The sequence below is a fragment of the Flavobacterium sp. LAR06 genome (assembly GCF_041946075.1).
Lineage (GTDB): Bacteria > Bacteroidota > Bacteroidia > Flavobacteriales > Flavobacteriaceae > Flavobacterium.
Window position 1 is genome coordinate 288,358 of record NZ_JAUTYT010000003.1, and the last position, 57,671, is coordinate 346,028.

Consider the following 57,671-nt stretch of genomic DNA (forward strand, 5'->3'; position numbering starts at 1 on the left):
CAAATTGGGAGTTACATTCCGTGCTGACGAAACAGGAAGCGGTATTGAAAAGCTCGAAGTTCCATTTACAGCATTAACAGAAAATTTTTCATCAATGCCTTTTATAGCACCTCCTCCATTAGGTAAGGAGATTGAAGGTACTTCTATTGAATTTGTCTTTGTTTTTCCGCCATCTGTTTTTAGAAATTCATCGCCAGATTTCGTTTGAGATTGTTCTTTCATTTTACTTATTTTTTTGGTAAGGCAAAAAATATATGAGAGGCAAATAAATGGCAAGTATGTAAAAAATCTAATTTTAGAGACCTTAAAAGTGTAGTATATTCAAGAATTAAGTGCTATAATTTTTAATGCAAAAAATATTTCAAAATAAATAATAACACATTGAAATATTGACATTTACAAAAAACAAAGATAATTAAATTTTAAAATTACAATGTATATTTTGTAAGAAAAAAAACAATAACTTTTATACGGAAGATATTTATTACTATTTAGGATGAGTACAAGATCATTAATTAAGAACAACTTGGTTTTGTCGCATCTGTCAGAATCAAATATAAGAATTTAAGTAATTTAAAAGTTGGCCTGTCAATTTACAGAATGATTTAAACATAGTTATCCCTTGTTCAATCATCTGATTCTTTCTGGGCATATGCACAACTTCAATTCCGCCCAATGTTCGTCTTGCCGATTCAAAGCTTTTAAAGCCTAATCCGTTTTGTATTCGCCACTTGATAAAACGATGATCCTGTTCTACAATATTGTTGAGATATTTACACTGCCGGATTTTAATCTTTGAGAACGAACGCTAGTTATATACTTTGATAGCTGCAGTATTAGAACCGCTTTTATCAATGTTTATTACTCTTGGCCTGCAGTTATTACTAATTGCTTTAATTAGAAATGACTGAGCGCTCATTCTCTGTCTTTTTCTGGTCAAAAGAAAGTCTACTGTATTGCCTAATTTATCTACCGCTCGATATAAATAACACCAAATACCTTTTACTTTGATATAGGTTTCATCCGATCTCCAGCTTGCCCCCACTCTGCCTTTTCTCTTCTTCATCTCTGACTCAATGAAAGGTGTAAACTTATAAACCCAGCGCTGGATCGTGGCATGATCCACAAGCCCCCCTCTAATCCTCATTATTTCTTCAACATCCTGGTAACTAAGTGTAAATCTTAGCTTGAAATATACTGCCTGAAGAATTATGTATTTTGGATAACAATGACCTTTAGTATTCATCTTTTGATCGGTTTAAAATTCTAAAGATAAAAGTTATTCAAAGATGCGACAGAACCGAGCAGATACTTCTCTATTCTTTATTCTTTAAAACAATCCATCCTTCTTTCTCAAATTCCAGTTCAATAAATTCATCTGAAACCTGTTTTATATTTGCCTGATGACTTGATTCAATCTTCCAGTTTTTAAATGGTAATTTTAATTTGGTTTTTCCGCCTTGCTCTGCTACAATCTTAGTTTCTGTTATAATTCCATCTTTCTTTGAAGCCCTTACCAGAAATGCTCCCTCTGCTCTTAATTTATCAAAAGAAATGTCTTTCCATGCCGCTGGTATAGCAGGCATGATTTCCATAAAACCAGCATAACTTTGTAATAACATTTCCTGTAAACCAGCTGCAAAAGCAAAGTTACCTTCCAGCGTAAAAGGACGGTACTGAAATTTTGAATAGCCCGATTTTGTCTGATCTCCATTGACATGGAAACTATTTTTAAGACAAAATGCCTTAGCAAAAATCTCCAAATCTTTGGCAGCGCCTTCTCCATCTTTTGCCCTTGCTTTAAGATTGGCCATCCAGGAATAAGAATAACCACACCAGTAATCTGGCCCAATTTTATCTACCAGGCTAATTGTATTTTTGATGATTGCTTGTGATTTTTCCCCATCTTCCCACTTAATGAGCCCCAGTGGATGAATTGCCATCAAATGCGAAAAATGTCTGTGAGATTCACTGTATGGCATTGTTGGTGTAACCATCATTTCATTATTTGCTGTAAGCGCATAATCCGGAAATTCATCTAGTATCTGTTTCCAATGACTTGCTTCCTGCTTTAAACCCAGCTCATTTGCCAGTTCTGTTGCTGCTTTAAAAGTAAATGTCATTAATGCCAGATCATAATTAGAACTTTGACTAAACCAGGCACTAATATCATTATCATTCATCTCAGGACTAGAACTAATAGGTAATTTCCTAAAACCTTTTTCATCTTTTATTGTGATTTGCTCCAAATGTTTTGCCGCATCTTTAATCCATGGATATGCTTTTTCTTTCAAAAATTTGCGATCCATACTGTAACGCCAATGCAAATAATAATGCTGCCCCAACCACGCAGATACGGTAGGAGAAAATGAATATTGGATCCATCCGCCCATTTCAGTACCATCAAGTGTTGTAACACCAGGTACCGCCAGACCATCATTTTGAAAATACATTTTGGTATAGCGCTTATAATTTGCTTTATTTTCTTCCAGATGATCAATATATCCCATAGCTTCTTCCATGTGATTTCCACTATAGGAAGGCCAATAGCTTAACTGCGTATTTAAATCATGATGATAATCGCCTTTCCACGGAGGCAGACGTCCATTATCTGCAGTCCAGACAGCCTGCAAAGAAATGGGTGGAGCTCCTCTTCGGACTGCAGAACCAAATTTATATTGTTCCAAATACCATTGTTTTTCTAATAAAGCATCCGGTACCTGAATACTGGATTGGTTCCAGAATTTTTTCCACCATGAAACATGACTTGCTAAATCTTTATTATACCCCTCTTCTAATGTCTTTTTTGCAATATTCTCCGCAACAGGGTTTATTTTTTTGTCTGGATACTGAGAAGTAATACTCCAGACCCCTTCGATAGTTGTATCATTTATTTTCTTCCAACTCACACTAATCTGATACTTAAATCCTCCCCAACCTTCTTGTTCATACGATATGGCATTCCCCTTTTGGGTTACCTTGCCTTGTTTGTATCCCAGTCGTGCTAAGTCATCACCTCCTACCGGATTTCCGGATACTTTAACTTCTCCCTGATATTTAGGGGTAATTAAATGGGGTATAAAATCTTTTTTTAAATGCTCAAAACGAAACCATCCAACGGGTTTAACAGCGTGCACGAATGTTTTTAAAACGGTTCCGTTTTCCCATTTCACTTCACATAAGGCATCTTTAAGAGAAAGGTTCACAGCCGAAACCGCTCCCCAATTCTGAATTTCAAATTCCAATGCACCACCGGGTATTTTACTTGGTGCGGGCTCCGTATCATAGGGCTCATCAAAATATTTTTGTACGATACCATAATCGTTCTTTTGTACCTGTCCTTGTACCCATTTGTAACTAAACTCCTTACGGTGCAAACCTTTCATTGGTCGCATATCCCATAAATCAGCGCGATCTAAGGACATGTGTAGCTTATTCCCTTTTTGCCATACTAAAGCCCCTACGATTCCATTTCCCAGCGGAATACCTTCATCCCAAGTTGTCGAGAGTTCCTTAAAATTTAGTTCGTGTTTTGCCACTACTTCTTTCTCAGCTACAGCTTGTTGTGCATTTACGCTATAAGAAGTTATAGAGGCTAAAATTAAAACCAGATAAAGTTTCTTCATTTTAATAATCATAATGGTTAATTTTCCTTTTAGTGTTTTATTTTTGGTTTTTATACTGCCATTGCTATGAGGAGTTCCGTAAAAAGGTTCAGATCCTGCATTACTGTAATGAGCTATTAACCATTGTATTCAACTTCATAAGTTATTTATAATTTTCCGTCAGATGTAAACAAATAAAATTGTTAGCCTTTCGCATCTTAATATATGTCATTTTCATGTACTTTTTCTTTTCCAGAAATGTCAAATACATTCAGCTTCATCGCTTCGGATCTGTCGCATCTGTCAGAATAAAATATAAGTTTTTAAATGATTTAAAAGTTAAACTGCCAATTTACAAAATGATTTAAACATAGTTATCCTTGGTCTAACCATTTGATTCTTTCTCAGCATATGCACAACTTCAATTCCGCTCAATGTTAGTCTGGCCGATTCAAAACTTTTAAAACCTAATCCGTTTTGTATACGCCACTTTATAAAACGATGATCCTGTTCTACAATATTGTTGAGATATTTACACTGCCGGATTTTAATCTTTGTGAATGAACGTTTATTATATACTTTGATCGCTGCGGTATTAGAACCACTTTTATCAATGTTTATTACTCTTGGCCGGTAATTATTAGCAATTGCTTTAATTAGAAATGACTGAGCACTCATTCTTTGTCTTTTTCTGGTCAAAAGAAAGTCAACCGTATTGCCTAATTTATCTACTGCTCGATATAAATAACACCAAATACCTTTTACTTTGATATAGGTCACATCCAATCTCCAACTAGACCCTACTCTGCCTTTCTCTTCTTCATCTCTGCCTCAAGCAAAGGTGCAAACTTATAAACCCAGCGCTGGATCGTGGCATGATCCACAAGCACTCCTCTAATCTTCATTATTTCTTCAACATCACGATAGCTAAGTGTAAATCTTAATTTGAAATATACCGCCCTGAAGAATTATGTATTTTGGATAACAATGACCTTTAGTATTCATCTTTTGATCGGTTTAAAATTCTAAAGATAAAATTATTCTCAAATGCGACAGAACCAAGGCAAAACTTATGAAGTCGATGAGCTGTGCACTCATATCAGACACAAGAAAAATTATATCTGGCTGGTTTATGCATTGGAAAAGAATTCTAAAACAGTTGTGAGTTTTAATGTTGGGAAACGAACCAATCAAACGCTGAGTCGTGTTTTGGAAACTCTAAAATTATCAGAAGCTAAAAAGATATTTACTGACAGATTAAAAAATTACAGATATTTGATTGACGAGAAACTGCATTCTGTCAAGCGTTTTGGTACAAACCATATTGAAAGAAAAAATCTGACACTCAGAACCCATCTAAAAAGACTCAACCGCAGGACAATCTGCTTCAGTAAAAGTTTAGTGATTTTTACAGCTGTTTTGAAGATTTATTTTTGGATTTGACCAGTAAAGCAGTAAGTTTATTCTCCAAAATCATGTTCATAAAATTATTGACAGGTGTTTATTAAAGTTGAAATTTCTTATCTTTGTAACAATGAATAAAAATCTTTATATAATAGCAGGCTGTAACGGTGCAGGTAAAACTACAGCCTCATTTACAATTCTTCCTGAGATATTGCAGTGTAAAGAATTTGTAAATGCGGACGAAATTGCAAAAGGACTTTCTCCTTTTCAGCCCGAAAAGGCAGCCTTTGAAGCGGGAAGAATAATGCTTCACAGAATTAATGAATTATTAGCCAACAATGAAGTCTTTGCTTTCGAAACGACTTTAGCCACTAAAAGCTATAAGCAGAAAGTGATTGCAGCTCAGGAAAAAGGTTATAAAGTGGTGCTTTTGTTTTTTTGGCTCAATAGTGTTGATCTCGCAATTGAGAGGGTCAAAACAAGAGTTCAGGAAGGCGGTCATAATATTGAAACCGATGTTATTAAACGCAGGTATAAAAACGGAATAACAAATTTATTTGATATATATTTGCCTATAGTTAATGAGGCATTGATTTTTGACAATACAGCTGTTAAAGCTGAATTAATAGCGCAAAAAACTTTAGGCAATGACATTGAAGTTATAAATGAAATCAAGTTCGATAAACTCAAAAATGACCAATCATGGGAGAACACAAAACAACAACGACACCGACTCAGAAGAAGATTATAGAGGCAATGGATAAAGTTTCTGAAAAACTAATTGAGTTTAAAAAGAAAAATAACAGCGATTTAGTTGTCATGCAGGACGGTAAAATCGTAAGAATAAAAGCCAGCTCTTTGTAAAAATATTATTTCAATTACAGCGCAAAGCTCTCAGAAATGAGAGCTTTTTTTATTTGCAGACTAAAAAATTATTAGGAAAATAATTAAACTAAATCTACTTTCGCATAAACTGGAAAATGTGGTTCTGTCGCATCTGTCGCATCTGTCAGAATAAAATATAAGTTTTTAAATGATTTAAAAGTTAAACTGCCAATTTACAAAATGATTTAAAACCACTTTTATCAATGTTTATTACTCTTGGCCGGTAATTATTAGCAATTGCTTTAATTAGAAATGACTGAGCACTCATTCTTTGTCTTTTTCTGGTCAAAGAAAGTCAACCGTATTGCCTAATTTATCTACTGCTCGATATAAATAACACCAAATACCTTTTACTTTGATGTAGGTCTCATCCAATCTCCAACTCGCCCCCACTCTGCCTTTTCTCTTCTTCATCTCTGCCTCAAGCAAAGGTGCAAACTTATAAACCCAACGCTGAATCGTGGCATGATCCACAATGACTCCTCTAATCTTCATTAGTTCTTCAACATTCTGGTAACTAAGTGTAAATCTTAGCTTGAAATATACTGCCTGAAGAATGATGTATTTTGGATAACAATGACCTTTAGTATTCATCTTTTGATCGGTTTAAAATTCTAAAGATAAAAGTTATTCCCAGATGCGACAGAATCCAAATTTTAATCAATCCCCAACAGGACATCCAAACCAAAATACTGAAGACATATAAAGACAACCCCTACATGTAGTACGCCAATATCTTCAAATCGTCCATAAATTTTATAGAAATTTGTCCTGTTCCTGTCACTTAAGGAGACAACTATTATATAGTTGTCTCTTTTTTATACACAAATATGTCGATTTTTCAAGCCTTTACGATCTAAAAATTTCGATCAAGACGTAAATCTGAGGAACAGTAAAAATCGGATCAGGTGCAAAAGTTGGGGATTAGGCAAAAAAAAGTCCCAATCTCGAAATTTCCGGATCAGGACTTTTTTTGGTAATAATTCCGTTAAGGCATCTTTAACTAATCAACTTTACAGAACGAAACTAAATCTTCATAAGTTCCTACTCCGCCTTCACCATTTGTAAGATTTGCTGTTGCTGTTGCTTTGATTGTATAAGCACAAGGCAATAAATCATTAACAGTCTGTGTTGGAGGCGTAAACACCAATTCAGTTGTCCCAAAAGTTTCCGGAGCTGCCATAAGAGCAATAGGATTAAAATCAAAACTTTGACCTGGTTTGTGAGGACCTATAATAGAAAGGCCAACGCTACCCAGATTTTGATTTCGAGCGCCATATTTTATATGCAACGCCGTTGTTATTTTACTGCATCCGCTCATGCCTGATATTATTTCCTGTATATCCAGAGATAATGCTATACGCTGGCCATTGACAGTTGCTGGAGCCCAACTTCCGTGTTTGTTTACATTGTTATAAATAACATTGTATATACTAATGGCTTTAGAAGTACCGGCTACAAGTTCTGTCGCACTGTTATTGCCTTCTCTTTGTCTCATGCGAATCGCAAAATAACGATTCAGAGTATGAGGACGTGCAGCAGAAACTGTTGAATTTCCAATACCTGACGTTGGCATTCCCATATCAATATTTGTTACACCGGTAAGTGTTTCGGTGTTCAAACATAATATTTGAGCATCTGTATGCGGTGCAAAATTGGATTCCTGAGGTACTTCAATCCAATTACCATTAAAAGTAACTGTTTTTTCTGTTCCTGTACCATTAATATAGTATGGCTCTTGATTAAACGGATTTGCCGGATCTCCTGAAGGAGTCCACAAGTATCCAATATTTGTTTTAGCAATCATATTAGGTACAACCGGATGCCAACCTGCCGGATTAAGCGCTGTTGCAGGAGTGGCTACCTCCTGATATTCAAATAGATATTGCATCTGGTTTCCATTAATTTTTTTGCTGATAGAACCCACCATATTAACGGATGAAAAGAATGCAGATCCGCTGGCTTTACCATCTGTGATTCCTGCCTGGATAGGGATATGCTGTAACAGTCCAAAATGGGTAAAGGAAGGCGGGATCGGAGGATCAACAGGTATAAGTTTATCAGAACATAATTTCACGCATAAGCAATATCCCACATTGTTTCTTCGATTAGCCGCGGTTTCCAAGGCAAATCTCTGCCCGTTATATTCGAGTTGAAAATACACATCCGGACCGCTGGCAAAAGGAAATGTAATATCTGTCTCAATATTGAAAGCTGGTGAAAGAAACGTTTTTTTGAATTTGAGAGAATCGTAATAAATGGTAAAATGCCCATTACTATCGGTTAATCCTGTACCAAGCTCATCATCCGTAATAAAATCGGCATCCATGGCAATCACGTTAATTCCAACTAATGGCTTACCGGTTTTGCAGTCTACTAATTTTCCGCAGATAGTCCACACATCAAAATACCGTCCTTTAATTTCACACCACCATCTGTTCGGAATCGCATAAGAATATTGTCCGATTCTGGTATCTGCTGTAGCCTGGCCTTCAGCATCCCATTTCGGATAAAATGTAGTAACGTGGAATTGTCTTATTGGATTTTTTTTCGGTGGCAGGGGTCCTTTAGGCACTGTACCACATTCAAAATCAAATTCTAAGGCTGAATCAGCATAATCTCTTTTTAATTCAATCAGGAATTCACCTGAATCCTCAGTCATTCCCTCACCTACTAATCTGCCTTCTTTCTCCTTAACTTCCTGTGGAGTTAATAATTTAAATGTTTCTTTTTCGGAAGCAGCTAGCGCACCTTCAACATTTGTGCTTCTTTCAGGCAGGTACAAACGTACTTTAACCTGACTGACATTTTCTTCACAGTCTTCGCATAAACGTCCTAAAAGTCTTCCTTTAATAAAATTTCTCATAATAATTAACTTGTTGTTTACCTACTCTATTCCCTTTTCGGCATACGGTTTAATATTAAATTATGAGACAAATCTATTAACTATTCATCTGAAAAACAGCAGGATATACACCCAATTCTAAAGGGTAAATTTCCCCTTTTTAGACATCACAATATTCAGTAACGTTCCAAACCTTCCAAAAAATGTTTGACATTTGTTCCGTCGAGGTCACTGCTATTTATACTATACTAATGGGAATTACGTAACTACTAACCCTTTAAGTATAACAAATAGGTTTAAGCTGATACTATCTTTACGAAAAATAAAGCTGCCATGGAAAACTTAAATATTCAATCTCAGAAAATTCAAAAATGCCCTTATCAGGTTATGGCTTACGGTGACAATAATTGCGATGTAGCCTACCGCACTCCATATAAAGGAGACTGGGGGCATTGGGATGAACCTACTGAAAATTCACTGCCTACTACAAACACAGAGGATATTGAAATGATTATAAATTAATGATTTAAACTTCGTGAAATTCAGAACTTTTTGTTCACTACTTATAAAAAATAAAAAAACCTATTTTATAATAAAATAGGTTTTTTTTATGTCTTGTTTTTGCGGTTCTGTCGCATCTGTCAGAATCAAATATAAGAATTTAAGTAATTTAAAAGTTAGCCTGTCAATTTACAGAATGATTTAAACATAGTTATCCCTTGTTCAATCATCTGATTCTTCCTCAGCATATGCACAACTTCAATTCCACTCAAGGTTCTTTTGGCCGATTCAAAACTTTTAAAGCCTAATCCGTTTTGTATTCGCCACTTGATAAAACGATGATCTTGCTCTACAATATTGTTGAGATATTTACACTGTCGGATTTTAATATTAGAGAACGAACGCTTGTTATAGACTTTGATAGCGGCAGTATTAGAACCGCTTTTATCAATGTTTATTACTCTTGGCCGGCAGTTATTACTAATTGCTTTAATTAGAAATGACTGAGCACTCATTCTTTGTCTTTTTCTGGTCAAAAGAAAGTCAACCGTATTGCCTAATTTATCTACTGCTCGATATAAATAACACCAAATACCTTTTACTTTGATATAGGTTTCATCCGATCTCCAGCTTGCCCCCACTCTGCCTTTTTTCTTCTTCATCTCTGACTCAATCAAAGGTGCAAACTTATAAACCTAGCGCTGGATCGTGGCATGATCCACAAGCACCCCTCTAATCTTCATTATTTCTTCAACATCCCGGTAACTAAGTGTAAATCTTAATTTGAAATATACTGACTGAAGAATTATGTATTTTGGATAACAATGCCCTTTAGTATTCATTTTTTAATCGGTTTAAAATTCTAAAGGTAAAAGTTACTCAAAGATGCGACAGAACCGTATAAAAGCTGAGTGTACAGCAAAGCTGAAAAACAAGTCCCTGTGTTGAATAGAAAGACATCAATTGGGTTTGAATGTGCAGTTTTCCAAGACAAAACAGGGCTGATCAGCAGCCCTAGCCCCGAGAGCAGTGAAAATCTTTTGTGCCGGTGTTCGGCACAAAAGATTGCAGCGTATAGCGGGAAGAGCTCCTAAAAAATAATTGACCCGAGGCTAGGTACAAAATATTGCTTCGCGAGTTCTCTTGCGCTCGGGTGCAACATACAGCGGGAATAGCTCCCAAAAATAAATACTATAATATTCATAAGAAACAATATTACACCACATCCATAAAACAAAAAAGGCACCTGATTAGAGGCGCCTTTTTAAGTTAACTGTGATAGTATATTATGCTACAACTACGTTTACTGCGTTTGGACCTTTACGGCCTTCTTCGATGTCATATCGTACTGCATCGTTTTGAGCGATGTTTTCTGAGAGACCTGAAGCATGAACAAAAACTTCGGCACCTCCATTATTAGGAGTTATAAATCCGAACCCTTTTTCTTCATTGAAAAATTTTACTGTACCTTCTTGCATTTTAATGTATTTAAGGGTGTAAAGGTAGCTTTATTAAACCAAAACTGACTGAATTTGAGTTTTTTATTTTTTTTTATTTTTAAACATAACTTTACCATGGGGTTAACTTCATTGATTTGCGTAGAATTTCATCATTTTTTTTTTCCCGGCAAGGATCCTACCGGATCAGTTTTTCAATCATCCCTTTAAAAATAAAACCATGAAAAGGCAAAACCGAATACCAGTATAATTTTCCTAAGATTCCCTTTGGTTTAAAGGTTGCAGCCTGATATAAGGTGTTGTTAATAATCTTAAATTCCAGCCATGCTTCACCGGGTAATCTCATTTCTGCATATAAAATCAACTTTCCTTCTATTTTATTTGCATATAATACCCTCCAAAAATCCAATACATCGCCCGGATATATAATGCTTTTGTGTGTTCTTCCTCTCCTCGCTCCAACTCCTCCGAAAATTTTGTCAATAAACCCTCGCAAATCCCAAAGCCAGTCTCCATAATACCATCCTGTATCTCCGCCAATCGACCAAATTTTTTCAATAGTGTATTCCCTATTTATAATCTCTCTTTTTCTTCTGTCTATATAACAATCTTTTTTGGGAACCTTAAGATAATAAGCTAAATTTCCTTTAAACTGGCCGCTTACAAGTGAATCTTTCCAACTCGAAACAATATTATCTTCATTTATTTTTATGAGTGCCCTATCCAATGCTTCTTTGTAACTAATTGGTGTTACTGCTAATAAATTATTGATGCGATTGTCCTTGCAGACAACTTCTACTTTCATACTGCTAACCAGGGCAGAAGCCAATTTATAAGAGGTCGAAGTCACAAAATACAGCCAGTAGGAAGATAATTTGGGTGTCATCACCGGGATGGTAAAAATGTGTCTTTTTAGTTTTTTAGCCTTGGCAAATTGCAGCAGCATTTCTTTATAAGTAAGTATATCAGGGCCTCCAATATCAAAACTCTGATTGTAGGTAACAGGATTGAGCAGTGATTTTGTTAAAAATTCCAAGACATCCGAAATTGCTATGGGCTGGCATTTGGTATTGAGCCATCTTGGGGTAATCATCACAGGCAGTTTATCTACCAAATCACGTATTATTTCAAATGAGGCACTGCCCGATCCTACAATGATTCCAGCCCTTAAAGTTGTAGTTGGAATTGCTCCTGCCATCAAAATTTCTTCCACTGCCTTTCTTGACGATAAATGTTTGGATAGTGACTTATCATTTACAATGCCGCTTAGGTAAATGATCTGTTTTGCATTTGTTTTATTTATTCTTTCCAGAAAATAATTTGCCGAAATACTTTCCAGTTCATTGTAATTTGAAGCAGAACCGGACATCGAATGAATCAAATAATAGGCCGCATCAATATCATTGGGAATGTTTACCAGACTTTCAGGATTTAGGAAATCTACTTCAACAACCTTAATGTTTTTCTCAAATTTTTCTGGATAATAAAACCTGTTTTTATCTCGTACAACACAAATCACATCATGCCCCTGGTCAATCAAGATTGGCAAGAGCCGTTTTCCTATGTAACCTGTTGCGCCTGTTAAAAGAATTTTCATTGTTTGTTTTCTAATTATTATAATTTAAAAGTAACTAGTCCATAATCCATCTGGAAAATCTGACCTGAGATTGATCCTGCTTTATCAGAAATAAGATAGTCTGCCATTTGGGCAACTTCTTGGGCTTTTAAATAATTTTTCATTGGATGACGCTCTACCATATTTTCTTTCATACGATCATTTCGCAAAATCGAAGCAGATAGCGAAGTCTCTGTAATGGTAGGAGCTATGGCATTTATACGTACTACTGGAGCAAGCTCAGCACCAAGAGATTTAACCAAGCCTTCAACGGCTGATTTTGCAGCTGCAATACTGGAGTGAAAAGGCATTCCTAATTTTGCAGCAACTGTACTAAATAAAACAATCGAAGGATTCTTGCCTCTTTTTAAAACCGGCAAATAATGCTGAATAACTTTTACGGCACCAATTACATTAATTTCAAAATCCTGCCTGAAATCATCAATGCTCAAACTTAAAACAGGTTTTAGGTTTATCGATCCCGGACAATAAATTAAAGTGTCTATATCATCAATTTCTGGTAATACATCGCAAAGCACATCTGCAGAAAAATGAATTAAATTAGGATGCGAAATATCTGGGGCAGACCTTGAGATATTATAAACAAAATTATTTTCTAACTGCTGCAATAAAATAGCGCTACCAATTCCTTTACTGCCTCCTATAATTACAATTTTATTCATCTTATTTACTTTTAAATTAACGATTTTGCTTCTTATAATTATTTAAAAATGCAATTGATTGTATAATTGATTTCTATATCAATTTTGCGAAGGGTTTAATTTTCGGTAATCATTTCAAAAATCAAACCCTTTTTTGGCATCATAAAGATAATCATTGTTTAACTATTTTGTCAAAATATTAAACAAAATATTCTTTTGCTTATATTAGTACCAAGAATTTAATTTAATCATTGATCAAATGGAGCTTATTTGTTAAGTATAAATTTGAGCCATTGCAAATAGTAATCAATAAAAGGCAGGATGAAAAAAGAATCAAATAATTTTTCGGATATCGATTTAGATCGTATTATTGAAATGGCGTGGGAAGACAGAACAACATTTGATGCCATCTATTTTCAATTTAATTTATCAGAAGCAGCTGTAAAAGCTTTAATGAAAAAAGAATTAAAATTCAGCAGTTACAAATTATGGCGCAGGCGTGTGGAAAATTGCAATACAAAACATTCTGCTAAACGGGCTTCTGGTATAGATCGTTTTAAATGCAGTCGTCAGCGTTCTATTTCTAATAATAAAATATCCAAGAGGTAATATATAATTATATTGGAATTGTGCAACTCTTTAAGAAATACATATAACCAAACCCATTAATAAAAAACTAGCTTCGCCTAGAAAAACAAACTGCTATGTACCAAGATTTAAAGCTTTTGAAAGATATAGTGGATAACACGCCCCTGCCTATTGCGGTATATACAGGCGAAAACCTAAAGGTTGAACTGGCAAACCCTGCCATGATTCTTACCTGGGGAAAAGGAGAAGATGTAATAGGGAAAAATTATCTGGAGATTCTTCCCGAAATTCAAAACCAGCAGATATTTGATCAGGCTCTTGCCGCATTTAAAACAGGTGTTCCTTTTCATGCCAAGGATAAAAAGGTTGATCTGGTGATAAATGGCCAGATGCAATCGCATTATTTTAATTATAGTTTCATCCCCCTTTTTGATGCTCAGAAAAACATCTACGGTGTAATGAATACCGGAGCTGATGTTACAGATCTGCATCAGGCTAAACAAGAGGTGCAAAATTCAGATCAATGGCTCAGGATGGCCGTCGACTCATCCGGTATGGGAACCTACGAGATTGACCTTGCTACAAAAAAAATCAAAACCTGCGGCAATTTTAATGCAATCTGGTCCATTGAAGAGGAAATAACCAATGAAGAGCTTATTGCAAAACTGCATCCCGAAGATCAGGCTGTGCGCGAAAAAGCACATCAAGAGGCGCAGCTTACTGGGAAAATGTCTTATGAGGCCCGAATTGTAAACGATGACAGTTCAATACGCTGGGTAAAAATAGACGGCAAAATCATCAAAGACGAAAATGGCAATCCCATTACTATTATTGGAATTATACAGGATATTCATGAGCAGAAACAATTTCAGGAAGAGCTGAAAAAACAGGTTGCAGAAAATACAGAGGAATTACAGAGGTCCAATGATGATCTTCTGCATTTTGCCAACGTAGTGAGCCATGACCTGAAGGAACCTGTCCGAAAAATAAAAACCTTCAACATTCTTCTAAGAAATGAACCTGAAACCATATTTAATGAAAACTCAAAAAAATACCTGGGTAAAGTAGATCAGTCCGCCCAAAGAATGCAGACTATCATAGAGGGCATTCTCGCCTACTCCACATTAGATAAAAAAACGCAGCCTGTTGAAAAAATAAATCTTGAACAGGTTATTGAAAATATTAAAACAGATCTGGAACTCATCATAAATGAAAAAGGAGCAATCCTTGTCATAAGTGAGCTGCCTACTATAGAAGGGGCGCCAATACTTATCCATCAGCTTTTTTACAACCTTATCCATAATGCCCTTAAATTCTCAAAAGCGGACGAGCCGCCACGTGTAATCATAACTTCAACTGTTATTAATATAGATGGCCTTGAATTACTTGAAATAAAAATCAAGGACAATGGCATTGGACTGGATCCAATTCATGCAGAAAAAATATTTGATGCCTTTGAAAGACTCCACTCCAAAGACCAGTTCGAAGGAAATGGCCTTGGCCTTTCGCTTTGCAGAAAAATAGCAAGAAGACATAATGGAAAAATTATTGCTACCGGAGAGAAAGATAATGGCGCTGAATTTTTAGTTATTCTTCCCCTTAGACAAGCTACGGAAAATATCTAGAAACCGCTCTAGTGAGACAACTTCACAATCATACTGTCTTAGTTATATCAATCAAGTTTGTAGGGTATGACAGTTTATTTTGCAACAAGATCATATCCATTTAGTCTAATCTTCTGTTCTTTTATCTGATATTAATAATTGTCGCTTGACAAAAGTTAAAAAAATTGTTTATTCCATCCATTAATAACCAAGTAATCTATTAAAAATTAAAGAAAATATATACCAAACTTAACTCCTCTTCATTTTTTTAGTTTTCATAAGCGCAGCAGCTATTACTTGATGCATATCATAGTATTTGTACTCGGCTAAACGTCCGCCAAAAATTGTTTTTCTTTCATTTTTAGCGAGAGTATTATACAAGTTTAACTTTTTTTCATTTTCTACATCATTAATAGGATAATAGGCCTCCATTCCCAAAGACCATTCTTGAGGGTATTCCTTAGTTATAATAGTATACTCTTGTCTCCCAAATTCAAAATGTTTATGTTCTACAACTCGTGTATATGGAATAATACCATCTGTAAAATTTATAACTGCTACACCTTGATAACTAGGCACATTTAGTTTTTCCTGTTCAAATCTCAAACTTCTATATTCCAAGCATCCAAACTTATAATTATAGAACTCGTCCAATTTACCTGTATATACTAAAACATCAGCCATTTTCGAAAGATTATCACGGTCTTTAAAAAAGTCAACACTTGTCCTTACCTCCACACCCGATAACAAACCGTTTATTAATCTGTTATAACCTCCTATTGGAATTCCCTGATACCTATCATTAAAATAATTATTATCAAAAGTAAAACGAACGGGTAAACGTTTAATTATTCCCTTTGGCAAATCTACTGCCTTCCTTCCCCATTGCTTTTCTGTATATCCCTTGATTAACAACTCATAAACATCTTTACCTACCATGGTAATCGCTTGCTGCTCTAAATTTACAGGATTAACTATACCTGAAGCCGAAATCTGATCTTGTATTTTTTTCTCGGCCTCACCTGGATTTTCAATATTCCATAATTTGTAAAAAGTATTCATATTAAAAGGCAGATTATACAACCTACCTTGATAATTTGCAAGTGGAGAATATACAAAATTATTAAACTCTACAAAGGAATTAACATAATCCCAGATTTCTTTGCTATTGGTATGAAAAATATGCGGTCCATATTTATGCACATTTATACCATCTATGTTCTCACAATAAACATTCCCTCCCGTATGAGCTCTTTTATCTATAACTAAACATTTCTTACCTGCATTTGTCATCTCGCGTGCAAATACTGCACCGTACAATCCAGATCCCACAATTAAGAAGTCATATTCTTTCATAATTTAATATCGTAAATATCAAAACTTAAAGAATATTTTTCAACATAGGCATTCATTTCTTCATGATGGTCAGATTGCACTGCTCTAGTGTGCTCTGAACTTACATCATCAATTACCGCCATGTTCATTTTTCTGTAATCGAGAATTCTTCCCCAATGATAATCAATACCCCATCCGCTTATCGACTCATTAAAAGTAAAAAGCACTTTTTTCAAACCATCATTGGAAAAACACGGCTGCATAATTTCAATAAAATTTGTAAATCGAAGCAGAAAATCTTTGTTTTTTGCAGTATGATCATGAGAATAATAGGAATTTCCTATGGCAGGCTGTGCAGCATCGAGCTTAAAAATTTTCATGTATTTAAACAAGCGTCTAATGTTAGCACTATTAATCGAAATATCATCATCAGGCATATAAAAATAATTGTACTGATCAATAAGTTCAGGATTATTAGATAGATATTCATAAATTAATCTGAATTTATATCCTTTTTGTGCAGAAACATTGGAACAATCATTTTTAAACAATTCATATGAGTCATCATAAACTATCAAATGAAGATCAAATCGAGATTTCTTGTCAATCCACTCATGGTGTAAGCTGTTTTTGCCTACGGCGGCTATTATACAATGTTTATTCATTAGTTAGTAATAAAGTTTATTTTCAAAAACAATAAGGAATTTAAACATGTTTAAAAAGACTTTTAAACTGATACAAAATTCTTTCCAGCAATCTTAAATCTTCCGTAACAATTTCTGCAGTTCCTTTCATTTCCTGCTGAAAGACAATCTGTTTGCTGTAAGAGGTTTTTAATCTGTTTGGAAGTGATACATCCACTAATAAATTTCCATCTTGATCCGGCACCAATGAAATGTTTCTAATTTCACCTTTTAAAACTCCAAATTCCCTGTCCGGATAATTGGCCAGACGGATATTTACGCGTTGCCCCACCTTTATTTTTCCTGAATTTAACGCTGGGGCTTTTACTTTTCCTATATAAGTATTTTTAGCATATGGTATTATTGAAAAAACATTATCCCCAACATTTATGGTCTGATTTTCATTCCAAACCTGCAAAAAAGTAACCACTCCACTGACAGAAGATTTCAATGTGTAAGTCAGTTCCCAATCTTTTATCACTTTCTTTAACAGATAAAATGACTGCGCCGCGCTTCTATCCAGGTTAATCTCTTCTTTGGTACTGTTGATCTGTAAATTACGGCTTAATTTGGTATTATCAATTAATGACGATTTAATTTGAGAAATAGAAGTCAGCAGTCCTTTATAACTTTTCATTGCTTGAAGATATTCGAGTTTTTTTACTTCCATTTCTTGCGCCGAAATAATTCCTTTATCGAATAACGTTTCAAACCTAACAATTTCATTTTTATTTAATTGCAGTTCACTTTCGTTAAGGGCTTTTTGCTGCTGAAGTATGTCTAGCCTGTCCTTAAGCTGCATTTTTTCTGCGCTTTGTGCTTTAGTTTCAATTTCAAAAGGATGCAGATTTTCATTTAATTGCTGCGCCTGATAATCTTTCTGAAAAACAGCAAAAGCGCTTTCAATTTCTCCCAACTGCATGTTTTTTAATGAAGCAAAAGGAAATTCTTTTTTCGAATTATTGATATCATAATTGTCGACAATTCTTTTAAGCAGAAAAACATCTTTATAGTCAGCCGTATTTTCAATAACAGCTAATATACCGCCTTTGGCTACAGATGTTTTATTTTTTACCAAAATTGCTTCAATGCGGCCAGAAGATTTAGAAACAATCTTTTCCGGAGGAATATTGGTAGTAATCACAATATCGGTGCTGACAACATCTGGATATTTCACAAACCAGCAAACAAAAAACAGCATAACAATAATGGCAAATATGAAAATGGTTCCCCAACGGATCATCCAATGCGGAACCTTGGTAAGAATGTCCTGAACCTCTTCACTTCTTAATTCTAATGTATCTTCTGTCATGATTTAGTTTCCTAATTGCAATTGGTTTTTAACTAGTTCAAAATAATTGCCTTTCTGGCCGACAAGAGCCAAATGACTACCTATTTCAATAATTTTCCCATTATCCAGAACTACAATCTGATCTGCATTCATCACAGTGCTTAATCGGTGGGCGATTACTACAACTGTCTTATTTTTAAAAAATACATCTAGTTTTTGCATGATTTCTTTCTCATTATTTGCATCTAAAGCCGAAGTTGCCTCATCAAAAAATAAAACTTCTGGATTTTTGTAAACTGCTCTTGCGATCAATAAACGTTGTTTTTGCCCTGTACTCATACCAGTTCCTTCAGCGCCAATTTTAGTATTATACCCCAAAGGCAGTCCGCTGATGTACTCTGTTATATTGGCAACATTTGAGGCATAAATCAAACGCTTTTTGTCTATACTGTCGACTCCTACCGCTATATTATTGGCAATGGTGTCACTAAAAATAAATCCTTCCTGCATCACAGTTCCAATATTAGAGCGCCATGCTTTTTGAGAGATGTTTTTTAATTGTGTATCTCCTATCAGCACTTCTCCTTTATCTGGTTCATAAAATTTAAGCAGTAATTTCATCAGAGTGGTTTTACCGCTTCCACTCGACCCTACAATTGCCGTTACTTTCATTGCAGGAATCACTAGGCTTAAATTGTCTAAAACAGGAATATCAGATCCCAGATAGCGGTACGAAAGATCTTTTATTTTAATATCAGCATCATACGGAACTTCATTAGTTTGATGGGCTTCCTGCTGCACTTCATCTTCTTTATCATGAATCTCCGATAATCTGGCCAAAGAGATTTTAGCATCCTGAAGTTCTCTCACAAAATTAATCATCTGCGCAATAGGGCCATTTAAGCTTCCTACAATAGAATTTATGGCCAGCATCATTCCAAGAGTAATTTCACCGTCAATGACCAATTTGGCTGAAAGAAATGTTATAAATATATTTTTAACCTCATTTATAACAGATGACCCCACTGTTTGGGTCTGTTCCAGCACTAGACCTTTAATCGAAACGCGAAAAAGTCTTGCCTGAACATATTCCCACCCCCATCTTTTTTGTTTTTCCGCATTATGCAGCTTAATCTCCTGCATGCCGTTAATTAGCTCCATAACTTTACCCTGCTCTTTACTTACTTCAGAGAAGCGCTTGTAGTCTAATATTTTTCTTTTTTTTAGAAAAAGCGTAATCCAGCTAAAATAAAGCAGACTTCCGCCAAAAAAGACAAAAAATATCTGCAGGTTAAAATAGGCCAAAACTCCCCCAAGTACAATCATATTAATAAATGAGAAAAAAACATTCAGCGAAGAGGTAGTCAAAATTTTCTCTATACGGCTGTGATCATTTATTCGCTGCATGATATCCCCGGTCATTCTGACATCAAAGAAAGAAATTGGCAAATCCATCAATTTGATGAAGAAATCGGAAATTAGCGAAATACTAATTCGTGTCGAAAGATGCAGTAAAATCCAGCTTCTTATAAGCTCAAGGCAGGTTCTTCCAGCAAAAAGAAAAAGCTGGGCAAAAAGAATCAAATAAATAAAATTAATATTTTGATTCTGTATGCCAACATCAACTATACTTTGGGTAAGGAAGGGAAAAATAAGCTGCAGCAGACTCCCGCAAAGTAGTCCAATACTCAATTGTACTAAAAAAGATTTATATCTAAGCACATACTGAGATAATAAACGAAATCCTAACCCGCTGCGCTCTTCTTTATCAAACTCTGTCAGAAAAAATTTTGGCGCAGGTTCAAGTAATAATGCTATACCCTCCTCTGTGGAAGAATCTGCATTTAGTCCAATCCAAAACTTTAAAAATTCATCCTCATAATAATCTATAAGGCCAATTGCTGGATCAGAAATTTTAAAGATGAGTGTTCGGGAACTTTTATTTAAATTTTTAATGACTATTTTATAAAGCACCACATAATGCACTTTATTCCAATGCAGCACACAAGGCAGAGGGACCTCCAGCAACTTTTCTAAGTTAAGCTTTGCGCCAATACTCCTAAAGCCAATAGTCTCAGCAGCTTCACTCAACTGATACAAATTAGTTCCGTATCTAGTAGTTTCGCTTAGATCCCTTAAATCCTGTATATTAATTGTTTTTCCATAATGTTTGGCAACAATCTTTAAACAGGTTGGACCGCAGTCTTTAAAATCCGTTTGAATATAATTGGTGAAATTTTTCAAATTATAGTATGATTCTCTATTTTATTGTAAGCAGTAGTATGACCGCTGCTATGTATAATACCAAATTTATTCCTCATATGAGACTCTTCTTCATTGACCTTGCAGATCAGTCCTAAGTTGTCTGCAAAAAAATATCCTTTATTAAAAGTCATTTCATAAAGCGAAGCACGCTTGTGTTTTTTAATTGTAATAAAATTTGAACCATCCTCATTTCTGCCAATAATAGCATTTTCTTTATCCAAATAATACGAATAGTCTCCTTCTGCAAGATATTTAACCTTTTTTCGAACTAAAGCATAAGAAAAAAAGGAGTCCAGTCGTTTGCCCACATTCCAGATAAAAGGACGAATTGTATTGTCATAATAAACTCTCAATCTAGTTGATAGTAAATTATCCTGCCTGTAGTCAAAACGGTCTATATAGAAAACATCCGGAATTTCATCCCATTTCAATTTATTATTCGCAAAATAATTACATTTATAGTACATCAAATGATAAAGCATGAATTCGAATTTTCCCGTATAAGAAAAAGTCCCGTTTTCCCATTTAAGTCTTCCTGGAGTTCCTTCAACAAGCATAAAATCAAAATGAGCTTTCATTTTTCCTTTATCCATCTCTCTTACTATCACATGCTGAATACTTTCAATTTCACAATTCATTTTAAAAATGTCATGTATTTCAGTAAAAAATGGTGAATTCTCAAAATTAGTTTCATCAAAAGCATAATTTTTTGAGGTAGTAAAAATCATTTTATAATCTCTACTTTCTTTATACAGATTGTTTACGTAATTACTATTTCTATAAAGCATACAGCATGCCGTTATAAAGGCATGTCTTACACAAATTGTATCATATTCATTAAGCAGATCATCGGTTAGAAATTCGCGTATTCTTCCATAAATAACGTCAATATCAGTTATGCCCCAAAAATCATATCCCTGAAGATATTCTGAAAACAAAATGCCAAATGCAGGTCTGAAATCACAAAGTTTGTAGCCTTTTTCAACATTAATATCTAATCCTAGTTTTTCTGTGGCTAGGAGGTTAAAATCCTGAAGAGTAAAAGGAATAACTTTTATGTTCGCTGCTATTTTATACTCAATAATAGTATCAGTAAAAATGAAAAAATCTATGGTAGGATTTGCTTCGCATGATTTTAAAAAAAGTTTAAAAAACCACGGAAACTCCCCCATGTAAATATTTATCAATCCAATTTTTTTCATAAAAAAAATGTTTTTTTTTATATTTTAATAACACAATATCCCTTAAATCAACTAATAACCAGTGTATTTTCCACTGTATTTCTTGCCTTACATGATTTGTAATATCTATACAAAAAATCATAAATGACAAGTTCATGAAGTCTGTTCTTTGATTTAAAAAGCCGGACCATTGACATGTGTATGTAGCTTATGAGCAGATTATTCAACTCAACCATAAGAAGATCTTTGTTGTTAAATTCTAATATTTGCTCTGCAATTGGTTTTATATTGCTATTAAAAACATCTAAAATGTCGATCAAATGAAAAAAAACCGAGGATGACTCTTTATTTGCACTTAAAATTTCTTCTATTTGATTTCTGTGATTTCTGTATTTAAAATCGATTTGTTTATTTAAATCCTTTTTCACCCCAAACTCCGTCGCAAATCCATTTTTTAGATGCTCAAAGAGCATTAGTTTTTTTTCTGTAGAAAATTTAAAATTATTTAAAAGATTGTCTATGCTTCGCAGGGCAAACAACCATCTTAATTCATCATCTTCTCCGCCGATTAATTCTAAAGCGTTTATCATTAGAGAGCTGTCATGAAAAAACATTTCCTCGGAAATCTCCATTGTGTTTTCCCCATATCTTTCCAATTCTCTCTGATAGGTGTCTGTCTGGAGTTTCCATATTAAATCCTCTTTTATCAAATGATCAAAATGAGGCATCATCAGGCTCATTACTTTATTTATATCTGACCTGTCAATACAGTGCAGACGAACCCGTAAATGATTCTTGGGGTCTCCGTACCTTATAAAAAACCATTTATCAATAATCTTCTGCTCGATTAAAACAGCTGTAAGAGGATTTATAATTTCAACTAAAATAGAATCTGCCGTCTTGGTTCCTGTATAGATTTTAAAGTAAACCCAATTATCTCCAACAATAAAACTCCTTTGTATTTTTTTAGTCATTCTTTAATTTTGAACTGTTGTAAAATGATAATATAATTTGGTTGCTGTGAAAATGCTTTTCGTCTTTACTCTTTACGATACCTGCTTCATTGAACAAGAATTCTTTTATCCTGAATTTCGTTTTATTTTTTACAGTATTTAAAAACATTTTTACAGATGTAAAATTCTCCAGATTTACCAATAACTGGTTATCCGATTCGATAAGCATAATATATTGGGGAATGGTTTTCTTATTTCTAAATAGCTGCACTTCTTTCATTAATAAATCGGCACTTTTACTTTTTTCCACAAGCAAAGCAATATCCATATTATTTATATTCCACATCGCAGGTGATACTATCAAGTTGTAATATTCAATCCTTGGAATAAAATCATAATCTTCTGTAAACGGGCCTAAATCCATGCCTATACCTGATCTTTTGTGCTGTAATTGCATATCACCCAAAAAATGGTAAATAGGAAGAGCATTTGAACGATAATTGTGCGAATTAGAAAGGCGTGGAAGTACTTCTTTATTATGAGATAAAGATCTTAAATAAATGTTTCCCTGATTTTTTACAGAAATATGCAGATCATCAATTTTCAATTGATTTTCGGCTTCTAATGTAGATTTTGCTAAGTACGGAATTTCATATTCTCTAAAATGAGGTCGGAGTAAAACATTTCCGACCCTTGATTCGGGAAGATGATTGATCTCTGCAATAATTTTTGATTCGTTCATTTTCTTTTCCATATCAGTTATACGCATTGTATAATCTTTCAAGGTCTTGTCGCCATGACAAAAACGTCCAAATAAGTTTGCAGCACTGGAATTACCGGCATCACCTAAAACTATTTTTTCTTCTCCATCTTCAATTACCACTTCAATCATGCAAGATATTGTATCGGGAAGATCAGTCCAGTTTTCGCGCAGGCCTGCAAAATCTTGATCTAATAGTTTTACACTGTAATCTTTATTGAGTAAGGCTTTGAAAATTTTTTTATTGAGTATTGTATGAGCATGAGACAAATCGACTTGCTTCAATGAAGATGAATCTTCTTTTGGAGGAAATATCAAATCATCTATTAAAGGACTACTATCCAAAATATCTTGATTTTGAATGTAGCCTATTCCCATTTCTACATCTAAAGCTTTTGCTAAAGAAACCTCTCTGTCTTCAAATCGCTCGTAAAAGGCATCTCTAAATTTATGTAGTAAAGTTTCTTTTGGCGGAATTGTAATTTTATTAAACAACCCCATTCCCTTAATGACAGAATCAACAATTGAAGAGCTGAGCACATTTGAATCTGTACTTAAAACTACATCTGTCTGAAATAAAAATTTAATATCGAAATCTGTTCCTAACTGTTTTATTTTATTACTAAGATCGATATAGTCTTTCGGATCGTTTCCAATCTTACGATCTAAACGTGCTAAACTTTCTTCAATATAACTTATTAAGCCAAGAAGTTCTTCCGTGTTTTCAATCTTTATTAAAACACTTTTAATGTGATCCAAAAATTCTGGTCCGCAGGCTGATGGTTCAAGCTCACTAACTAAAATCTGGCTTAAAATTAATTCTTCTACGAATTCGGCTACTTCCTTGTAAGAATTTTCATTATCAACCAGTAGCTCAATAATATCATGCATCAGCATGCCGCGTTCAGTTGCTTTTAGTACCTTTTGAAGATAAACAGAATTATCAACAGCCATCATATTATGCTGTCTGTTGCTATTTACATATCCGAACTCCACATATCTAAGCTGACTGTCTGACCTATAAATACTCGTATTTGGATAAAACAGTATTTGCCTTTTAATATTATCAATTTTGACAAGATCCTGCGACAAAGCAACAAGATAATTCATATCTAATCTTGTGTGTCTTTCATTGTTAGTAATATCGTCAAGAATAATTTTTGTTTCTGAACCAATCTCACCAACGCCACAGCCGGCGAAAATTCCAAAAGGCGTAGCTCTTGAGGACATTCTGGCAATATACTTAAGCAAAGAATTTTTAATTCTTTCAATCTTATTTTGATCTTCAATTTTTCCGGCCAGCCATTTTTCCAACTCTATAGATAATACTGGCGTTGCTAAAAAAATGGCCTCTTTCAAGTCTGCTCTTTCAAAAATTTTCTTGAAATCATCATCAGATATAGTTTCCTTAGATGTCAGCTCTTTAAAATAATTAAAAGGTAAAAGCGGGCTGCGCAAAAGAAAATTTGGAAAGGCTCTGTAGGTGTTTTGTTGTGTCATTTAAAAATTAATTAGCTATTGTACATCTAACAGAAATAAATTATCCCAGCCACAATCATCAAATTCCAATAGATAATCGATAAAAAACATTCCTATTCCAATTATACCGTCAAGCAGGCCCACCGAATCCTCCAGTTTTCCATCTCCAAGTCGTTTTTGATAGCCGCCAATACCTTTTTCGTTTTCACCAAATTTTAAAACGGCCTCAGTCAACCTTTCATATTCATTGAAAAACTTCTCATCTTTAGATATTGAATACCATTTTTTATGAATATAAGCTACACTTGTCAAGCCATGGCAAAGACAGGCATCATAATTATCCCGGCTTGAAAACATTTTATCTGTAGTATTTCTGGCAAGATTAATATAAGCGAGACGAAGAGCCTTTTCTTTTAAAGAGTCATCCTTTAAAATACCAGCTGCTTTATACAGTCCTAAAGAAATTGTTTGATCGCCATAACACCAGCCAAGAGAGGTGGTGTAATTTGCTGTTTTAGCATTTACAGCAATACTTGGAAATTGAGATAAATCATTTGCATTGGTACTTTCGAACTCCAAAACACATTGAACACTTTTGGTTAATGTTTCCCTAACGAGTTCATTCTTTGGAAAGTGCTCCAGAAATTTTGACAAAATTAGTATATATGAAATATGTCCGTGAGCAAGACCGCAATTTGTCACATGAGTTTCTTCAGTAATATCATGCAGTTCTTTGACCTTATCAGTTTCTTTAATTTCATATAAAATAATATTACAGAGCAGTTCAAACAATTTGATAACTTTTTCCTGAAAAGAGAAATCCTTGTTATCTGAAAGTCTTTCTACCAAATAAAAAGCGGCACCAAAGGCACCGTGCAGAAAATCAATATCCGCAATACTTTTTGTCTGCTCAATATAATACGCTGCGACGTTATCATCAATAGCTAAAAGCGCATCTTCTATATCAGTAAAAGCCTCGGAACTTAGAATATCTTTGTTCTTTATAAAATTAAATGCATGAGCGGCTCCCACTATTCCGTTACAGTAAGAAACCATTACTTCAGTGTCATTTATCAGCTCAATTATCCTAGAAATTATATTATGAATTTTAACTATATAATCTTCTTCGCCTGTTAACTTGTACTGCAAGTAATAATACACAGGAAGTGAGCCTATTCCATTGCACAATGATATATCCGTATTATTCTTGACGTCCAGATCAAGATAAGTATTAAATAGATTGATTTTGCTTATTATTTTACGTTCCATTACCTAAATAAAAAATGATAATTCAATAAATACAAGAGGCGAGATTTTTGATTACCCTAAAGATTTATTAATGAGAGGTTTTATAAAAAGTAATGAGGCTTAACACCTCATTACTCTTTGGAATTCATACTAATATCTAAGATCGATATTAATTAGACGATACTAGCAGTGGTAGCAAGTATTTTGTCCGTTGTTTTGAGTGCTGCAATTAATCTGATAAGTGTTATCATTAGAAGTACACCACCCGCAAGTAAAATTATGCTTTGTGCTGTCGCTTCCATAACCTCCATTTACTGCTTTTGCTTGAGCATTTGTCAATTTAGAAATTTTAATTTTGTTTAATTTCATTGGTTATTATATTTAAAGGGTTAATATTAATTCTTATTTGACTTTTTTAAAAAATCTACTGCACTATCCAAAACTTCATCTTTTCCCTCCTGAAGTCCTTTTACTGTCGGGTATACATCTAAGTCTACTTTCACACCTTTTCTCTGAGTTTCTGAACCGTCTGGATAAAACACGCCCAGTCCACTGATGAATGACCTAAAACCTACGAATTCAACATTCGAAACATCGCCATCTGCACCGGCTGTCGTACTGCCAATTGTCGTTACATTATCTCCTGTCTGCAATATCATTGCAGCATATTCAGAAGCACTTTGGGTATTTTCGTTAACTAATACGATAATTTTTCCAGAATAATATTTGTTCTTAATCGGTGTTATTGTTTCTGGCTTCAGCCATACAAATCTTCCCGGATAGGATAAATCAGGTTCAATTAACCTTGCAAATGCTTTCTCAGATTGAATTAATCTCCTTGCAATCAAATATGGTTTAAAATTCATCCCTTTCCTATAATCGATGATAATGGCTTTGGTAGATTTAAAATCTAGCATCATTTGATCAACATCTGCCATTTGTAAAAAATTCATATCTGCATATCCAATATTATGATCCAACAATCTGTATTTTACCCCATTCATTGTTGTATTATTCTTAAAATATTTATCATCGAATCTTCCAACTTTTTTTTCAATTTCCCTGCCTCCTCTGTTCACTGTTAATTTCAAAGAATCCGCACTGCCATTTAACACAAAAAAGTCATAGTTCTTCGCCTTAGTTCTGCTATTTGAACCGCTTACATATTTTTTCCTTTCAATGACTATCTTATCTACATCCTTTCCATCAGCCTTATCGATGACATCCCCAATTCGTAAATCGTTCATTCTAGCCAAAGAATCATTATAAAATCCAGTAATAGTGGCCTTGTTTTCAATAATATTAAAATAGGCTGGAATATATTTTCTTCCAAAAAAATCATGAATCTTAACAGTGTAAAAATTAGCATGTGAATCATCTAACTTGATGACTGTCTCCAGCATTGCCAAATGATATTGTATCTCATTCCCCGCATTTAAAAATTTTGGAATCATTTCTTTCAAAACTTCATTCCAATTTTCATCTGTCTGATACTTATAAGGGTAAAAATACTCTACTACATTCCAGTACCTAAAAAGACTCAATAATCTATAATTCTGTTCAGGAAAATTAAAATTGTCATATTTCAACTCATTCTTCACTTGAATATTTCCTGATTTCCCTGCTGTTACATAATAATTCTCTCCCTGAAATCTATTATTTTGAATGTATTTGAGTTTTTTTGAAAGTTCTTCGCTGAAAAGATTTTTATTATCAAGCCAGGAAAAATCCAGATTTTTATCAAAATATTCTTCCTTTGAACTATTTATGCAACTTTTACAGGGCTTAACTTCTCCCAGATTTTCAATCCATTTTAAATAAACATTTGAAAGTTCATTCTGGTTTTTTGCTTCTGCTACCTGCGGGAATAGCTGTATCAATTGTTCGTCCCAGTTATATGTTCCTTTAGCTACACTTGGATGATAGTATTTTAAAAAGCCCCAAATTTTACAGAGAGAAGAAAGTTTTTCAATGTCATATGTATCCGTGCCTTGACCACTAGCAGTGTGTGCTCCAATTTTATGAAAGCCAAAAAGCAGTATTATTAACAACGTAATTCTTAAGTTCATGTTTATTCTTAAAATTATAAAATCTATAATCACACACTTTTGATTACGGTATTTAAATTAATAATACTTTACGTTACTCTATAGCTTATATAACGCAACTCATAATAAAAAACATAGGATATTTTTCACAAACATAATTCGAAACAATTATAAATCCTATGCAATTTTATGCGATTTTACTTATGATATTCTAATAAACCCTTTTAAAATGTTCTTAAAAAGGCATGTCTGCAAAAAACAAATTAAAGAGGGCTGTTTATTTGTGGCTCCATAAAAAATTAATGAGGTTTTGACGCCTCACTAATTCTTTAATTCACTATAATGCTGACAGGTTGTCTTAATTAAAACAGGCTAACAATGGTAGCAAGTGCTTTGATTATTTTGAGTTATGTTGCAGACTTCCATAGTACTTGTACCACTAGAAGTACACCATCCGCATGTAAATTTATGTTGTGTACTATCAATGCCATAACCGCCATTTACTGCCTTCGCCTGTGCATTTGTTAAACGAGAAATTTTAATTTTGTTTAATTTCATAAGTTTTATATATTTAATAATTAACAAACTCTAGTTTTTCCCCAGAAAGCAGGATAATTTCACCCTATTTATCAAGACAATATTAAACGGTACTACCCTAAAATTATCTAAAAATCGAATTTGCAGATTTGAAATTGACCCGATTTTTAAATGAATTAATAATTCATAAAATTATTTTTCAGCAAAGCTGACTCTTTTAATTGTAAGTGTTTTTTTTTTGTTTCTCTCAAAATCCGAAAATTTAAGACAACAAATACATAAGATATTTTGGACAAACATAAATGGTATTATTTATAATTCCTATGCAATTTTATGCGAATTGATTCTGCCGTATTTTATTAAAAATACTATTCAATACATATTATATAAGTTATCCGAGAAAAAAATTATTAATTTTTTATCGATATACTAAAAATGACTAATAATTTACCTTCCCCGAAAAAAATATACTGATAATATAAATTTTAACAAAATTTCTACAAATTATATTTTTTAATTTCATTTAATTTGTAAGAAATAAAAAATAAGTGTCTATATTACAATTAAAGAAAATGAGACAGAACAAAGGTTTGTCTCAAGAGGGGTTAGCTGATTTAATCGGGATGACTCAATCAAACTACAGCAGAAGAGAAAGCGGAAAAAAAAGAATCACAGAATTTGAGTGGAAAAAAATCGCCAAAGCCCTGAATGTTGACCTTGAAGAGCTATACATACCTACGAAAGAAAACGACCATGAGAAAACATCAGAAATAGAAAACAACGATATTCAAGATGAGGAGTTTGTAACCCGCTACATAAAATCGCTTGAAAGTGAAAATTCTGAATTAAGGGAAAAAATTAAAGCTTTTAAAAGATATCTTTTATTTCAAAGATGATTGTAAAAATGGACTTGATACCTGTTCTGCTAAAAAAAGTTGAGAAAAGTTTTGTTTGAAACTCATTACAAATTTTTATACCATAATGGGGTGGTTTTGTTGCATCTGTCAGAATCAAATATAAGAATTTAAGTAATTTAAAGTTAGCCTGCCAATTTACAATTACTAATTGCTTTAATTAGAAATAACTGCGCACTCATTCTCTGTCTTTTTCTGGTCAGAAGAAAATCTACTGTATTGCCTAATTTATCTACCGCTAGATATAAATAACAACAAATACCTTTTACTTTGATATAGGTCTCATCCAATCTCCAACTCGCCCCCACTCTGCCTTTTCTCTTGTTCATCTCTGACTCAATCAAAGGTGCAAACTTATAAACCCAGCGCTGAATCGCGGCATGATCTACAAGCAACTCTAATCTTCATTATTTCTTCAACATCCCGGTAACTAAGTGTAAATCTTAATTTGAAATATACAGACTGAAGAATTATGTATTTTGGATAACAATGACCTTTATATTCATTTTTTGATCGGTTTAAAATTCTAAAGATAAAAGTTATTCAAAGATTCGACAGAACCAGTAGGAACGCTTATTCCCCCTTCATTAACATTTTATACCTATTCTGCAGGTACTATATTATAAAACAATCCTTTTTTAGTTTCAAATACTACGGTATAACCAATAGATGATTTCTCACTTTTGATATTCAGTTTTTCAATCAAAAATGGTTCTGCTGCCCTAATAGAACAAATACCTCCATTATTAGACACTATTTTTGCCTGACTCATTTTACCATCATTCCACTTTATATCTACAGTAAAATTACCTTTTGCTGTAATGCCTTTTATTTCACCGTCTTTCCATGAATCTGGAAGAGCTGGTAGCAGATGAATTTCTTTATTCTGGCTTTGCATTAACATCTCAATAACGCCTGCAGTTCCGGCAAAATTCCCATCTATCTGAAATGGCGGATGAGCGTCAAAAAGATTCGGATAACATCCTCCATGTCTGTTGTATTGAGTGTCATTTTCTTTAGTTAATCTTAATTGATTTTTGAATAATCTATAAGCATGATTACCGTCTAAAAGCCTCGCCCACATATTTACTTTCCAGGCAAGGCTCCAGCCAGTGCCATCATCACCGCGAAGTTCTAATGTTTTCTTTGCGGCCTCAGCCAGTTCTGGCATTTTTAGAGGCGAAATTAAATTAGCAGGATGTAACGCATAAAGGTGTGAAGTATGTCTATGATTCGGATCTTCTTCTTCAAAATCTTTATACCATTCCTGAAGCTGTCCTTTACTTCCAATTTTAAAAGGAAATAATTCATCTGATGCTTTATTTAAAATTTGTCTGAATTCTAAATCGGTATTAAGCACTTTAGAGGCTTCGATGGTATTTTTAAATAAATCTTTTGTGATTCCAATATCCATGGTAGAAGCGGTGGTTACGACACCTTCTTTTTTTCCATCATAATAATATTTATTTTCTGGAGAAGTTGAAGGCATAGTTACCAAATAACCATTCTTATCTTTTTGAAGCCAGTCTAAACTAAATTCTGCTGCCCCTTTTATAATTGGATACACTTTTTTTAGATAGTCCTTATTGCCAGTATATTCATAATGTTCCCATAAATGTCTGCTTAACCAATTGGCCCCCATATACCAATTTGCCCACATCGGATCTCCTTTTCCAAAGTCACCTACAGGATTTGTTGTTGCCCATATATCTGAATTATGATGCAATACCCATCCGTTGGCATGATAATAACTTTTAGCAGTTTCAGCTCCTGTTACAGAAACGTTTTTTATGAATTCGTCAAGCGGAAAAAACAATTCAGATAAACTTCCTGATTCTACAGGCCAATAATTCATCTGTAAATTAATGTTTGTTGTATAATTACTACTCCACGGAGCGCGGAGCTTATTATTCCAAATACCTTGTAAATTGGCTGGCGTATTGTGTGTTCGTGACGAAGAAATTAAAAGATAACGTCCGTATTGAAAAAATAAGGCTTCAAGTCCGGCATCTTTTTCTCCTTTTGCATATTGTTCTAATCTTGTATCTGTTGGCAGATTTGATTTATTACTTTCTTTCTCATTGAGTTTTAAGGAAACTCTGTTAAAGAAATGCTGAAAATCTGCAATATGTTCTTTTAATAAACTATCATATTTCTTACCAACAGTTTTTTTAATTGGACTTTCTGCCAATTTATGTTCGTCTTTTCCTTGACTGTCCGGACATTTATCAAAGCCATTGAAACTAGTTGCTGCTGAAACGAAAAGTACTATTTCAGATGCATTTTTAATAACCAGTTTATTTCCATCAGCACTTACCTCACCATCTTTTATAATGGGCTTAATAATCAATTCAAAACACATTCCTCTACAGCCAGTTACATCATCGTAAATAACAGGTTCTTTATTATAATCAATATAATTAGGATCTGAATGCGATGGTGCTTTTCCTTTTAAAACCAACGACTTATTTTGTATTGATTTTTGATTTCTTAAAAGGCTTGTAGCGTCAATTGTTACTGAAAGTTTTTTCAATTGATCTGCCGAAAGTTTAATTACAATACATTGCGCTGGCGTCGAAGCAAAGATTTCTCTTTTATAATTTACGTCATCAATTTTAAAATTGGTAACTGCTAATCCTGTTTCAATATCAAGACTTCTATTGTAAAGATCAGGTTTTTGTCCGCCAAAATCTTGTGTTAAAATAAGATTTCCCAACGGCATAAAGCTTTCGCTGTAAGCACCCTGCATGTTTTTAGTCAAATTATAGGCTTTTTCAAAATCTTCATTCGTTAATGCTTCCCTAATTAGAGCCAGATTTTTAAAAGCATCAGGATTTACATTTTTCTGCACGGGTCCGCCGCTCCACAAAGTCGCTTCATTCAACTGAATTAACTCAGAATCTACTCTTCCAAAAACCATTGCACCGAGTGTACCGTTTCCTATTGGTAAAGCTTCTGTCCATTCAACCGCAGGCTGCTTATATTGCAATATTAAATCCTGCTGCGCATAGGAAAAAAATCCTGTTAATATAAATAGCAGAAAAAAGCTTTTTTTAAGAGAATTGTACAACATGCATTTTTAATTTTAGGTTGAAATTAATATTCTAAATTTATTAAAATAATTAAATCATTTTGAGTTTTAAAACAGTCACCGAATAAGCAGGAAGATTTAATTGCTGATTCCCCTTTGTTATTTTGTACTCGCTGTGTTTTGGAGTTATCTTTTTCGGATCTGCAAAAGTATTTTCATCTTGCGTATTTGGACTTACAAGTCTAATAATTGTTCCTCTGGATCCTAATTTTGTTCCTTTTAAATCAATACTGATATCTTGTGCTGATGTGGCTGTATTTACCAATTTCACAATTATTTCTTTGCTATTCACATCTTTTACTGCCGATGCATATAAATCATTTTGTCCCGTTAAAGCTTTTCCATCTTTGGTAATACTTAACAAATGTGTTCCTTTATTGGTTGAAAACAATTGCTGCACATAATAATTGGCTGAACCGTAAGATTCTAAATTATTAAACCAAATCATATCCGGTGTCCACTGCCAGGCATCTTCGTGAGCCATTAAAGGTGCATAAGAAGTCAAATGAACTACTTCTGCATTTCTTTCTAAACCAGTCATGAAAGCGGCTTCAGAAAAAGCACATTCCCAATTATTTCTATTATTCGGATTGGCTCCTGAAACACTTTGCGCCGCATATTCTCCTGCAAATATTTTTGGGCCTTTTCTGTCGTATTTATCATAACGTCCTGCGTTTTCTCTAAACCATTTCGGGCTTTCGTAATAATGTTCGTCTACCAATTCTGCATTTAGTTTTTTTAGTTCCCCCATAGCAAAATCAAAATGTTCGCCTGCAGGAGAAGGACCGCTTCCGGAAACGATTACAATATTTGGATATTTTGCTTTAATTGCTTTTTCAAAAACTTTATATCTGTCAATATAATCTGGTCCCCATTGTTCGTTTCCAACTCCAATGTATTTTAGATTAAATGGTTTTGGATGTCCCATATCTGAACGGATTTTCCCCCAAGTTGTACTAACAGCACCATTGGCAAATTCAATTAAATCTAAAGCATCCTGAACATACGGATCGAGTTCGTTTATCAGAGCCAATTCCCCTGTATTATACTGGCAAGCCATTCCGCAACTTAAAATCGGAAGAGGTTCCGCTCCAATATCTTCTGAAAGCCGAAAATATTCAAAAAACCCTAATCCGAAACTTTGAAAATAATCAGGAGTTTGTTTGTGGTTAAATTCTACATTCCAGCGGTTCATCTTCGTTTTTCTTTCCTCGACATTTCCCACTGATTTTTTCCATTGATAACGATCAGACAATGTTCTTCCTTCAACAATACAACCACCAGGAAAACGTAAAAAACCAGGCTTCATGTCATATAAAAGCTGTACCAGATCTTTACGAAGACCGTTTTTTCTATTCTTCCAAGTATCTTCAGGAAACAATGAAATCATATCTAAATCTATAGTTCCTGTTCCTTCAAAAGTTATTTTTAATTTTGCTTTTGCTTCGGTTTGAGTAGCTGTAATCTGCGATGTATAATTTGTCCATTGATCTGATTCTGGAACAATGCTCGTTTCTCCAATTACTTTTTGGTCTTTATCAATAAACTGAAATATAATCTTTTTGATTTCTGCATTATGATTAGCCGCTTTTAACGAAAGGTTGTATTTTGCCTCCTTTATTACTCCCATTCCTCTGAAGCCTTCATTTATTAAAGCGTAACCTTTTGCATTATTGATTTCTACTCTGCAAAAAACAGTATTGCTTGCCTCAATTTTGATTGGCGCTGCACTTCCCGATTCTTTATTCAAAGAAGATCTTTTTGTATTGGGCTGCTCCCATCCCATCAAAGGTTTATCAAATTCAAAAGACCTGTTTTTAATCAATTCGGCATATAATCCTCCATCTGCAGCAAAATTGATGTCTTCAAAAAACAAACCGAACATGGTAGGTTCAATTTTCGTATTGGTTTTCGTGGCATCAACTTCTAAAATTGTTTTTTGAGCATTTACATAAAAACTGCTTAAAAGCATACCGCAAATGGTGAACGTTCTGAGGATATTATTTTTCATAGTTTTTGGAATGGAAGGAATTACTTTTTTACTGCCTCTAATTTAGCAGGAAAAGCTGATTGTCCGTCTAAATTTGTTATGATTACTTCATCTACATTTTTACTTTCGACTGCGTATTTAAAATATTCCTGTTTATTTTTTCCCCATTGAACTGTGCAATTCTGTACTTTGATACGTTCTGCCGAATCAAAATAGAATCCTGAAGTACTTCCTTTTACAAAACCTTCAACATTAGAAGGGCGTCTGTCGTATACTCCACCAGGAAAAGAAGTTATTTTATCAATAAAAACACTCACATTGTCAAAAACAATATTCTTGATTTTATCTTTAGATTCTCCGCTTACAAACACACCGTTTTCGCTTGTGCATTGAATATTAGAAAAATAGATATTTTTTATTTCGCCCACTTTTCCTTCAGTAGCTCCTTTTGGAAAACGCCAGTTGGCATCTTTATGATTTCCTTTTGCCCTGCTAAAAGCCGTTACATAAATTGGCTCTGCTTTTCCCCACCAGGTATCTGTAGTCAATTTACTTTCGATAATGATATTAGAAAAAATAACATCGCTCACTGTACCTTCATCTCGATTTTGAATTCCCAGCGCGCGATTGCTGTTTTTAATAATACAATTATTGAAAACTACTTGTCTAATCGCATCCATATTTTCTGAACCAATTTTAATGGCACAGCTGCTGCTTGTCATCGTGCAATTGGTCACCGTAATATTTTCGCAGGCTCCAAATTCTTCAAATTCTCTTCTGTTTTTCAAACAAATACAATCATCACCGCTTTCGATATAACAATCGCTGATTCTCACATTTTTAGAATGATCCAAATCAATACCGTCACTATTACGAACTTTTAGGCTGTTCAGCAAAGTAATACCAGTGATTACCACATCGTTACATCCAACCAAATGAATTGTCCAATATGCCGAATTTCCGATATGAACATCTTTAATTCTGATATTTTTTCCTCCAATAATCGTCAGTACATGAGGCCGCGGATCAAGTACATTAAATGGTTTTAAAACATAGGAATCTTCCAATTCTTCACCCATAAAAGAAATTCCGTTTCCATCTATTTTTCCGCTTCCGCTAATGGTAAAATCCTCAACGTTTTCTCCTCCTATCCAAATTGTACCTTCTCCCGGATTGGTTCTAAAAGCGCTTTTGGTATATAATTTTTCATCCGGACTTGCCAATAATTTTGCTCCGGCTTCGATATGTAGTTCTACTTTGGATTTTACATCAAATGGACCAGCCAAAAACGTAAACGGTGCCGGAATCAAAACTCTTCCGCCTGTTTTACTGCAGGCATCAATTGCTTTCTGAATGGCTGCCGCATCATTGGTTTTTCCGTCTCCTTTTGCTCCGTATTTTTTAACATCATATACATTTTGCGCTGTAACGGTTAAGGAAAGACAAAAAATTAGGATCGCGATTATAGATTTCTTTTTCATTTCTTTTTATTTATTAAAAACCTTGTTTAATACAGTCTACGCAAAGTTTTTGGTTTATTATTTTAATCTCGCAAAGTCACTGCTTTTTTGTTTCACGCAGATTCTGCAGATTTAATTAGATTTCTTAAAAAAAAATCTGCAGAATCTGCGTGAATCTTTTTTAATCTGGGTGAAACAAAAATTTACAATCTGTGCTAAAAAACTTTGCGCCTTAGAGCCTTTGTGGCAAAATTTCGCAAGCTTACCAAAAAACGGTATATAAAGCCACTAATATTCCGCAGATGATAAATGAACCAACAATAAATTCCGAAGAAACTTTAAACATAGAGTTATCTACTTCAATTGCATGAATTTCAGCCTCTTCTTCCGAAACTGGTTTTGCTAAACTAATACCAACCATTATTAGCACAATTAAAAAGAAAACAATAGTCATTCTGTCCAAGAAAGGGTAATCAGGAAAAGCGCCATCTGTCCACATAGGCAGGAATTTCAAAATGGCAGCGAGCGGCACTGTTAACAATGCCCCAGCAAGTCCGGCTGATGGCGTTGTTTTTTTCCAGAACATTCCCAATAAAAAAACCGCTAAAACTCCAGGTGAAAAGAACCCGACATATTCCTGTATAAATTGATAAGCCTGATCTAATGATTTTAATGCCGGCGCAACAATAGCTGCGATAATCATGCAGACAACCACACACCATCTTCCTGTACGTACGAGCTTTTTCTCTGTTGCCTGCGAATTGAAATATTTTTTATAAATATCTAAAGAAAAAATAGTCGAAATACTATTTGCTTTTCCTGCCAAGGAAGCTACAATTGCTGCTGTTAAAGCTGCAAGAGCTACGCCTTTTAAGCCTGCAGGAAGTAAATTCATTAAAGTTGGATAAGCCTGATCTGGTTTTAAAACTCCTGCAGTATCTACCATTTCCTGCTGAAACATTCCATTAGAGTGCATCACGAACATGGCGATACCTGGTAAAACGGCAATAATTGGAACTAATAATTTTAGAAAAGCGGCAAATAAAATTCCTTTACGCGCTGTTTTTAAATCAGCTCCTAAGGCTCTCTGAACAATATATTGATTGCATCCCCAATAAGCCAGATTATTGATTAACATCCCTCCGATCAAAACAGACATTCCCGGCAGTTCAGTATAATGCGGATTTGACTTTTCTAATATCATGTGTAAATGCTCGGGCGCCTCATCAGCAATGATAGCGAGTCCTTTTAGAATATCTTTTCCAAAACCAAATTGATCTGAAAGTAAAGTCAATGCCAAATAAGTTGTTACCAATCCGCCAAGAATTAAAACTATAACCTGAAACATATCGGTATATCCGATTACTTTCATTCCGCCTAAAGTAACAATCACGGAGAATAAACTTAGCGCAATAACACAAAACTGAAAGCTTACAGGAGCAATTGATGAAATAGCCAAAGCACCTAAATAAATGATAGAAGTAAGATTTACAAACACATAAATTAAAAGCCAAATAATAGCCATAATGGTACTTACTGTTCCGCTGTATCTTTTGGCCAGAAACTGCGGCATGGTAAATATTTTATTTTTAAGATAAATGGGTAAAATAAACATCGCCACAATAATTAATGTGGCAGCAGACATCCATTCATAAGAAGCAATTGCTAATCCAATTGCAAAACCAGAACCGCTCATACCGATAAAATGTTCTGCTGAAATATTAGATGCGATCAAAGAAGCTCCAATTGCCCACCAGGTAAGTGATCCTTCAGCTAAAAAATATTCGCTGGAACTAGTCGTTGCGGTTTTCTTGCTTCGGTAAATATACATTCCATAAGCCGTGACTATGACAAAGTAGATAAAGAAAACAATGTAATCTGCGGTTTGTAATACATTCATAATGTGCGGTTATTGTGTGGTTAGATAGTAAAATGTATTTAAATTTGAATGTCTCTCAAATTTTTAGAAACCATTTTCTTTTATATAGAAAATAAAGTAACAGAAGCTGTACAACGGTTACTGATAAAGCAGCAAAAAAAGGCTGCCATACAAGCGGCGTAAAATTGATAAGTCCGCCAAAAACATAATCTGCTGTATGTTTAAAATCAATTAAACCTTCGGCGGCAATGTAAATCAAAATAGAATTTGAACCGATTAATATTAATGGAAATGCCCATTTATGAAAACCGAACAAGTCAATGATTAAATAGAAAAAAACAAAAAACAAAATACTGAATCCGCCAACAAAACATACAAATGAGCTTGTCCATAAATGTTTATTGATTGGGAAATTAATATCCCAAACTAATCCTGCTATAATTAGAACAATTGCCGTAAGAGTCATTAAAAACAATTTTACTTTTATAGAAAAAGAGTAATTTGCTTTTAAAAATGTTCCCGTAAAAACACCTAATAATGCTGTAGCAATAGCAGGTATGGTAGAAAATATTCCTTCCGGGTCATAAACCGTACTGTGCAGCCTGCCTGGTAAAAACAAGCGATCAATATATCCTTCCAGTGATCCTTGTTTAGTTAAAACCCCTGCGCCGAACCCAGGAACAGGAATCCATTTCATTGCTGCATAATAGCCAATCAAAATACCGAAGAACCAGATTAATTGTTTTTTTAAATCAAAATTCAAATAGATTATTCCGGCAAAAAACCATGCTAGGCCAATTCTTCCTAAAACACTTGCAAAACGGGTATGATCAAAGCCTTCAAATCGCAATAATCCATTTACGACAAATCCTAAAACCAGTAAAATACAGGTTCTTCTCAGCATTGATAAATAAATTTTCTTCTTTTCGTTACTTGGTAATTCTTGCGGCGTTTTTACACCAGCCATCTCCATTTTTTTTTCAAAAGAGTACGGCATTGAAACTCCTGCAACAAACAGAAACACAGGAAAAATCATATCATAAAATGTAATTCCATTCCATTCCGCATGATGCAATTGCGATGACATCCAGATAAAAACAGGAATTGGGGCAGCTTTGGCCAGAGTATGAATAACATGCTCTCCGCTCATAATCCAAAACATAACAAATCCGCGCAGCGCATCCAAAGAAATTAATCTTCCTTTTGTAGTATTACTCATTTTTTAGTATTCAGTAGTCAGTTGATAGTTTTTTTTAGTATTCAGTGGTCAGGGTTTTAGTATTCAGGTTTAGTGTTCAGTGATCAGTTTTTAGTGGTCAGTTTTTAGTGGTCAGTCTTAGTCAGTATTAGTCAGTCTTAGTGGTTAGTCTTAGTGGAAACCCAGATTAAAAACTGAATACTTAAAACCTGATCACTGAACACTGATGCTAAAAACCTGACCACTGATCACATTAAAAAATAGGTTTTATAACAAATCCGTAGTTGTATTCACTTTGCGTCAATACATATTGTTCGTGCGGTGGTAATCCCCAGCTGTTGTCTCCTCCTAATCCACGCTGCGTTAAATCAACACAAACTACTACTTCTTCTCTTGGAATAATATCACTTGAATGAATATTTTTCTTAGAAATTCCTCCATCAAAATCACTAGGATAATTATTTAAAGTACTCATACCTAAAGGCTGCAGACCTTTTATCTCTAAGCCATTCCCTTTATTGTCTGACAACTTAAACCAGCGTATATCCGTCTTGTATCCATTTTCCTGTGGGCGTGTATAAGGCACATATTGGTCTGCAACTTTACTGTAATAAACTCCCTTGAATGAAGAGGTTTTTCTATCTGAATAATTTTCTAAAGGTCCTCTTCCGTAATAATCTAAATTTTCTAACGTGTTTTTTAAGGTAAAAATCATTCCGAAACGTGGTAATTCCGGCAGCGGATTATTGCCTTTTTTATAAGATGCTTCTATTTCTAAAGCACCGTCATTTCCTAAAGCATATTTGATGGTATAATCAGAAGCGACATCATTCAGTTTTAATTTCGCGATTATATATTTTTTACCATTTTCTTCCGTCTGTTGAATACTTTCTAAAGAAGTGTTTTTTCCCGCCGTTCTCCAAACATTCGTTCTAATCTGCATTTTATTTCCCATATCATTATCCGTTGGTGCTCTCCAAAAATTTGGTTCAGGATATTGTTTAAAATATTCTTCGCCTTTTAAACTATAGAAAGAAATTAATCCTGTTTTTTTGCTGATTTTTACAACAACATTGTCTGAAGTCAACACAAACTGCTCTTTTTCGTCGTTAAGTTTAGAAGCATTTACTTCATCTGATTTCGCAAAATAGTTAGAGTCTTGAATTACAAACTGTTCTTTAGCAATTTCAAAATTCTGAGGAAGTAATTCAGAACCTGTTTTAGTGTATGCAAAAACATTCAATAAATATTCTATTCCTTCTTTTGATTGTAATTTTGGTAAGTCAAGCTTAAATTGTTTTTTTGTTTTTGGATTTAAAACAATCTCAATTACACCTTCCTTGATTACTTTTCCGTTTTCTAAAACTTCATATTTAAAATTGTATTTATTTAGATTTGTGAATCCAAAATCGTTTATAATTTCGATCACTCCATTTTTGATATCTACTGCATTAAATAAAATATCCTGATAGACTTTCTTTACTTCAAATGCTCCGGGATGTGGAGTTCTGTCTGCATAAACCAATCCGTTATGGCAGAAATTTTCGTCGTTCAAATAGTTCTGGCTTCCCAAATCGCCGCCATAAGCCCAATATTTTCTACCAACTTCATCTGTTGCTTCAAATCCCTGATCAACCCAATCCCAGATAAACCCACCTTGCATATTTTTGCTTCCGCGAATGATATCCCAGTATTCCTGAAAATTACCACTGCTGTTTCCCATCGCATGCGAATACTCACACATGATATAAGGGCGTGTAACTTCTTTACGTGCCGCATATTCTTTCATGTATTCTATTGTTGGGTACATTGGGCAAACGATATCTGTGTTTTCATTTTCCTTTGCCTGCTCAAACTGAACTAATCTTGTATTGTCTCTTTTTTTGATCCATTTGTAGGCTTCATAAAAAACTGGTCCGTTGGCACTTTCATTACCTAATGACCAAATAATTACCGATGGAGCATTTTTATCTCTTTCAACAAGACTATAGATTCTATCCAGATGTGCTTCTCTCCATTCCTGAAGATAACCTGGATTAGTTTTTGGATTCATCCAAATTAGAGGCTGTCCCTCTACTCCCATTCCATGGCTTTCGATATTGGCTTCATCTACCAGAAACAAACCGTATTTGTTACATAATTTTACCCATAAAATATTATTTGGATAATGACTGCAGCGTACTGAATTAATGTTCAGCTGCTTCATCATTTTGATGTCCTTCAGCATTGTAGCTTCGTCCTGATAATGTCCCGTTTCCGGATTATGTTCATGAATATTTACACCATGAACCATCAATCGAACTCCGTTTACCAGTAATTGTCCACCTTTTAATTCTACTTTTCTAAATCCAATTTGAGTAGAAACGGTTTCTACAATATCTCCTTTTGCATTTTTTAAAGTCAAAAGCAACGTATATAAATTTGGTGTTTCACTGCTCCATAATTTTGGATTGGAAACATTCTGAGCAAAATTTAAAGTCTGAATTTTCGATGCTTCAAAATTGACATTCAATTCTTTTGTAAATACATTTTTCCCTGAAGTATCTACCAATTTTGCTATTAATTTTTGATTGTTAAAAGCAGTTGAAGTCAAGTTTTTTAAATTAACTTCTACATTTAAACTTCCGTTTTTGTATTTCGCATCTAAATCTGGTTTGGCAAAAAAATCTGAAATGCGAATATCATTTGTACTGTACAGATAAACATCTCTGTCAATTCCCGAAAGTCTCCAAAAGTCCTGATCTTCCAGATAAGAGCCATCACTCCATCTGTACACCTCAATAGACAGGTTATTTTTTCCAGGTTTTAAATATTTAGAAATATCAAATTCTGCCGGACTTTTGGTGTTTTCGGTATAGCCTACTTTTTCACCATTCACCCAAATATACATGGCCGATGCTCCGGCTTCAAAATAAAGAAAAACATGTCGGTTTTTCCAGTTTTCAGGCAAAACAAAATCTTTTTTATAAGATCCTACAGGATTATCCCAATGATTGATAAACGGCGGATTTCTTTCGAATGGATACGTAATATTGGTGTAAATTGGCACACCATATCCATTCAGCTCCCAATTCGAAGGTACCTGAAGTTCTTTCCAATGTAAAGTACTGAAATCTGTTTTGTAAAAATCCTTTGGACGCTGATCCGGTGTTGGCGACCAGGAAAATTTCCATTTACCGTTTAAAGAAAAAAACCAAGGTGAGTTTTCATATTTATCGCTTATCGCAGAAGTTTCATCTGCATAAGGAAGAAAAGCAGCGCGGGCCGGTTCTCTGTTAATTTGAAATACTTGTGGATTTTCCCAATCGTTGCGATCTTGTTCCTGAGCAGAAACAAAAGTTCCGCAAAGTACGAGCAGGCTTAATAAAAGTATTTTGGTTTTGATTTTATGCATTATTGTGGTTTTAGATAGCTTTAAAATGAAATTTCTGATATTTCTAGAACTTCAATTTTTCAGGCAAATATTTAGCGACTAATTCTTTATAATAAGGAAGTAATGCTTTTACATCTGGCTTAACGGGAGCTTTTGTGTATAAATCGTACGGATTGAACTTTCTTACCCAGTCAAACATTTCGATGTCTTTTTCATTCATTAAATGTGCATACGCATTTTCTTTGTGCTGTGAATAAAAGGAATGATAACGTATCATATACAAAGCTGGATCCGGAAGATAATCTTTCATAATCTGATACAAATATTCGTCATGTCCCCAGCTCATTTTTACATTATCGAGTCCGCAGTTTTCTGTGTAAACACCAAATTTCGTATTGAATCTTTTGTCTGTATAATCTGGATTTTCTTTGAAAAACTCCGGGTAAACAATTTTATCTGAATAGGCACAACCAACCGGAAATGTATCTCCTACAACTGCCCACTGCGGTTCTCCGAACAAACATAAAATTTTGCCCAAATCATGAATAAAACCCGTAAGTACAAACCAATCCGGGTGACCATCTGCTCTAATGGCTTCAGAAGTCTGCAAAAGGTGTTGTGTTTGATCTAAATCAATATCCGGGTCGCTGTCGTCTACAAGTGTGTTTAAAAAATCAACGGCTTCCCAAATTGACATTTCTTTTTTATTGAATTGTAAAAACTCCTGCTCTTTGCTGCATACAAAATCATAAGTTTGATACGTATGGTTTATTCTATAAAACTCCTTAACCGTTTCTACTCTTTCTGAATCGACATAATTCCTGAATTCTTCCTTTTGTTTTTCCGTCGCACTTTCAGAAGGATCAGGATATCGCAGTAACAAATTTTCTTCCCATTCATCTAAATTATTCAACGGATTGTCTGTGTCTATATGCTTTTTCATAATGCAAAAAAGTTTAAAAGTTATAACACAAAAATAGAATTACATCTACCGTTGAAAATGGATTAATACATCAAAAACATGGATAATTTTTATTTCTGTAGGATTTTTATGTATTTAATTGCTTTTTTATCATTTCGATCGAAGGGAGAAATCACACGCAGGAATCTACAAAGATTGAATATTAACTTTACGGAATTTCTTTTGTGATTTCTCCCTTCGGTCGAAATGACAAACTAGAAGCAAAAAATCTTTGTCAAAGTTTAAAACTTTGACAAAGATTAATCTCATCTAAATTCATGAAAATTAGTGCAATTCGTGGCAAAAGAAAAAACTTAATTAATAAGCTTACTTGGTGGGAAACCAAATTGTTTTTTAAAGCATCGACTGAAATATAAAGGATCATTGAAGCCAACGAGATTCGTTACTTCTGAAACATTGTATTTTTTAGTTTTGAGTAGTTCGGCTGATTTTTTTAAACGAATGGTTCTGATAAATTCATTTGGCGCCAAATCAGTCAGTTCTTTAATTTTTCTATATAATTTAGAAGAACTCACGCCCATTTTATCACATAGAAATTCTGTCGAAAGATCTACTTCACTTAAATTATCATTGATTAGATTAGTTACTTTTTCCATAAATTCTTCATCAACTGGAGAATGTGTCAGCATACTTATTTTACCTTCTACTTCGCCGGAGAATTTTTGTTTAAGCTCTAATCTTGATTTTATGATATTCTCAATAACCGTTTTAAGTAATAATGGCTCAAAAGGTTTAACTAAATATCCATCAGCACCCATGTCATAACCTTTCACCTTATCCATGTTTTCAGAAAGCGCAGTAAGCATCACAACCGGAATATGACTGATGAATTCATCATTTTTAAGTTGTCGGCAAAACTCCAGTCCATCCATAACGGGCATCATTACATCGGCAACGCATAAAATTGGTTTAATTTGTCGGCAGATTTTCAAACCTTCTTCGCCATTTTCTGCATCATAAACTTTATAATAATCAGACAAATAATCAACCAAATATTTTCTGAGTTCACTGTTATCTTCAATAACCAATATTTTCTCTTTAAGATCAGTGTTTTGAATGATTTTCTTAGCCGCTTTTTCTGGAATAAGCATACTCAGATTGTCATTTTTTAGCGCGTATTCAAACACTTCTTTATTCTCGTAAGAAGCACGGTCAATCGGAATTTCAACCCTAAATGTACTTCCCTTTCCTTGTGTACTTTCTACAGCAATAATTCCTTTATGAATGGCTACTAGGGATTTTACCAATGACAAACCAATACCCGATCCAGTATTATTGGCTTTACTGTTTGTTGCCTGATAAAATCGTTTAAAAATTTTATCCAGACTTTTTAAAGGAATCCCAATTCCATCATCGGTTACTTCGATCACTAAAACATCTTCAACAGTATCTTTCAAGCTGACATATAAATCTACATTCCCGTTTTTGTTGGTAAACTTTAAAGCATTCGATAATAAATTGTATAGAATTTTATCATACTTATCATTATCCAGCCAGCCGTTTATTTCATCATTTTCAGAAATAAAATTGAGCTTAATCTTTTTATTATAAGCCATTTCCTTAAAAGAATCAAAAATATTTTTCGAGTAAGCCAAGATATCAGTTTTAGTCACTTTCAGTTTTAATTCACCTGATTGTGCTTTTCTAAAATCTAACACTTGATTTACCAGATTCAGCAATCTGCTGGCATTTTGATAAATCAGATTGTATCTGCTTTTTTCATAATCGGTTGCGTTGCTGCTTTCATCTAACAGCTGTTTTGCCGGACCTAAAATCAGCGTTAACGGCGTTCTTAATTCATGCGAAATATTCGTGAAGAAACGTAACTTTTCATTGTTTAACTTAACCTCGTGTTCCCTGTTTACTTTTTCGGTAAGCAGTTCTTGTTTTAAACGAATACGGTTTTTTATTTCTTTTCTGACAAAATAAAAAATGCCAAATAAAAGTGCCAAAAACAGTAAAAAAGAAGTTGGTGTAAGCCAGAAAGGCGGCAGGATTTTTATTTTATACGAAACCGTTTTACTCCAATATCCATCACTGTTGCTTGATCTTATTTTGAATATATAACTTCCGGGATAAAGGTTAGTATATTGAACAATTCTTGAAGTACTATTAGCAGTAATCCAATGTTTATCGAAACCTTCGAGCATATATTGAAACTTATTCAGTTTTTCATTTGCGAAAGAGGGAGCAGAAAACTGAATTGAAAAATTGCGGTTTTTATGTGTCAGTTCTATTTCTTTTCCATAATTCAAATCTTTTGAAAGCGGAATTTCTCCATTAATCTCCATTTCCGGAAATATTTCTTCATTTTGAATTTTAAACTCTGAAATAACAGGTAACGGCGACCATTTATTTCTTTTCATTCCAGGTGGCGAAAAAGAAATAATTCCATTTTTACCTCCAAGAAAAACATTAGAATTATTAAAATAAAAAAAGCCGCTTGAACTAAAAACGTCCAATCTGTTACCACTGTTTACATGATAAATACTAATGTCCTTTAAATTAGATTTAACGAAGGCAATATTATTGTTATTGATATTCAACCACAAATTTCCGTTTGCATCTGATAAGATATCGGTAATCCATTTGCCTGAAAGTTCTTTAAGTTTCTTTACAGGTTCAAATTCGTTCTTCTTGGGATTGAACAAACAAAGCCCAAAACGTGTTGAAGCCCATATTTTTCCTTTTATATCTACTAAAACATCACTGACATTTTCATCATGCGGCACTCCTTTTTCTTTTATAAATAGCGAAGAATAGGTTTCTATTTTTCCTGAATTGATGTTGTATTTTACAACTCCGGTTTCGGTAGCAAACCAAACATTATTTTTAGCGTCTCTTTCTATCGCATTTATCTGAAAACCAGGCAAAAGTTTTCCTTTTGAAGTCTGTACTTGTAACGTTTTGGTATTCAATATTATCGCTCCTTCTCCAAAAGAACCAACTATCATAGCATTGTCTCCAATCTTGGTAAAAGCAAAAACGGGAGATTTTTCAAATCCTGCTTGTATTTCTCTGGAAGAATTTGTGCTGTAATTGTAAACTAAAATATTACCGTCCCACAGACCACAGTAAAAAATCTTTCCGTCATCAGAATAAATACTGGCGATATCTTTTCCTGTATTGTGTAAAGGAGTCGAGCCTTTCGTATTAGAAATAAAAAGTCCGTTGTGATAGGTGGCCACAATCACTTTTTCATCAGAGGTTTTAGCAAAACCCCTGATACGCGGCGCCTGATTACCAATGGAGCGTGATATATCTTTATTTAAAGTGAACTGATTTTCATAAGGATCGTATTTATCTAATCCGTCTTCTGTTCCGATCCATAAGACTCCGGAAACATCAAAATAGAGTGCCGAAATTAAATTATCTACAAGCGAAGTATCATCTGATAAAATAGAATAATACCATTTGTAAATTCCTTTCTGAATGTCTTCTAATTGATTACAAACCAGTAATCCGCCTAAAGTTCCCACCCAATATTTACCGTCCGGAGCGCGGGCAACTGATAAAAAATACGGGCCTAAAGCGCCTCTGATCTGTTTATTCTCAATATATAAATTGACAAATTGATCGCTGGCTTCGTCTAATTTGTACAAACCTTCACGAGTTCCGATAAAAATATCCGATTTGGCATCTTCATAAATAAAATTAAGATATGGATTTTTTATGTTAGAATTTGGAACGGAAAGCGTGTAATTGTTAATCTTTACGATCGCTCCTTTTGCATCCATCGTGATTTTTGCCACAGCTGCTTTCTCATAACTTCCAACCCAGATATTGCCTTTTTTGTCTTCAAAAATTTCTTTTACATAATCGAAACCTTTAAGCTGAATTTTCTCGAATCGGTTTTCTTTCAAAAAGAATAGATACACTCCTTTTGTTTTGGTCCCTACCCAAACTCTTTTAAATTTATCTACATAAACAGCTCTAACTTCATCGTCAGGGAGGCTGTTTGGATCTGCTTTTTTATTATAAAAAGTAGTAAAAACATGAGTGTCCATTTTAAAAAGTGTCAATCCTTTTCGGGTGCCAATCCACAAGTGATTTGATTCTTCATCCAGCTCTAAAGCTGTAATATCATCATTGTACAATTTATTTTTCCCCGGTGTAGAACTCATGTAGTTTTTGAACTGATAACCGTCGAAACGATTTAATCCTGAAAATGTTCCAAACCACATGAAACCTTTTTTATCCTGCACAATATGTCGTACTGAATTATGAGACAATCCGTTATTGTCATTATAATGCGTAAATTTTATATTCTGTGAATAACTATGATAAAAAATAGTAAAAAACAAGAATAGTATAAAGGACTTTTGTCTCATGAAAATAAATTATAAATGCAATTTAATCTTTTTGATTTAATTAATATCAAAATTATTTAACAGATAAATTATCAATTTTGCTGTTTTTTAAATCAATTCTAAAATGCTCAGAAGGCTCGCCATTCATGGTCTTCAAAAATATTTCTGCCCATAAAATCAGTTTTGAATCATTTGATTTTTTTAACTGTCTGCAAACCAATTCATATTGTTTTAATCTCTTGTTTCCGATTTCAGGAATGGCCAGTTCATCAGCATTTTTTAAGCGATAAAAATCGAAAATCATATCAAAACCCGTCCATGATTCGAAATCATAAATTGCTAGCAAATTTGATTGCAGATCTTTATCAAGCTCTGAAACATTTTTATTCATTAGCAATAAATCTTTACCTGAAAGATTTACAATTGATTTTAAAAATTCGACTGGAAAATCTTCCGGCAAAAATCTTAAACGAACTAATTCTTTTAAATGCCAGTTTGTAAATTCCTTATAATCTTTGGCTTTTAAAATTTCTTTATTCCAAATATGATCACTTTTACTATTTTGCAAATGAGCATATTCTTCTTCATAAAAAGGAAATAAACGATTGAAATCAACCACTTTTCCAAGTACAACCGTTTCGACTTCAAATTCAGAAGCAGAATGAATAGTCAATATTTTATACCCTGGCATATAAGCCGCAAGTGAAGGCGTCTGAATATTAAATAAAGTATTCCCTTTTGTGGAAGTTCTTACACCTGTATCGTTGATATGCATGTGGCCGCCAAAGTGAATCTGAATTCCGGCATCTGCAAATTGCTGAGCTACTTCTTCATCAGGAACTCTTTGCAATTGCATTTTATCAGCACCAAATAACTTTTTTAATTCCGGCGATGCATTGTCATTAAATTCAACCATCGGATAATGACTGAAAGCAATCAGTATTTTTCCTCTTTTCTTTGCTTCAGCAGAGACTTTTTTAGCCCATTTTAATAAATGGCTTTTATAAATTAGAACGTTATTGTAACCTGTACTGGCTCCTAAAAAATCATGCGGATTATCTGGTTTTCCTGATAATTTCTCATTCGGAACATAAGCATTGGCGTCTATAGCCAAAAGCCAGATTCCTTTAAGTGGTTCGACAACATAACTGGCATCTGGAAGATATAGATTCGTGTTTTTAATTAGATACGTTCTTTTCTCTAAAGCAGATTCTTTTTGAGCATTTTCAAAATTATAATGCTCATACGTATAATTTGAAAAAGGTGTTTCCCAATACAAATCGGTCTTTTTTGGAAAAAAGCCAAAATCTCTCATTTCGTGAATCGTTTCCTTGTAACCCCAGTTTTTTATATCGCTTGTTATGACTGGTTCCAGTTCACTTTTACTTTTACTTTTGCTTAAATTATTTTTAGAACTGCTGATAATTTGCTCTTTTCCGTCTTTGCCAAGAAAATCAGTTTTTGTTGCATCTTGCGAAAACGGCCTTACAACATCATGATTTCCCGTAGTAACAAAAAATGAGACACCGTGTTTTTGGGAATATTTGTTGAGTATTTTTCTCAATCCGCAAACGTGAACAGGTTGTCCGTCGTCGCTGAAATCACCCGGAAGTACGACTTGTTTAATGCCTCTTTTGACAATATCGTTTAAGGCTTCCAGAAAAGCAAAATAATTTTCGTTGAAAATTCTAGTCGAATGAAGCTGTGAATTCATCGTTCTGATATTGGCATATTCGCCCGTAACCGGATTTTTGACTCCCTGATAATTGTTGTCTTTAAATTTTGCAAAAATATCCTGTAAATGAACATCGGCTATAAAAGCAATTTGGGTCTTTTTCTCATTGAAATGCTGTTCTGTTTTGCAGGAAATCAGAACTAAAAGAATCAACGAACAAAAGATATTTTTCAATGACATGAAAAGAATAATTTAGTATTTTTGAATTGGTTTTAAAATAGTTGAAACAACATTTTAATAAAAATAAACTATTTAATTTGAAACACAGATTTTGGTTCTGTTAAAAGGCACTTCACTTGCTTTAACACATCCCGAAGCTTCGGGAAAACTAGTTTTTTTTAAAGGTTCTTTTTTTAATTTTAAACCGATGTTTCTATGTGTTTAAAATGAATCTATTTTATTAATCCACGACTTTAACCAGAGTAAAATTGATGCCCAGAGGATTTTTGGTTATTTTACAGATTAATGGATATTCCGGATTTTTTACAATCCACATTTGAGTTTCATCAATCAGTGCGATTACGTGCAGCGCATCGATTACTTTTCCATCAATAGAAACGCTGTTTTTGTCTTTGTTTTTGTCCAAAACATAAGTCGTATTATTATACACAAAAGAATTATTTTTCACTAAATCCTCATAAGCCGACTTCGAAATCATAAAAAAAGTTTCTGTCGGTTTTAAATGTAAAACCGGTGCATATTCTCCTTGATTAAAACTTAAGGCATTTCCGTTTTTCACTGCTTCGGCAAGCATCACAATTTTGCTTTTTACACCTCTTGTTTCCAATTTGAAAGCCAACGCATTGTCTGCCGTGTCAGCTGTAAGCTGTAAAGCTCTGGTCTGCCCGTGAAGCTTGCATACATAATGCAACTCGGTATTGTTTTTTAGTGTTGGAATGTAGTTCTGAGATATTCCTGTTTGATAAAATGCAAAAAACAGAAATCCTAAAATTATATTTTTCATCTTGCTGATCATTTTATTTTGCTGGCGGTAAAACAGCTGTTCCCCATGCCGAAGGTTTCGAATCCATTTCTAAAACCAATTCTCCTCCATTATGAATATCATCATGTAAAATCCACGCTTTGTTATACGATTTTCCGTTTAAAAAAGCTGCTTTTATGTATTTGTTTTTATCACTCATTTTTTCTGCTGAGATTTTAAACTTTTTACCGTTTTCTAATTGCATCGTTGTTTCTTTTATCAAAGGCGTGTTGATCAGATAATAAGGCTGTCCTGCATTTGGATACAATCCCATCATATGAAATGCCAGCCAGGAAGACATAGCACCCGAATCATCGTTGCCGGGAAGTCCTTCTCTGGAAGTATTGAAATTATTTTTGATAATGGTTCTGATTCTGTCGCTGCTCAAATAGGGTTTTCCGATCCAGTGATACAAACAAGGCGTTAAAAACGAAGGCTCATTGGCTACATTATACAAATCTGAATTAAAGAAAGTATTCAATCTGTCTTCAAACGCTTTTTCTCCACCTGATCTTTTGATCAGTTCCGGAACATCGTGCGGAATGCTCAATGAATATTCCCAAGAATTGCCTTCGTAAAAGAAAACGCACCAATGGCAGACATACCAAGGCGATTCGATAATTACGGGCGTATATTTAAAAGTAGGTTTTTGAATTTTTGATTCTCCAAAAACAACCTCATCAAGCCAGTTTCCATCTTTGTCTTTTGGCATAATAAATCCTTTTGCGCTGTTATTTTCGTAATCAGAACGCCATATATTCTGCCAGCTGTCGGCTTGCTTGATGTATTGATTGTATAAATCAGTTTTACCTAATCCTTTTGCTACAACGGCAATATTATAATCGTTGTATGCATAATCAATGGTTCGGTTTCCTGCGCGGTCTGTGCCGTAGGGAACGTATCCTAATTTCAGATAATCCATTAATCCGCCTCTTCCCTCTTTTTCTTCATTTCCTCCCGGCGGAACTGTCGCATCTTTGAGCATAGCCTGCAGTGCCAATTCGTAATCTATTCCTTTTAAGTTTTTTACAAAAGCATCTGCCAGTACAACCTCAGCATTAGAACCGCCCTGAGTTCTTCCGTTATCGTTGCCGCTTCGTCCTTCGGGTAAAAACCCTTCGCGTTTGTAAATGTTGAGCATGGCATTGATAATTTCAACTTTTCGTTTACTGTCAATCAGCGTAATTAATGGACTTGACGTTCTAAAAGTGTCCCAAATCGTGTAAAAATCATCATAGTAAGGTTCATCATTTGTCCATAACGGATTTTCTCCTGTGCGGTCAACAGGCATGATCATGGTATGGTACAAACCTGTGTAAAGCATTTTTTTATATTCATCTGATGTATCTTCAGATAACTTTATTCGGCTTAATAACGCTTCCCATTTATTTTCTAAGGTAGTCAAAACAGTATTAAAATTCCAATGTGGAATTTCAACTTCTATATTATTTTTTGCTTTTAATTCGCTTAAAAATGAGATTCCGATTTTGACATTCAGTTCTTCTTTTCCTACGTTTCCGAAAGAAAACAAGGCTGCTGTTTTCTTTCCGGAATCAAACTGTGCTTTTTGATTGTTATAAAATTTCCCGTCTTTAAAAGTTACATATTTTGCGATAGGCTGATCGAAAACAGCCCAAAAATAAACGGTGTAAGCGCGTCCGTTATTCCAGCCTCCTCTGATTCTGCTATATCCTCTAACTTCAGTATCGGAAACAATTTCGATTTGAGAACCTACAAACTGCTGTGCTTCTCTGGCATTAGGAATCTTTTCTTCTCCAAGAAAAAATCCGGGATCAATTTTTAATTCTTTTGATGTGTTTTGTGGATAAGTTATACGGTAAAACGATACTTTTTCGCCTGTAGTGATTTCTGTTTTGATTTTATTTTCTTTGAAAACAGTTTCATAGTAACCCAATTTTACATTTTCTTCCGCTCTAAATGAAATCTGGTCCATTTTATCTAAAGCACCGGAAAATGGCATAATCTGAATGTTTCCGTATTTCGGCCCTCCGCCTGTTCCACTTACGTGTACCTGGCTGAAACCTGTTACTTCTTTTGGCATTGGAAGCCAGCCGCTGTTGGGGCTCGAGGTACAATCCGGACTTGGTTTTACCATTCCGTATGGACAAGATGGCCCGATAAAAACCCTGCCTACTCCTTCTGATCCAATCATCGGATCTACATATTGATGTACAGTTTGCTGAGCATTAATCGTTATTGTAACAAGAAATGATATTCCTAAAAAAAAGATAAACCTGGTCGTTAATTTCATTGTATTATTTCTTTGGTTTTGTTTGGCATGTCATTTTTTTAACGCATAGAAGCATAGATTTGTTGCCGCTTAAAAGGCGTTTCATTTGCATTAACACATAGCTATGTGTGAGAAACGAGTTTCTTTTTAATTTACTCTTTCAAAAAGTATAAAATATAGTTACTATGTGTTTAATTATTTTCTAGTTTGATTGATCTGACATTTGTAAAATCAGCTCACCACCATTTGTAATCTCCTGATGTGAAAGACTAAAATTTTGAACTGCTTTATCGTTGTATTTAATATCTTTTATATAAACATTTTCAGTGCTGTTGCTGTTAGCTTTTATCACAAATATTTTACCTGAATAATATTTCGAATTTAATGCAATCGAGATTTTATTAAATATAGGACTTCCTATTTGATAAACAGCTTCTTTGTCTGTTCCTCCGTTCATTTGAAATAAACCCAATTTAAGCAATACATTCAAACTTCCCATTAATCCCTGATCTTCATCTCCGTTATAACCAGTTGCAGGAGATAATCCGCTGAAAGTTTCTTTTATTACATTTCTTGTCCAATATTGTGTTAAATCCGGTCTTCGTAAAACGGTAAAAATATTGGAGGTCTGTATAGAAGGCTGGTTTCCAAAATTTACGGGAATTCTGCTAAACTCCGGATGTAATTCTGCATCGTGCGATGTACCGGAAGTATATTTTTGTTTTTTAGCGGTTTCAAATTGAGCATTCAATTTTGCAACAGCTTTTTCATTTCCCCCCATTAAAATGGCTACACCTTCAATATCATGTGGAACAAACCATGTAGATTGCGCTCCATTTGATTCTATAAATCCATTTTCATATTGATATGGATCATAATTTTCATGCCATTTTCCTTCTACATTTTTTGGACGCATCCAGCCTATTTTGTCATCAAATATATTTTGGTAGTTTTTTGATCTTTTCATGAAATAATTATAATCTTCTTCATGGTTTAGTTTTTTAGCCAATTGTGCCAAAGTCCAATCCTGATAAGCATATTCTAAAGTCTGGCTTGCACCGTCTTCATGACTTCCAAAATTGCCTTCGGGAAGTGGATAAGGTACATATCCTTTTTCTAAATAATATTTTAATCCGCCGCCAATATTGGTATTATGTTCATATCCGGCTTTTTCCATAATACCACCCGGCATATGATTTTTTTTGAGTGCAATATAAATAGCTTCTAAATCTTCTGTTACAATTCCTTTTTGAATAGCGCTAACAATAAATGGTGTTGCTGAGGCTCCTGTCATTACATAGGTATCATTTCCTCCGGAAGGACCACGCGGAATTATACCACCATCTTTATAATATTGCATTAAAGAGTACACAAATTCTTCCATAATTTCAGGATACACAAGTCCCCAAAGATTATTTATTGTCCATTGTGCTCCCCAAAAAGCATCTGAATTATAATGATTGTATTTTGGTTTTCCATCAGCATTTAAAGGCAAATGTCCCACCCTAAATTTGCCGCCTGTATTATCAGGATAAGCTCCATTTGCATCATTTATCATTTTTCTTCCTTGCAGAGCATGCCATAGATCTGTGTAAAATCTTCTTTGATCGGTTTGCGTTCCTCCTTCTATTTTTATTCTTCCTAATAAATCACTCCATTCATTTCTGGAATCAGCAACTGTTTTGTTAAAATTCCAGTGCGGTAATTCGGTTTCAATATTATTGTTGGCATTTTCAATTGATGTATACGAAATACCAACTTTCATTAATATTTGGTCGGCCGTTTTATTAAAATTAACCAAATAATTACCCGTCACATTATCTATTTCTAAAGAAGTAATCGGCTCATTTGTTTTAATTTTAAAAAATACAGTTAATGGTTTTGGGCGCCTAAAATTAGTACTTAAAACTAATGATCCGGAAAGCTCAAAATCATTATTTTTTTCTAATTTTCCGTTTGTATTTTCGCAAGGTCCCAAAATAGTATTCAAATTAAAAAGAACTGCTTTTTGTGACTTTATTGGAAAGGTATATTTGTGAAAACCAACTCGTGGCGTGCTGGTTAATTCTGTAATTATCTGATATCGATCTAGTTTTAAAGAATGATATCCCGGTGTTATAATTTCGGTTTGATGACTGAATTTGGAATAAAAGTCTTTAAAAATAGTTTGTTTGTTTTCTGCTGAAACTGTTATAGGCATTACCGATACACCTGACATCTGCCATTCGTGAATGTGACTAAAACCCTTAACTGTATCTGTATTATATTTATAACCGCCTCCCCAATCGCCGTTAATTTCGGTATCTGGATTTAAGTTTACCATACCAAACGGACGGCTTGCTGATGAAAAGTAAAACCATCTGGAATTTTCTGTGTCCAACAACGGATAAACCATGTCAGATAACTGTTTCTTTTTTAAAGAAACTTCTTTTTGGGTTTTACATGACACTAAAAAAACAAGAGCTAAACTTACTCCAATACGTCCTATTTTATAGATTTTATTTAGTTCCATTTATACTGTTTGTATTGTTGGGGCAATATTGGTTTATTTCAAAATAGAAAAATGTAAGACGCAGGATTTACCTCAGAATTATTGGATTATAATGTATTCTCAAAACATAAACTCAATGAATGTTACAAAGCTTAATCTTTCATTGTTTTTCTGAAAGCGCATTCGATTAAGCCTTGTCTTCATTCAAAAAATAAAACTAAACTGATTCTCAAGAGCAACTTAATAAACCAGTTTACTTTTAGTAAAAGAAGGAAAAGAATTTTGACGTTCCTCTCCTTTCAAAATTAAAATTGGGTTACAAATGCGTACTTAACTAATTCTTATTTTTAATATCCATCATTCTGAGTCAGGGCTGGGTTTAAAACCATCGCATTGGTTGGGATTGGGAAAACGCGGCGATATACATCTGTATTGGTTTTATATCCCCATTGTCCTTCATACTTTCCAAAACGAATCATGTCGTTTCTATGCCATGCTTCCCACGTAAACTCACGGCTTCTTTCTTTATAAAGTTCTTCTAAAGTTACACCACTCAAAGCTGCAGAAGTTGTACGATTAGAACGAACCATATTTACTAATGCATCTGCACTTTGTCCTAATGTTACACCTCCGCCGCGAAGAATTGATTCTGCTTTCATTAAAAGGATATCTGAATAACGCAAGAAAGGAACATCGTTCTTTTGGTTACGATTTGTTGAAGTAGCATCCGGGTAGAATTTAATATTTCTATACCCCATGTTCCAGGCAATTTCATCATTTCCAAGATCAAATAAAGTTACACTTTGACGAGGAATAATGTCTGGCGTTAAATTTACCTGATAGGTATATGCTGCACCTCCATCAGATCCTGTATAAAACTGATCGTACCCTTTTTTAGTTGTTGTAACCGTCACCGGAGTAACGCCGTCATTCATATACTGAAGACCTGTAAGCCATTGGTTGTTACGTATGTCATTTACATCATTAAAGTATGCGTAAAATTCTGGAAGGGTACTTCTTGGTGCACTTGGCGTATACGGAAGGCCGAATTTGGCTCTTTCAGAACGAGGTACATCATAACGGGCATGGTACATTTGTCCGTTATAACCTACTGTAACTGCTGCCGGATCGTAAGGAACGGCAAAAATAAATTCTTTGATTTGCGGTCCGTTTGTTGGATAAAACATCTGAAGGTAAGTTGCTCTGGGTTCAACAGCATACAAACCTGAATTAATTACCTGATCACATGCTGCGATACAATCGTTATAACGTTGTGTTCCTGTATATACCTCAGCGTTTAGATACAATTTAGCCAGCATTGCATTAGCAGTCTGCTTATTTGGTCTTCCGTAAGTGGTCATTCCCGCTGCCGGATTTAAATTAGGAACGGCATTTTTTAATTCTTTCTCAATAAAATTGAAAACGTCTTTTCTAGGTGTTTTAGCATGAGACGTAAAATCTCCATATAAGGTATCTAATGGCACATCTCCATAACTATCCATTAACATGAAATAAGAAATAGCGCGCATTGTTTTTAATTCCGAAATCAAAGTATTTTTATCTGAACCTTCAGGCATTGTCTGGTTTAAAATTGAAATTGCCTGATTACTTGTTCCGATAACTTTAGAGGACCAGTCCCAAAGACTTCCTATGATACCATTATCTGCGTTCCAATCGTGATAATGCATAGCGATATAGTTTCTATTGTCAAACCAGTTTCCTCCTCTTGCCGGTAGAATGGCTTCATCTGTAGATAAAGACTGCGCCCACCACCAGGCAAATGAAAACTCGCCTCGGAAAGCAGCATAAACTGGACCTGTAGTCTGAATATATTGCGTTGGGTTTTGAGGAAAAACTTCAGGTGTCAATTGTGTTGTAATAGGCACATCCAGATCATCACAAGACCAGATTAAACCAGCCATAAGTACTGGAAGCCCTAAGTATTTTAATATCTTTTTCATAATTTTAGCGTTTAATTTTTAGAAGATCACATTTAAACCAAACATATAAGTTCTGGTTTTTGGATAAAAGTTATTCGAATCTACACCAGGAGCTGTTCCTCCTTGTTC

38 protein-coding genes and 4 pseudogenes (2 of these 42 only partly in view) are annotated in these 57,671 nt (G+C 34.2%); 7 read left to right on the forward strand and 35 right to left on the reverse strand.

Features of this window, described 5'->3' with window-relative positions:
* From Q7C23_RS06285 to Q7C23_RS06300, 4 genes and pseudogenes are all read right to left on the reverse strand, one after another.
* Positions 1-222: the beginning of a SpvB/TcaC N-terminal domain-containing protein gene (locus Q7C23_RS06285; protein ID WP_375031702.1), read on the reverse strand. It extends 7,539 nt beyond the left edge of the window; 222 of the gene's 7,761 nt are visible here — the first part of the coding sequence; the start codon lies at positions 220-222; the stop codon falls past the left edge of the window.
* 328 nt (positions 223-550) lie between these two features.
* A pseudogene (locus Q7C23_RS06290) lies at positions 551-1,246 on the reverse strand (IS6 family transposase).
* A gap of 70 nt (positions 1,247-1,316) precedes the next feature.
* Positions 1,317-3,626, reverse strand: coding sequence for a glycoside hydrolase family 95-like protein (locus Q7C23_RS06295; RefSeq protein ID WP_375031703.1), 2,310 nt, complete (start codon positions 3,624-3,626; stop codon positions 1,317-1,319).
* Between the two features lie 318 nt (positions 3,627-3,944).
* A pseudogene (locus tag Q7C23_RS06300) lies at positions 3,945-4,610 on the reverse strand (IS6 family transposase); the annotation flags it as partial.
* A gap of 51 nt (positions 4,611-4,661) precedes the next feature.
* Here Q7C23_RS06300 and Q7C23_RS06305 point away from each other — a divergent pair.
* From Q7C23_RS06305 to Q7C23_RS06315, 3 genes and pseudogenes are all read left to right on the forward strand, one after another.
* Positions 4,662-5,048: pseudogene (locus tag Q7C23_RS06305) on the forward strand (IS1 family transposase); the annotation flags it as partial.
* Between the two features lie 91 nt (positions 5,049-5,139).
* A complete protein-coding gene (locus Q7C23_RS06310; protein ID WP_294963350.1) occupies positions 5,140-5,760 on the forward strand; it encodes a zeta toxin family protein in 621 nt (206 codons plus the stop codon).
* Entirely contained in the window at positions 5,712-5,873 is a 162-nt protein-coding gene (locus Q7C23_RS06315; protein WP_260672770.1) for a hypothetical protein, read from the forward strand. The genes Q7C23_RS06310 and Q7C23_RS06315 overlap by 49 nt, the downstream gene beginning before the upstream one ends.
* A gap of 306 nt (positions 5,874-6,179) precedes the next feature.
* Here Q7C23_RS06315 and Q7C23_RS06320 read toward each other — a convergent pair whose 3' ends face one another.
* Positions 6,180-6,488 carry an IS6 family transposase gene (locus Q7C23_RS06320; protein WP_375031704.1) on the reverse strand — a complete coding sequence of 103 codons (309 nt, stop codon included), beginning with the start codon at positions 6,486-6,488 and terminating at the stop codon, positions 6,180-6,182.
* 409 nt (positions 6,489-6,897) lie between these two features.
* A complete protein-coding gene (locus tag Q7C23_RS06325) occupies positions 6,898-8,760 on the reverse strand; it encodes a hypothetical protein (protein ID WP_375031705.1) in 1,863 nt (620 codons plus the stop codon).
* A 312-nt stretch (positions 8,761-9,072) separates the two neighbouring features.
* Between Q7C23_RS06325 and Q7C23_RS06330 the strand changes: the two genes are divergently transcribed.
* Complete coding sequence (locus Q7C23_RS06330; protein ID WP_375031706.1) at positions 9,073-9,261, forward strand: hypothetical protein; 189 nt, start codon at positions 9,073-9,075, stop codon at positions 9,259-9,261.
* 155 nt (positions 9,262-9,416) lie between these two features.
* Here the strand turns inward: Q7C23_RS06330 and Q7C23_RS06335 are convergent.
* From Q7C23_RS06335 to Q7C23_RS06350, 4 genes and pseudogenes are all read right to left on the reverse strand, one after another.
* Positions 9,417-10,082 (reverse strand): annotated as a pseudogene (locus tag Q7C23_RS06335) (IS6 family transposase).
* A 444-nt stretch (positions 10,083-10,526) separates the two neighbouring features.
* Positions 10,527-10,718 (reverse strand): cold-shock protein, encoded by a 192-nt coding sequence (locus Q7C23_RS06340; RefSeq protein ID WP_375031707.1) that lies wholly within the window; start codon positions 10,716-10,718, stop codon positions 10,527-10,529.
* Between the two features lie 157 nt (positions 10,719-10,875).
* Positions 10,876-12,294 carry an SDR family oxidoreductase gene (locus Q7C23_RS06345; RefSeq protein ID WP_375031708.1) on the reverse strand — a complete coding sequence of 473 codons (1,419 nt, stop codon included), beginning with the start codon at positions 12,292-12,294 and terminating at the stop codon, positions 10,876-10,878.
* 17 nt (positions 12,295-12,311) lie between these two features.
* Positions 12,312-12,995, reverse strand: a complete 684-nt coding sequence (locus Q7C23_RS06350) for an SDR family NAD(P)-dependent oxidoreductase (RefSeq protein WP_375031709.1) — start codon at positions 12,993-12,995, stop codon at positions 12,312-12,314.
* A gap of 300 nt (positions 12,996-13,295) precedes the next feature.
* Between Q7C23_RS06350 and Q7C23_RS06355 the strand changes: the two genes are divergently transcribed.
* Entirely contained in the window at positions 13,296-13,583 is a 288-nt protein-coding gene (locus Q7C23_RS06355; RefSeq protein ID WP_375031710.1) for a TIGR03643 family protein, read from the forward strand.
* A gap of 95 nt (positions 13,584-13,678) precedes the next feature.
* Complete coding sequence (locus Q7C23_RS06360; protein ID WP_375031711.1) at positions 13,679-15,187, forward strand: ATP-binding protein; 1,509 nt, start codon at positions 13,679-13,681, stop codon at positions 15,185-15,187.
* A gap of 228 nt (positions 15,188-15,415) precedes the next feature.
* Here the strand turns inward: Q7C23_RS06360 and glf are convergent, their stop codons facing one another.
* The 10 genes from glf to Q7C23_RS06410 all read right to left on the reverse strand — a co-directional run bounded on the left by glf (position 15,416) and on the right by Q7C23_RS06410 (position 28,430).
* Entirely contained in the window at positions 15,416-16,522 is a 1,107-nt protein-coding gene (gene glf / locus Q7C23_RS06365; protein WP_375031712.1) for a UDP-galactopyranose mutase, read from the reverse strand.
* The gene (locus tag Q7C23_RS06370) at positions 16,519-17,166 is read right to left on the reverse strand and encodes a hypothetical protein (RefSeq protein ID WP_375031713.1); all 648 of its coding nucleotides are present in this window, start codon (positions 17,164-17,166) and stop codon (positions 16,519-16,521) included. Before Q7C23_RS06370 ends, glf begins: the two co-directional genes overlap by 4 nt.
* 40 nt (positions 17,167-17,206) lie before the next feature.
* Positions 17,207-18,496: an HlyD family secretion protein gene (locus Q7C23_RS06375; protein ID WP_375031714.1), complete on the reverse strand. Its 1,290-nt coding sequence runs from the start codon at positions 18,494-18,496 to the stop codon at positions 17,207-17,209.
* Positions 18,497-18,499: 3 nt separating this feature from the next.
* Positions 18,500-20,719 carry a peptidase domain-containing ABC transporter gene (locus Q7C23_RS06380; protein WP_375031715.1) on the reverse strand — a complete coding sequence of 740 codons (2,220 nt, stop codon included), beginning with the start codon at positions 20,717-20,719 and terminating at the stop codon, positions 18,500-18,502.
* Positions 20,716-21,942: a DUF6625 family protein gene (locus tag Q7C23_RS06385; RefSeq protein ID WP_375031716.1), complete on the reverse strand. Its 1,227-nt coding sequence runs from the start codon at positions 21,940-21,942 to the stop codon at positions 20,716-20,718. The genes Q7C23_RS06380 and Q7C23_RS06385 overlap by 4 nt, the downstream gene beginning before the upstream one ends.
* 47 nt (positions 21,943-21,989) lie before the next feature.
* Complete coding sequence (locus Q7C23_RS06390) at positions 21,990-22,895, reverse strand: thiopeptide-type bacteriocin biosynthesis protein (protein WP_375031717.1); 906 nt, start codon at positions 22,893-22,895, stop codon at positions 21,990-21,992.
* A complete protein-coding gene (locus tag Q7C23_RS06395; RefSeq protein ID WP_375031718.1) occupies positions 22,888-25,134 on the reverse strand; it encodes a lantibiotic dehydratase family protein in 2,247 nt (748 codons plus the stop codon). Before Q7C23_RS06395 ends, Q7C23_RS06390 begins: the two co-directional genes overlap by 8 nt.
* Positions 25,135-25,149: 15 nt before the next feature.
* Positions 25,150-26,382 (reverse strand): lanthionine synthetase LanC family protein, encoded by a 1,233-nt coding sequence (locus tag Q7C23_RS06400; RefSeq protein ID WP_375031719.1) that lies wholly within the window; start codon positions 26,380-26,382, stop codon positions 25,150-25,152.
* Positions 26,383-26,544: 162 nt separating this feature from the next.
* Positions 26,545-26,730, reverse strand: coding sequence for a hypothetical protein (locus Q7C23_RS06405; RefSeq protein WP_375031720.1), 186 nt, complete (start codon positions 26,728-26,730; stop codon positions 26,545-26,547).
* Between the two features lie 26 nt (positions 26,731-26,756).
* Complete coding sequence (locus tag Q7C23_RS06410; RefSeq protein WP_375031721.1) at positions 26,757-28,430, reverse strand: S41 family peptidase; 1,674 nt, start codon at positions 28,428-28,430, stop codon at positions 26,757-26,759.
* 1,088 nt (positions 28,431-29,518) lie between these two features.
* On the opposite strand from Q7C23_RS06410, the gene Q7C23_RS06415 reads away from it, so the two are divergent.
* Positions 29,519-29,842, forward strand: a complete 324-nt coding sequence (locus Q7C23_RS06415; protein WP_375031722.1) for a helix-turn-helix domain-containing protein — start codon at positions 29,519-29,521, stop codon at positions 29,840-29,842.
* A gap of 143 nt (positions 29,843-29,985) precedes the next feature.
* On the opposite strand, the gene Q7C23_RS06420 is transcribed toward Q7C23_RS06415, so the two are convergent.
* The 15 genes from Q7C23_RS06420 to Q7C23_RS06490 all read right to left on the reverse strand — a co-directional run.
* Complete coding sequence (locus tag Q7C23_RS06420; protein ID WP_375031807.1) at positions 29,986-30,189, reverse strand: DDE-type integrase/transposase/recombinase; 204 nt, start codon at positions 30,187-30,189, stop codon at positions 29,986-29,988.
* A 272-nt stretch (positions 30,190-30,461) separates the two neighbouring features.
* Entirely contained in the window at positions 30,462-32,933 is a 2,472-nt protein-coding gene (locus Q7C23_RS06425) for a glycoside hydrolase N-terminal domain-containing protein (RefSeq protein WP_375031723.1), read from the reverse strand.
* Between the two features lie 49 nt (positions 32,934-32,982).
* A complete protein-coding gene (locus Q7C23_RS06430) occupies positions 32,983-34,962 on the reverse strand; it encodes an alpha-L-arabinofuranosidase C-terminal domain-containing protein (protein ID WP_375031724.1) in 1,980 nt (659 codons plus the stop codon).
* Between the two features lie 20 nt (positions 34,963-34,982).
* Entirely contained in the window at positions 34,983-36,422 is a 1,440-nt protein-coding gene (locus Q7C23_RS06435) for a glycoside hydrolase family 28 protein (protein WP_375031725.1), read from the reverse strand.
* A 241-nt stretch (positions 36,423-36,663) separates the two neighbouring features.
* Positions 36,664-38,301 carry a sodium/solute symporter gene (locus Q7C23_RS06440; RefSeq protein ID WP_375031726.1) on the reverse strand — a complete coding sequence of 546 codons (1,638 nt, stop codon included), beginning with the start codon at positions 38,299-38,301 and terminating at the stop codon, positions 36,664-36,666.
* Positions 38,302-38,356: 55 nt separating this feature from the next.
* The gene (locus tag Q7C23_RS06445; RefSeq protein WP_375031727.1) at positions 38,357-39,499 is read right to left on the reverse strand and encodes an acyltransferase family protein; all 1,143 of its coding nucleotides are present in this window, start codon (positions 39,497-39,499) and stop codon (positions 38,357-38,359) included.
* A gap of 232 nt (positions 39,500-39,731) precedes the next feature.
* Positions 39,732-42,872, reverse strand: a complete 3,141-nt coding sequence (locus Q7C23_RS06450; RefSeq protein ID WP_375031728.1) for a glycoside hydrolase family 2 TIM barrel-domain containing protein — start codon at positions 42,870-42,872, stop codon at positions 39,732-39,734.
* A gap of 43 nt (positions 42,873-42,915) precedes the next feature.
* On the reverse strand, positions 42,916-43,794 hold the full coding sequence (locus Q7C23_RS06455; protein WP_375031729.1) for an inositol oxygenase family protein: 879 nt from the start codon (positions 43,792-43,794) through the stop codon (positions 42,916-42,918).
* Positions 43,795-44,126: 332 nt separating this feature from the next.
* Positions 44,127-48,164, reverse strand: coding sequence for a two-component regulator propeller domain-containing protein (locus Q7C23_RS06460; RefSeq protein ID WP_375031730.1), 4,038 nt, complete (start codon positions 48,162-48,164; stop codon positions 44,127-44,129).
* A gap of 52 nt (positions 48,165-48,216) precedes the next feature.
* Positions 48,217-50,058: a metallophosphoesterase gene (locus Q7C23_RS06465; protein ID WP_375031731.1), complete on the reverse strand. Its 1,842-nt coding sequence runs from the start codon at positions 50,056-50,058 to the stop codon at positions 48,217-48,219.
* A 220-nt stretch (positions 50,059-50,278) separates the two neighbouring features.
* Positions 50,279-50,842 carry a hypothetical protein gene (locus Q7C23_RS06470; protein WP_375031732.1) on the reverse strand — a complete coding sequence of 188 codons (564 nt, stop codon included), beginning with the start codon at positions 50,840-50,842 and terminating at the stop codon, positions 50,279-50,281.
* Positions 50,843-50,855: 13 nt separating this feature from the next.
* On the reverse strand, positions 50,856-53,132 hold the full coding sequence (locus Q7C23_RS06475) for a GH92 family glycosyl hydrolase (protein ID WP_375031733.1): 2,277 nt from the start codon (positions 53,130-53,132) through the stop codon (positions 50,856-50,858).
* Positions 53,133-53,313: 181 nt separating this feature from the next.
* Positions 53,314-55,623 carry a GH92 family glycosyl hydrolase gene (locus Q7C23_RS06480; RefSeq protein WP_375031734.1) on the reverse strand — a complete coding sequence of 770 codons (2,310 nt, stop codon included), beginning with the start codon at positions 55,621-55,623 and terminating at the stop codon, positions 53,314-53,316.
* Between the two features lie 326 nt (positions 55,624-55,949).
* Positions 55,950-57,563 carry a RagB/SusD family nutrient uptake outer membrane protein gene (locus Q7C23_RS06485; protein WP_375031735.1) on the reverse strand — a complete coding sequence of 538 codons (1,614 nt, stop codon included), beginning with the start codon at positions 57,561-57,563 and terminating at the stop codon, positions 55,950-55,952.
* An 18-nt stretch (positions 57,564-57,581) separates the two neighbouring features.
* Positions 57,582-57,671 carry the 3' portion of a SusC/RagA family TonB-linked outer membrane protein gene (locus tag Q7C23_RS06490; protein ID WP_375031736.1) on the reverse strand. It continues 2,922 nt past the right edge of the window, so the window shows 90 of its 3,012 coding nt (coding positions 2,923-3,012); the start codon falls outside the window, past its right edge; the stop codon is at positions 57,582-57,584.

Bases quoted from the DNA above. Each gene is read 5' to 3' on its own strand.
- Q7C23_RS06295 (WP_375031703.1), bottom strand. From the start codon at position 3,626: ATGAAGAAACTTTATCTGGTTTTAATTTTAGCCTCTATAACTTCTTAT.
- Q7C23_RS06310 (WP_294963350.1), top strand. From the start codon at position 5,140: ATGAATAAAAATCTTTATATAATAGCAGGCTGTAACGGTGCAGGTAAA.
- Q7C23_RS06315 (WP_260672770.1), top strand. From the start codon at position 5,712: ATGGGAGAACACAAAACAACAACGACACCGACTCAGAAGAAGATTATA.
- Q7C23_RS06320 (WP_375031704.1), bottom strand. From the start codon at position 6,488: ATGAATACTAAAGGTCATTGTTATCCAAAATACATCATTCTTCAGGCA.
- Q7C23_RS06325 (WP_375031705.1), bottom strand. From the start codon at position 8,760: ATGAGAAATTTTATTAAAGGAAGACTTTTAGGACGTTTATGCGAAGAC.
- Q7C23_RS06330 (WP_375031706.1), top strand. From the start codon at position 9,073: ATGGAAAACTTAAATATTCAATCTCAGAAAATTCAAAAATGCCCTTAT.
- Q7C23_RS06340 (WP_375031707.1), bottom strand. From the start codon at position 10,718: ATGCAAGAAGGTACAGTAAAATTTTTCAATGAAGAAAAAGGGTTCGGA.
- Q7C23_RS06345 (WP_375031708.1), bottom strand. From the start codon at position 12,294: ATGAAAATTCTTTTAACAGGCGCAACAGGTTACATAGGAAAACGGCTC.
- Q7C23_RS06350 (WP_375031709.1), bottom strand. From the start codon at position 12,995: ATGAATAAAATTGTAATTATAGGAGGCAGTAAAGGAATTGGTAGCGCT.
- Q7C23_RS06355 (WP_375031710.1), top strand. From the start codon at position 13,296: ATGAAAAAAGAATCAAATAATTTTTCGGATATCGATTTAGATCGTATT.
- Q7C23_RS06360 (WP_375031711.1), top strand. From the start codon at position 13,679: ATGTACCAAGATTTAAAGCTTTTGAAAGATATAGTGGATAACACGCCC.
- glf (WP_375031712.1), bottom strand. From the start codon at position 16,522: ATGAAAGAATATGACTTCTTAATTGTGGGATCTGGATTGTACGGTGCA.
- Q7C23_RS06370 (WP_375031713.1), bottom strand. From the start codon at position 17,166: ATGAATAAACATTGTATAATAGCCGCCGTAGGCAAAAACAGCTTACAC.
- Q7C23_RS06375 (WP_375031714.1), bottom strand. From the start codon at position 18,496: ATGACAGAAGATACATTAGAATTAAGAAGTGAAGAGGTTCAGGACATT.
- Q7C23_RS06385 (WP_375031716.1), bottom strand. From the start codon at position 21,942: ATGAAAAAAATTGGATTGATAAATATTTACATGGGGGAGTTTCCGTGG.
- Q7C23_RS06390 (WP_375031717.1), bottom strand. From the start codon at position 22,895: ATGACTAAAAAAATACAAAGGAGTTTTATTGTTGGAGATAATTGGGTT.
- Q7C23_RS06395 (WP_375031718.1), bottom strand. From the start codon at position 25,134: ATGACACAACAAAACACCTACAGAGCCTTTCCAAATTTTCTTTTGCGC.
- Q7C23_RS06400 (WP_375031719.1), bottom strand. From the start codon at position 26,382: ATGGAACGTAAAATAATAAGCAAAATCAATCTATTTAATACTTATCTT.
- Q7C23_RS06405 (WP_375031720.1), bottom strand. From the start codon at position 26,730: ATGAAATTAAACAAAATTAAAATTTCTAAATTGACAAATGCTCAAGCA.
- Q7C23_RS06410 (WP_375031721.1), bottom strand. From the start codon at position 28,430: ATGAACTTAAGAATTACGTTGTTAATAATACTGCTTTTTGGCTTTCAT.
- Q7C23_RS06415 (WP_375031722.1), top strand. From the start codon at position 29,519: ATGAGACAGAACAAAGGTTTGTCTCAAGAGGGGTTAGCTGATTTAATC.
- Q7C23_RS06420 (WP_375031807.1), bottom strand. From the start codon at position 30,189: ATGAACAAGAGAAAAGGCAGAGTGGGGGCGAGTTGGAGATTGGATGAG.
- Q7C23_RS06425 (WP_375031723.1), bottom strand. From the start codon at position 32,933: ATGTTGTACAATTCTCTTAAAAAAAGCTTTTTTCTGCTATTTATATTA.
- Q7C23_RS06430 (WP_375031724.1), bottom strand. From the start codon at position 34,962: ATGAAAAATAATATCCTCAGAACGTTCACCATTTGCGGTATGCTTTTA.
- Q7C23_RS06435 (WP_375031725.1), bottom strand. From the start codon at position 36,422: ATGAAAAAGAAATCTATAATCGCGATCCTAATTTTTTGTCTTTCCTTA.
- Q7C23_RS06440 (WP_375031726.1), bottom strand. From the start codon at position 38,301: ATGAATGTATTACAAACCGCAGATTACATTGTTTTCTTTATCTACTTT.
- Q7C23_RS06445 (WP_375031727.1), bottom strand. From the start codon at position 39,499: ATGAGTAATACTACAAAAGGAAGATTAATTTCTTTGGATGCGCTGCGC.
- Q7C23_RS06450 (WP_375031728.1), bottom strand. From the start codon at position 42,872: ATGCATAAAATCAAAACCAAAATACTTTTATTAAGCCTGCTCGTACTT.
- Q7C23_RS06455 (WP_375031729.1), bottom strand. From the start codon at position 43,794: ATGAAAAAGCATATAGACACAGACAATCCGTTGAATAATTTAGATGAA.
- Q7C23_RS06460 (WP_375031730.1), bottom strand. From the start codon at position 48,164: ATGAGACAAAAGTCCTTTATACTATTCTTGTTTTTTACTATTTTTTAT.
- Q7C23_RS06465 (WP_375031731.1), bottom strand. From the start codon at position 50,058: ATGTCATTGAAAAATATCTTTTGTTCGTTGATTCTTTTAGTTCTGATT.
- Q7C23_RS06470 (WP_375031732.1), bottom strand. From the start codon at position 50,842: ATGAAAAATATAATTTTAGGATTTCTGTTTTTTGCATTTTATCAAACA.
- Q7C23_RS06475 (WP_375031733.1), bottom strand. From the start codon at position 53,132: ATGAAATTAACGACCAGGTTTATCTTTTTTTTAGGAATATCATTTCTT.
- Q7C23_RS06480 (WP_375031734.1), bottom strand. From the start codon at position 55,623: ATGGAACTAAATAAAATCTATAAAATAGGACGTATTGGAGTAAGTTTA.
- Q7C23_RS06485 (WP_375031735.1), bottom strand. From the start codon at position 57,563: ATGAAAAAGATATTAAAATACTTAGGGCTTCCAGTACTTATGGCTGGT.